This window comes from Peribacillus sp. NPDC094092 (assembly GCF_050279365.1).
In the GTDB taxonomy this organism is placed as follows: domain Bacteria; phylum Bacillota; class Bacilli; order Bacillales; family DSM-1321; genus Peribacillus.
In genome coordinates, this window is the sequence record NZ_JBNNUC010000002.1 from 1 (window position 1) to 57,671 (window position 57,671).

57 protein-coding genes and 2 pseudogenes are annotated in these 57,671 nt (G+C 38.1%); 44 read left to right on the forward strand and 15 right to left on the reverse strand.

The genetic code is table 11. The annotated features are described in order from the left end of the window. Positions 1-10: 10 nt before the first annotated feature. Positions 11-112 carry a hypothetical protein gene (locus ACQKNS_RS08955; RefSeq protein ID WP_427644135.1) on the forward strand — a complete coding sequence of 34 codons (102 nt, stop codon included), beginning with the start codon at positions 11-13 and terminating at the stop codon, positions 110-112. A 164-nt stretch (positions 113-276) separates the two neighbouring features. Here the strand turns inward: ACQKNS_RS08955 and ACQKNS_RS08960 are convergent, their stop codons facing one another. Continuing rightward, positions 277-540, reverse strand: coding sequence for a hydrolase (locus ACQKNS_RS08960; protein WP_427642196.1), 264 nt, complete (start codon positions 538-540; stop codon positions 277-279). A gap of 334 nt (positions 541-874) precedes the next feature. On the opposite strand from ACQKNS_RS08960, the gene ACQKNS_RS08965 reads away from it, so the two are divergent. From ACQKNS_RS08965 to ACQKNS_RS09000, 8 genes and pseudogenes are all read left to right on the forward strand, one after another. Further along, positions 875-1,258, forward strand: a complete 384-nt coding sequence (locus tag ACQKNS_RS08965; RefSeq protein WP_427642197.1) for a YkvA family protein — start codon at positions 875-877, stop codon at positions 1,256-1,258. 312 nt (positions 1,259-1,570) lie between these two features. Then, positions 1,571-2,884, forward strand: a complete 1,314-nt coding sequence (locus ACQKNS_RS08970) for a haloacid dehalogenase-like hydrolase (RefSeq protein ID WP_427642198.1) — start codon at positions 1,571-1,573, stop codon at positions 2,882-2,884. Between the two features lie 384 nt (positions 2,885-3,268). After that, positions 3,269-3,757, forward strand: a pseudogene (locus ACQKNS_RS08975) (GNAT family N-acetyltransferase). 255 nt (positions 3,758-4,012) lie between these two features. Further along, positions 4,013-4,291 carry an ArsR/SmtB family transcription factor gene (locus ACQKNS_RS08980; protein ID WP_076370470.1) on the forward strand — a complete coding sequence of 93 codons (279 nt, stop codon included), beginning with the start codon at positions 4,013-4,015 and terminating at the stop codon, positions 4,289-4,291. Positions 4,292-4,364: 73 nt separating this feature from the next. Beyond that, positions 4,365-4,748: a VOC family protein gene (locus tag ACQKNS_RS08985; protein ID WP_427642199.1), complete on the forward strand. Its 384-nt coding sequence runs from the start codon at positions 4,365-4,367 to the stop codon at positions 4,746-4,748. 431 nt (positions 4,749-5,179) lie between these two features. Further along, positions 5,180-6,442, forward strand: a complete 1,263-nt coding sequence (locus tag ACQKNS_RS08990) for a dicarboxylate/amino acid:cation symporter (protein WP_427642200.1) — start codon at positions 5,180-5,182, stop codon at positions 6,440-6,442. A gap of 630 nt (positions 6,443-7,072) precedes the next feature. After that, positions 7,073-7,777 (forward strand): aspartate/glutamate racemase family protein, encoded by a 705-nt coding sequence (locus ACQKNS_RS08995; RefSeq protein WP_427642201.1) that lies wholly within the window; start codon positions 7,073-7,075, stop codon positions 7,775-7,777. Positions 7,778-7,820: 43 nt separating this feature from the next. Next, positions 7,821-8,696 (forward strand): LysR family transcriptional regulator, encoded by an 876-nt coding sequence (locus ACQKNS_RS09000; RefSeq protein ID WP_339200913.1) that lies wholly within the window; start codon positions 7,821-7,823, stop codon positions 8,694-8,696. A gap of 363 nt (positions 8,697-9,059) precedes the next feature. Here ACQKNS_RS09000 and ACQKNS_RS09005 read toward each other — a convergent pair whose 3' ends face one another. Beyond that, positions 9,060-10,436: a sigma-54 interaction domain-containing protein gene (locus tag ACQKNS_RS09005; protein WP_427644137.1), complete on the reverse strand. Its 1,377-nt coding sequence runs from the start codon at positions 10,434-10,436 to the stop codon at positions 9,060-9,062. A 347-nt stretch (positions 10,437-10,783) separates the two neighbouring features. Here ACQKNS_RS09005 and ACQKNS_RS09010 point away from each other — a divergent pair, with 347 nt between their 5' ends. The 5 genes from ACQKNS_RS09010 (at position 10,784) to brnQ (ending at position 16,434) form a co-directional block, all read left to right on the forward strand. Further along, complete coding sequence (locus ACQKNS_RS09010) at positions 10,784-11,791, forward strand: proline racemase family protein (RefSeq protein ID WP_427642202.1); 1,008 nt, start codon at positions 10,784-10,786, stop codon at positions 11,789-11,791. Positions 11,792-11,846: 55 nt separating this feature from the next. Beyond that, complete coding sequence (pruA, locus tag ACQKNS_RS09015) at positions 11,847-13,406, forward strand: L-glutamate gamma-semialdehyde dehydrogenase (protein WP_427644139.1); 1,560 nt, start codon at positions 11,847-11,849, stop codon at positions 13,404-13,406. Positions 13,407-13,622: 216 nt separating this feature from the next. Further along, positions 13,623-13,778 carry a hypothetical protein gene (locus ACQKNS_RS09020; protein ID WP_427642203.1) on the forward strand — a complete coding sequence of 52 codons (156 nt, stop codon included), beginning with the start codon at positions 13,623-13,625 and terminating at the stop codon, positions 13,776-13,778. Between the two features lie 245 nt (positions 13,779-14,023). Beyond that, positions 14,024-14,983, forward strand: a complete 960-nt coding sequence (locus tag ACQKNS_RS09025) for a proline dehydrogenase family protein (protein ID WP_427644141.1) — start codon at positions 14,024-14,026, stop codon at positions 14,981-14,983. A gap of 89 nt (positions 14,984-15,072) precedes the next feature. Further along, entirely contained in the window at positions 15,073-16,434 is a 1,362-nt protein-coding gene (gene brnQ, locus ACQKNS_RS09030; protein WP_427642204.1) for a branched-chain amino acid transport system II carrier protein, read from the forward strand. Positions 16,435-16,600: 166 nt separating this feature from the next. Here brnQ and ACQKNS_RS09035 read toward each other — a convergent pair whose 3' ends face one another. Further along, positions 16,601-17,596: a zinc-dependent alcohol dehydrogenase family protein gene (locus ACQKNS_RS09035; RefSeq protein ID WP_427642205.1), complete on the reverse strand. Its 996-nt coding sequence runs from the start codon at positions 17,594-17,596 to the stop codon at positions 16,601-16,603. Between the two features lie 193 nt (positions 17,597-17,789). Here ACQKNS_RS09035 and ACQKNS_RS09040 point away from each other — a divergent pair, with 193 nt between their 5' ends. Then, a complete protein-coding gene (locus tag ACQKNS_RS09040; protein ID WP_427642206.1) occupies positions 17,790-18,158 on the forward strand; it encodes a winged helix-turn-helix transcriptional regulator in 369 nt (122 codons plus the stop codon). A gap of 198 nt (positions 18,159-18,356) precedes the next feature. Then, on the forward strand, positions 18,357-18,821 hold the full coding sequence (locus ACQKNS_RS09045) for a hypothetical protein (RefSeq protein WP_427642207.1): 465 nt from the start codon (positions 18,357-18,359) through the stop codon (positions 18,819-18,821). Between the two features lie 189 nt (positions 18,822-19,010). Here ACQKNS_RS09045 and ACQKNS_RS09050 read toward each other — a convergent pair whose 3' ends face one another. Beyond that, entirely contained in the window at positions 19,011-19,967 is a 957-nt protein-coding gene (locus ACQKNS_RS09050; RefSeq protein WP_427642209.1) for a patatin-like phospholipase family protein, read from the reverse strand. Between the two features lie 370 nt (positions 19,968-20,337). Between ACQKNS_RS09050 and ACQKNS_RS09055 the strand changes: the two genes are divergently transcribed. The 5 genes from ACQKNS_RS09055 (at position 20,338) to ACQKNS_RS09075 (ending at position 24,830) form a co-directional block, all read left to right on the forward strand. Next, entirely contained in the window at positions 20,338-20,487 is a 150-nt protein-coding gene (locus ACQKNS_RS09055; RefSeq protein WP_427642211.1) for a hypothetical protein, read from the forward strand. A 265-nt stretch (positions 20,488-20,752) separates the two neighbouring features. Further along, the gene (locus ACQKNS_RS09060) at positions 20,753-20,968 is read left to right on the forward strand and encodes a DUF3923 family protein (RefSeq protein WP_427642213.1); all 216 of its coding nucleotides are present in this window, start codon (positions 20,753-20,755) and stop codon (positions 20,966-20,968) included. A 236-nt stretch (positions 20,969-21,204) separates the two neighbouring features. Continuing rightward, entirely contained in the window at positions 21,205-21,582 is a 378-nt protein-coding gene (locus ACQKNS_RS09065) for an FAS1-like dehydratase domain-containing protein (protein WP_427642214.1), read from the forward strand. A gap of 361 nt (positions 21,583-21,943) precedes the next feature. Then, on the forward strand, positions 21,944-23,224 hold the full coding sequence (locus ACQKNS_RS09070; RefSeq protein ID WP_427642215.1) for a M20 family metallopeptidase: 1,281 nt from the start codon (positions 21,944-21,946) through the stop codon (positions 23,222-23,224). 760 nt (positions 23,225-23,984) lie between these two features. Beyond that, on the forward strand, positions 23,985-24,830 hold the full coding sequence (locus ACQKNS_RS09075) for an aldo/keto reductase (protein WP_427642216.1): 846 nt from the start codon (positions 23,985-23,987) through the stop codon (positions 24,828-24,830). A 53-nt stretch (positions 24,831-24,883) separates the two neighbouring features. On the opposite strand, the gene ACQKNS_RS09080 is transcribed toward ACQKNS_RS09075, so the two are convergent. Then, positions 24,884-25,264, reverse strand: coding sequence for a winged helix-turn-helix transcriptional regulator (locus tag ACQKNS_RS09080; RefSeq protein WP_427642217.1), 381 nt, complete (start codon positions 25,262-25,264; stop codon positions 24,884-24,886). A 108-nt stretch (positions 25,265-25,372) separates the two neighbouring features. Here ACQKNS_RS09080 and ACQKNS_RS09085 point away from each other — a divergent pair, with 108 nt between their 5' ends. The 6 genes from ACQKNS_RS09085 to ACQKNS_RS09110 all read left to right on the forward strand — a co-directional run bounded on the left by ACQKNS_RS09085 (position 25,373) and on the right by ACQKNS_RS09110 (position 32,158). Further along, a complete protein-coding gene (locus ACQKNS_RS09085) occupies positions 25,373-26,557 on the forward strand; it encodes an MFS transporter (protein WP_427642218.1) in 1,185 nt (394 codons plus the stop codon). A 42-nt stretch (positions 26,558-26,599) separates the two neighbouring features. After that, the gene (locus tag ACQKNS_RS09090) at positions 26,600-26,893 is read left to right on the forward strand and encodes a putative quinol monooxygenase (RefSeq protein ID WP_427642219.1); all 294 of its coding nucleotides are present in this window, start codon (positions 26,600-26,602) and stop codon (positions 26,891-26,893) included. A gap of 513 nt (positions 26,894-27,406) precedes the next feature. After that, complete coding sequence (locus ACQKNS_RS09095; protein WP_427642220.1) at positions 27,407-28,375, forward strand: hypothetical protein; 969 nt, start codon at positions 27,407-27,409, stop codon at positions 28,373-28,375. A 353-nt stretch (positions 28,376-28,728) separates the two neighbouring features. Next, on the forward strand, positions 28,729-30,366 hold the full coding sequence (locus tag ACQKNS_RS09100; RefSeq protein WP_427642221.1) for a spore germination protein: 1,638 nt from the start codon (positions 28,729-28,731) through the stop codon (positions 30,364-30,366). Positions 30,367-30,745: 379 nt separating this feature from the next. Next, complete coding sequence (locus ACQKNS_RS09105; RefSeq protein WP_427642222.1) at positions 30,746-31,498, forward strand: DUF4240 domain-containing protein; 753 nt, start codon at positions 30,746-30,748, stop codon at positions 31,496-31,498. A 165-nt stretch (positions 31,499-31,663) separates the two neighbouring features. Continuing rightward, a complete protein-coding gene (locus tag ACQKNS_RS09110; RefSeq protein ID WP_427642224.1) occupies positions 31,664-32,158 on the forward strand; it encodes a GNAT family N-acetyltransferase in 495 nt (164 codons plus the stop codon). A gap of 83 nt (positions 32,159-32,241) precedes the next feature. Here the strand turns inward: ACQKNS_RS09110 and nhaC are convergent, their stop codons facing one another. The 3 genes from nhaC to ACQKNS_RS09125 form a co-directional block, all read right to left on the reverse strand. Further along, positions 32,242-33,693 (reverse strand): Na+/H+ antiporter NhaC, encoded by a 1,452-nt coding sequence (gene nhaC / locus ACQKNS_RS09115; RefSeq protein ID WP_427642225.1) that lies wholly within the window; start codon positions 33,691-33,693, stop codon positions 32,242-32,244. 49 nt (positions 33,694-33,742) lie between these two features. Continuing rightward, entirely contained in the window at positions 33,743-34,909 is a 1,167-nt protein-coding gene (locus ACQKNS_RS09120) for an alanine dehydrogenase (protein WP_427642226.1), read from the reverse strand. Between the two features lie 234 nt (positions 34,910-35,143). Next, positions 35,144-36,553 carry a sigma-54 interaction domain-containing protein gene (locus ACQKNS_RS09125; RefSeq protein ID WP_427642227.1) on the reverse strand — a complete coding sequence of 470 codons (1,410 nt, stop codon included), beginning with the start codon at positions 36,551-36,553 and terminating at the stop codon, positions 35,144-35,146. A gap of 154 nt (positions 36,554-36,707) precedes the next feature. On the opposite strand from ACQKNS_RS09125, the gene ACQKNS_RS09130 reads away from it, so the two are divergent. From ACQKNS_RS09130 to ACQKNS_RS09160, 7 genes are all read left to right on the forward strand, one after another. Beyond that, complete coding sequence (locus tag ACQKNS_RS09130; RefSeq protein WP_427642229.1) at positions 36,708-37,148, forward strand: GNAT family N-acetyltransferase; 441 nt, start codon at positions 36,708-36,710, stop codon at positions 37,146-37,148. Positions 37,149-37,193: 45 nt separating this feature from the next. Then, positions 37,194-37,724: a PepSY domain-containing protein gene (locus ACQKNS_RS09135; RefSeq protein ID WP_427642231.1), complete on the forward strand. Its 531-nt coding sequence runs from the start codon at positions 37,194-37,196 to the stop codon at positions 37,722-37,724. A 14-nt stretch (positions 37,725-37,738) separates the two neighbouring features. Continuing rightward, positions 37,739-38,161 carry a FosM family fosfomycin resistance protein gene (fosM, locus tag ACQKNS_RS09140; RefSeq protein WP_427642232.1) on the forward strand — a complete coding sequence of 141 codons (423 nt, stop codon included), beginning with the start codon at positions 37,739-37,741 and terminating at the stop codon, positions 38,159-38,161. 35 nt (positions 38,162-38,196) lie between these two features. After that, complete coding sequence (locus ACQKNS_RS09145; RefSeq protein ID WP_427642234.1) at positions 38,197-38,889, forward strand: aspartate/glutamate racemase family protein; 693 nt, start codon at positions 38,197-38,199, stop codon at positions 38,887-38,889. 232 nt (positions 38,890-39,121) lie between these two features. Further along, the gene (locus ACQKNS_RS09150; RefSeq protein ID WP_427642236.1) at positions 39,122-39,991 is read left to right on the forward strand and encodes a DUF6843 domain-containing protein; all 870 of its coding nucleotides are present in this window, start codon (positions 39,122-39,124) and stop codon (positions 39,989-39,991) included. A gap of 430 nt (positions 39,992-40,421) precedes the next feature. Next, positions 40,422-40,625: an alpha/beta-type small acid-soluble spore protein gene (locus ACQKNS_RS09155; RefSeq protein ID WP_034304517.1), complete on the forward strand. Its 204-nt coding sequence runs from the start codon at positions 40,422-40,424 to the stop codon at positions 40,623-40,625. Between the two features lie 662 nt (positions 40,626-41,287). Next, positions 41,288-41,419, forward strand: coding sequence for a hypothetical protein (locus tag ACQKNS_RS09160; RefSeq protein ID WP_403063625.1), 132 nt, complete (start codon positions 41,288-41,290; stop codon positions 41,417-41,419). Positions 41,420-41,954: 535 nt separating this feature from the next. Here the strand turns inward: ACQKNS_RS09160 and ACQKNS_RS09165 are convergent. Next, positions 41,955-42,866: a DsbA family protein gene (locus ACQKNS_RS09165; protein ID WP_427644143.1), complete on the reverse strand. Its 912-nt coding sequence runs from the start codon at positions 42,864-42,866 to the stop codon at positions 41,955-41,957. 343 nt (positions 42,867-43,209) lie between these two features. On the opposite strand from ACQKNS_RS09165, the gene ACQKNS_RS09170 reads away from it, so the two are divergent. The 5 genes from ACQKNS_RS09170 to ACQKNS_RS09190 all read left to right on the forward strand — a co-directional run bounded on the left by ACQKNS_RS09170 (position 43,210) and on the right by ACQKNS_RS09190 (position 47,576). Next, positions 43,210-43,776, forward strand: coding sequence for a TetR/AcrR family transcriptional regulator (locus tag ACQKNS_RS09170; protein ID WP_427642239.1), 567 nt, complete (start codon positions 43,210-43,212; stop codon positions 43,774-43,776). 141 nt (positions 43,777-43,917) lie between these two features. Next, positions 43,918-44,337, forward strand: coding sequence for a MarR family winged helix-turn-helix transcriptional regulator (locus ACQKNS_RS09175; RefSeq protein WP_427642241.1), 420 nt, complete (start codon positions 43,918-43,920; stop codon positions 44,335-44,337). Between the two features lie 131 nt (positions 44,338-44,468). Continuing rightward, on the forward strand, positions 44,469-45,218 hold the full coding sequence (locus ACQKNS_RS09180) for an SDR family NAD(P)-dependent oxidoreductase (protein WP_427642243.1): 750 nt from the start codon (positions 44,469-44,471) through the stop codon (positions 45,216-45,218). Positions 45,219-45,267: 49 nt separating this feature from the next. After that, positions 45,268-46,341, forward strand: coding sequence for a WD40/YVTN/BNR-like repeat-containing protein (locus ACQKNS_RS09185; RefSeq protein ID WP_427642245.1), 1,074 nt, complete (start codon positions 45,268-45,270; stop codon positions 46,339-46,341). 317 nt (positions 46,342-46,658) lie between these two features. Then, complete coding sequence (locus tag ACQKNS_RS09190) at positions 46,659-47,576, forward strand: bifunctional helix-turn-helix transcriptional regulator/GNAT family N-acetyltransferase (protein WP_427642247.1); 918 nt, start codon at positions 46,659-46,661, stop codon at positions 47,574-47,576. 223 nt (positions 47,577-47,799) lie between these two features. On the opposite strand, the gene ACQKNS_RS09195 is transcribed toward ACQKNS_RS09190, so the two are convergent. After that, complete coding sequence (locus ACQKNS_RS09195) at positions 47,800-48,672, reverse strand: DMT family transporter (RefSeq protein ID WP_427642249.1); 873 nt, start codon at positions 48,670-48,672, stop codon at positions 47,800-47,802. Positions 48,673-48,782: 110 nt separating this feature from the next. On the opposite strand from ACQKNS_RS09195, the gene ACQKNS_RS09200 reads away from it, so the two are divergent. Further along, positions 48,783-49,655, forward strand: coding sequence for a LysR family transcriptional regulator (locus ACQKNS_RS09200; RefSeq protein ID WP_427642251.1), 873 nt, complete (start codon positions 48,783-48,785; stop codon positions 49,653-49,655). Between the two features lie 617 nt (positions 49,656-50,272). Here the strand turns inward: ACQKNS_RS09200 and ACQKNS_RS09205 are convergent. Next, entirely contained in the window at positions 50,273-50,764 is a 492-nt protein-coding gene (locus tag ACQKNS_RS09205) for a hypothetical protein (protein ID WP_427642252.1), read from the reverse strand. 570 nt (positions 50,765-51,334) lie between these two features. Here ACQKNS_RS09205 and ACQKNS_RS09210 point away from each other — a divergent pair. Both ACQKNS_RS09210 and ACQKNS_RS09215 read left to right on the forward strand, forming a co-directional pair. Then, entirely contained in the window at positions 51,335-52,078 is a 744-nt protein-coding gene (locus ACQKNS_RS09210; RefSeq protein WP_427642253.1) for an amidohydrolase family protein, read from the forward strand. Positions 52,079-52,183: 105 nt separating this feature from the next. After that, complete coding sequence (locus ACQKNS_RS09215; protein ID WP_427642254.1) at positions 52,184-52,345, forward strand: hypothetical protein; 162 nt, start codon at positions 52,184-52,186, stop codon at positions 52,343-52,345. Here ACQKNS_RS09215 and ACQKNS_RS09220 read toward each other — a convergent pair. The 3 genes and pseudogenes from ACQKNS_RS09220 to ACQKNS_RS09230 form a co-directional block, all read right to left on the reverse strand. Next, complete coding sequence (locus ACQKNS_RS09220; RefSeq protein ID WP_427642255.1) at positions 52,310-53,410, reverse strand: NAD(P)H-dependent flavin oxidoreductase; 1,101 nt, start codon at positions 53,408-53,410, stop codon at positions 52,310-52,312. The genes ACQKNS_RS09215 and ACQKNS_RS09220 overlap by 36 nt on opposite strands. A gap of 34 nt (positions 53,411-53,444) precedes the next feature. Further along, positions 53,445-54,589: pseudogene (locus ACQKNS_RS09225) on the reverse strand (YbfB/YjiJ family MFS transporter). 79 nt (positions 54,590-54,668) lie between these two features. Then, positions 54,669-55,058, reverse strand: a complete 390-nt coding sequence (locus tag ACQKNS_RS09230; protein ID WP_427642256.1) for a tautomerase family protein — start codon at positions 55,056-55,058, stop codon at positions 54,669-54,671. Positions 55,059-55,223: 165 nt separating this feature from the next. On the opposite strand from ACQKNS_RS09230, the gene ACQKNS_RS09235 reads away from it, so the two are divergent. Beyond that, complete coding sequence (locus ACQKNS_RS09235) at positions 55,224-56,114, forward strand: LysR family transcriptional regulator (RefSeq protein WP_427642257.1); 891 nt, start codon at positions 55,224-55,226, stop codon at positions 56,112-56,114. A gap of 163 nt (positions 56,115-56,277) precedes the next feature. Then, complete coding sequence (locus ACQKNS_RS09240; RefSeq protein WP_427642258.1) at positions 56,278-56,697, forward strand: VOC family protein; 420 nt, start codon at positions 56,278-56,280, stop codon at positions 56,695-56,697. A gap of 51 nt (positions 56,698-56,748) precedes the next feature. Here ACQKNS_RS09240 and ACQKNS_RS09245 read toward each other — a convergent pair whose 3' ends face one another. Continuing rightward, positions 56,749-57,615, reverse strand: coding sequence for an SDR family oxidoreductase (locus ACQKNS_RS09245; RefSeq protein ID WP_427642260.1), 867 nt, complete (start codon positions 57,613-57,615; stop codon positions 56,749-56,751). Positions 57,616-57,671: the final 56 nt, after the last annotated feature.

Consider the following 57,671-nt stretch of genomic DNA (forward strand, 5'->3'; position numbering starts at 1 on the left):
AGGTGACATTTTGGCCACGGGGTCACCATCTGGCAGCTGCCCGATCAAGTCGGGGGATGAGGTCGTCGTTGAAGTCGAGAACATCGGTCGATTAACTAATGATGTTCAGTAAGATGCGCCAGCATTCTTAATAAACACGAATGATAAATAGTTAGCAAAGATCGGAGCTGTCTTTAAGGCAGCTCTTTTTCCTTGTGCATTGGGGCGGGTTAGTTCCATACGATGTCTTTAATAAAAGAAGATCCTTCAAAAAATGAAGGATCCCCCTAAATGTTATTACTCGATGCGAAGGGCTTGGATGTCTCGGCAGTCAACAAAAATGATAGTACCAGGTTCTTCCTCTTCATCTCTGAAGCGGGCACAACAAGTATTGTTGTCAAAGGCACGGAAGATCACATCTTCAAGAACTGTGCCTCCAGATAAAAAAACGTCTACTTCTGTACCAGGACGCAAACGGCGTAAAGTATTACAGACACATCCATTGCATCTGTTTCTACGAGATGAACTGGATTGACGAGACGATGAATTTCGACTTGTCATCATTACATCCCCCTTTCATTAGCTTGTCTTACTTTAATAACATATGAAAGGGAAAACAATCAGGAGTGGACAAAGTGATTGATTGTTTGGCACAATTTTGAATTAATTAGGCTTTTTTATGAGGGACAGATATGGTACACGACCATGAAAATCAAACAATGAGGAAAAATACCATATTAAATAAAAAGCAAGCTTCAATATCTTACATTAGCTTAAGGTCGAACTGTCTTTAAGGCAGTTTTTTAGTTATGCGACTATCGGGCAGGTTAGTGAATCTTAGTAAATTTATTTTGTTATAATGAAAAGAAAATCTTAACGCTTATTAGGAGATAAAATGTTCAAAAAAATTAAAACTTGGGCGAGGAATCTAAAACGACAGATCTTTATCCTTTACTTTGCTTGTAAAGATGAACGGGTGCCTTGGTATGCAAAAGTATTTACGGCTTGTGTTGTAGCTTATGCATTCAGTCCGATTGACCTAATACCTGATTTTATACCCATTCTTGGCTATTTAGACGATGTAATTCTCGTTCCGATAGGGGTAATGATTGCATTAAAGATGATACCAAAGAGCGTACTGACCAACTGTGAAGTTAAGGCAGAAGAAATGATGAAAAAGGGTAAGCCGAAAAATTGGATAGTCGGCTCAATAATAGTATTGATTTGGGGCTTGATTATAATATGGGCGATTATTAATATTTATCGCTTCATGAACTAACGGGGCAGGTTAGTTCAAAAAAAAAAAGTTGATTGTTTATTTTGTTGTCCGATGTTTGGAATTCCAGTACTTTACTAATGTAGCTCTTTTGTGATTTTTGAGCAAAACGGGCGCTTAATTAATAAGGATAACAGAAATCCTGTTTTAAAAAGTTACAATTGTTAAGAAAAGAACCACGAATAAAATTTTGACTATTTTGAAAATTCATGATAATATTTACGCATAAAAGAATCAATCGGCAATGGCGCCTGTTTCAATAGCTAATAACGAGCTATTGGGCAGGCGTCTTTTGCATTTTACAGGGGGGATAATATGAATAATAGAACCAAATTAAAAGCTTTATTTGGCATGATCGTTATTTGCTTGTTTTTGTATGCTTCCTTAGGAGCGGCTGCAAGCGGAAAAGCAGTTTCGACTCCGCAAAATAGGGAGGGCCATTGTATTCAAGTGTTGGATAAAGGGAAATGGGCTCCTGACACCTATAAGTCTGTTCAAAACCTAATTGATAAGCATGGTGCTGGAAGCACAGGATACGATCCAAATCGAAAACCTTATGTTGTTTTTGATTGGGATCATACGAGCATCATGAATGATACGGAGGAGGCCCTCTTTCTTTATCAAATTGATCACTTGGCATATAACATGCAACCGAAAGAGTTTTATGAAGTGATCAAAAAGAATGTGCCGAATGGACCCTTTTCAAACGAGTTTAAAAACCTTCAAGGAAATGCGGTCACTCTTAAGGAAATCGCCGAGGATCTGAAGCGCGATTATGAATTTCTTTATTCCAACTTTAATGGGATGAATGGAAAAGAGAGGTTAGAAACGCTTCATTCAACTGATCAATTTAAAGATTTTAAAGCGAAAATGTACTTTCTGTATGAAGCCATTGGGGAAACATACGGTGTTGAAATCGGATATCCATGGGTGCTTTATTTATTTTCCAACATGTCGACCGAAGAAGTCCAGAAGCTTGCAGAGGCTTCAAATGATTATAATTTAGGAGCGGAAATGGCATCGGTGACGCTTATAAGTCCTGGGTCAATGTTAGGAAAAGCCGGTACTGTTCAAGTTACCTATACAACAGGACTGCGTCTGGCCTCGGAAATCGCAAACTTAATGCATACTTTTATGGAGAATGGGATTGACGTTTTTGTTATTTCGGCTTCGATGGAAGAGGTGGTCGAGGTATTTTCGTCAAATCCAAAATACGGCTACAACGTTCCAAAGGAAAATGTCTTTGGGATGAGATTAAAAAAGAAGGAAGGAATTACTCAAGCAGAATATGAAGACAATTGGCCGATCACTGCTCGAGAAGGTAAGGTGGAAGTGATTGAACACGCAATCTCCAAATCGCGGGGCGGATACGGTCCGATATTCGTAGCGGGAGACAGCAGCACAGATTATGAAATGCTTACAATTAAGAGTTTGAAACTCGGTTTAATTATCAACCGCCTCAAAACAGGTGATATAGGCAAGCTTGCGAAAACAGCTGCAGAACGGATGGGCAAAAACAACCCGAAATATGTTCTCCAAGGAAGAAATGAGAATACAGGCTTATGGATACCGACTGAATACACGATCAAGCTTGGGTCAAATGAAGAAAAATTGTTGGCGAATCCATAAAAAGATTCGTCCAAGGGGATTCAATCACACTCGGAGTATAAAATAAAGATTGATGATGACATCTTAGACTCGCTTTTATACATTCAAGTTTCCAAAACATAACGAGTATCAGTGAAAAACATGCACCCTATTCCTATTAAGCCATTTTAAATGAAGATAAATCTTTTACTCAGTATTTTGGGTTTTATATATTAAGAATTAAATCAAATTCGATAGCAAACAAACATATTTATACAAACAAAACTGGATATTTATATTAATATTGTTGTGAAAATGTGAGAAATGTACTTAAACTAACGGGGCAGGATAGTTCATGAAGGGCAAATGAAAGTTTATGCCGAAATAATTTAAGAGATTTGATTAATTGTAAAAGAGGTATAACTAATGACTGTTTCATTAAATCAAATTCCCGCAGATGAAAGGCATATTCTTAAGAATTTATATTCCCTTTATTTACATGACCTTTCGGAGTATACCGATGGTTTAGACCTATCATCAGATGGTTCGTTTGAATTTGATTCATTTGAATTAATTTGGAAGAGGGAAGGGGTAACACCATATTTTTTGAAAAAAGATAAGGTAATTGTAGGGTTTTTATTACTCTTGTAAAGGCCGTTTTTAAATAAGGAATATGATTACAGCATTAATGATATTTTTATTTTGAAAAAATATAGAAGAAAGGGTATGGCCATTGCATTATTAAAGGTATTGTTTGAACAAAAAAAGGGTTGCTACTTTGTTGTTGAATTGGCCAAGAATATTCCTGCCGTTATATTTTGGAGAAAGACTTTTAAGGCGCTGAATATAGATTTTGAAGAAAAAAAGAAAAATATAGATGATGAAGAATGTTTGATGCAATCCTTTCGAATTTAAACCGGATTATTAACTACAAGGGTTGCTGCGGCAGCCTTTTTCTTATGGAATTAACCGGGCAGATGCTTATAAATTTAACTGGATGATCCAATGAGAATTATTGCACATTTTTGTTGAAATTATATTTCTATAATGGTTCAAACTACAAGTATGTGACTTTAACTTGTTAAGAAAGCAAAATACGGTTCTTTTATCATGCAACCATAAAGTTGCTTGTTCTTGACAAGCAACTTTATGGTTGCTTATACTCGATATATGAATTGGGACAAAGACGCTATATTCAAGGCACTTGGAGACTCGACTCGGCGGCTTATATTAGACGAACTATCCGAACGCAACGAACTGACGTTGTATGAACTTACGGTACGTCTCATTATGAAGCACGACATTTCCATTTCGCGACAAGCGATAGCTAAACATCTTTCTGTATTGGAAGATGCCGGGCTCGTAAAGTCAAAACGAAAGGGAAAGTATCGAGTAGTTATATTCAACAACGAACCACTCAAAAATTTGCTAAAGGGATGGATAGAGTAATTTTCCGCTTTGCTTGCAGCCAGATTGTCAGCACAGCACCATGCGTCACAAATATCAAAGGAGGCAAAACATTATGAAAATCATTGTTACCAGCATATTCGTATCAGACCAAGACAAGGCACTGGAGTTTTACTCAGAAAAGCTTGGATTTGTAAAAAAGCATGACGTTCCAATGGGGAAATTCAGGTGGATCACGCTTGTTTCTCCCGAGGATCATGAAGGTACCGAGCTTTTACTTGAACCGAATGAGCATCCTGCCGCACAGGAGTATCAAAAGAAGATATTTGCCGATGGCATCCCGGCAACAATGTTCGGCGTTGCAGATATTCATGAAGAGTACGAACGATTATTGGAAAACGGCGTGAAGTTTACTATGGAGCCGACAAAAATGGGCGAAGTCACAATAGCTGTCTTCGACGATACATGCGGTAATCTTATTCAGATAGCGCAGCAGTAACTTTATGAACCAGTTCTAAACGACATTAGTTTTAAGTTTGGTGATCAACAATTAAACAGCCTTATGTTAACCCTGTCCTAATTTTAGGACGGGGTTATACATGTTTCGGATATGGTTCCCATTCTGCAATGGAAGTGTACCATTGTGGGTCATCTAAACGAATGGGTACGTTAGCTGATTAAGGAACAAAAAAAGATGTAATCGGGATTAATAATTAATTCTTATAACTTTATAGTAATTCAGTATTTTACTGAATCACGAAAAGGTGATACAGTTTTTGGTATATTTACAAATATTTTTAAATGGGGGGTGTCGATGGAAATGTAGAATCAATTTTTAACTCATTTCATAGTCAAATGAGAATGGAATGATCAAATTATTGACATATTGTGTGATGAGGCTATTAATCTTTCGTTCAGGGAGGACAACATATGAAAAAGTTTTTTGCTTTTCAAGTATTAATAGCACTGTTTATTGGAGCACTTATCGGACATTTTTTTCCTGTATTTGGCCAATCCTTAAGGCCAATTGGCGACGCTTTTATTCATCTTATTAAAATGATTGTTGTGCCTATTGTTTTCACCACTATCGTCATTGGGTCAGCAGGCGACGGAAACATGAAAAAAATGGGTTCATTAGGACTTAAAACAATTATTTGGTTTGAATTTATTACCACTCTGATCCTCGGTTTAGGTCTTATACTTGTTAATATTTTAAAGCCTGGTGCCGGGCTTAATCTGTCCCACCTTGCTCAAAAGGATATCACACAATTAAATGAAAGCGTTACCAAGGTTGTCGATTTCAAGACGATGCTTGTTAACATCATTCCAAGCAACATTGTTGATGCGATGGCAAAAAGTGATTTATTAGCTGTTATATTCTTCGCTATTTTATTTGGTGCAGCTGCTGGAGCAATTGGCAAAAAGTCAGAGCCGGCAATGAAGTTCATGGAATCAGTTGCAAATATCATGTTTAAACTGACACAAATGGTCATGGTAACGGCACCGATTGGTGTACTCGCTCTCATGGCAGCCTCTGTAGGTCAGTATGGCATTGCCCTTTTGATCCCTATGACAAAGTTGATTGGGGTTGTGTATCTTGGGCTTGCTATCGTTATTTTCGTCCTATTCCCAATAATCGGTTGGTTCTTGAAGATTTCTTACTTTAAAGTGTTTCGCATGGTATGGGATTTGTTCCTTATCGCTTTTTCTACAACAAGTACGGAAACCATTCTGCCTCAGTTAATGGAACGAATGGAAGCATACGGTTGTTCGAAACGCGTTGTTTCATTCGTTATTCCTTCCGGGCTATCACTGAATTGTGATGGTTCGACATTGTACCTTTCAGTTTGCTCCATTTTCTTGGCACAAGCATATGGCATCCCGATGGATTTTGGCCAACAGCTGATTGTAATGGGGGTTCTTGTTGCAACCTCAAAAGGAATTGCCGCTGTTCCTTCCGGTTCGCTAGTTGTCCTTTTAGCAACCGCCTCAGCAGTAGGGCTTCCTGCAGAAGGCGTCGCAATTATTGCAGGAATTGACCGTGTGCTGGATATGGCACGCACTGCTTGTAATACTCCTGGACATGTTCTTGCTTGTATTGTGGTTTCGAAGTGGGAAAAAGAGTTCCGTCAGGGAGAATGGAAAGCTCAAACCGAACAGTCAAGCATTCGGCAGGTGCCGCCAACATTTTGATGAAACGTTAAGCAGCATCATTGCATCAGAAGAATGGGGGAAAGTTATTCCCGCCCCATTGTTGAACGTCATGAAGATGTGGCATGAATAGTCATCTTGAAGACTTTTTTGATTTTGTATAGACATGGAATGAGACATTCACTAGCGGGTACTTTTAGCTTAAAATCGGAACTGCCTTAAAGGCAGTTCTTTCTTTATGGAAGGCTCTTTTCGTAAAGATTGTTGTTTTTAAAACGAAACGATTTAAGGTTGATTGGAGCGCAAGTGCGAGACTCCTGCGGGAGCAGCGTGACAGGTGAGACCCCACAGGCGTTTACGCCGAGGAGGCTCACCGCCCGCACCGCGGAAAACGAGCATCTGGATGGGAAATCAACCACACCGCTTTACTTGGTAAATAGCAACAAAGTATGCGAAAACAGCCTTATGGAATTAAAAGGGGCAGGATCGTGCAAGTGCAGGGATCAGTTCGGATGGACTTGAGGAGAAATGTCATCATTAGTAAAGTTCAATTCATTGTTTCTATTAGTGTATAGATTCTTTCTATAATTCATCACTTCGTATAAAAATTATAATAAAGTGAAGTACTTAAAAAACTATATTATAAAATTAAAAATAAAAGTGGTGAAGAATATGCAAAAAGTAGTTGGGATTATTGGGGGAATGGGACCATTAGCAACTGTTGATTTAATGAATAAAATAATTTCTTATACACCTGCAAAGAAAGACCAGGATCATATCCATATTATCGCGGACAATTATTCACAAATACCTGATCGAACAACAGCTATTTTGGGAAAGGGTGCAGATCCTACTCCTTTTATTGTACAATCGGCACAAAGGCTAGAAAATGCTGGTGCGGATTTTCTGGCAGTGGCTTGCAATACTGCTCACTTTTACTTTAAATCCATAAAGGAATCCGTTAGTATCCCGGTTCTACATATGCCTTTAGAAACCGCTCGCTTTTTAAATGTAAATAATATGAGGAGAGTAGGTTTGTTGGCTACTGATGGAACAATCAGTACAAAACTGTATCAACAAAGTTGTCAATTGTACGATATTAATGCCATTGAGCCTGATAGGCAAATGCAAAAAGAAGTGATGGAAGGAATATATGCGATTAAAGGGAATGATTTGGAGAAGGGGCTTTTTTACCTTTCAAGAGTAGCTGATAAATTAATGAAAAGAGGGGCAGAAGCTATAATAGCAGGTTGTACAGAAATCCCTCTTGTACTTAAATCATCCCAAAATATTTGTATGATTGACCCAACCGAAATTTTAGCCAAGACGGTTATTAAAACAGCTATTGAGACAGAATCAGCTAAAGCCATTGGGTGAATTAGATAGACGTAATGGTGAACTGAAATTAGGAGCAGTAAAAATGAATATTGAAAATATTGAAGCCTTCATTTATGTTTGTCAACTGGGTAGTTTCAATAAAGCAGCAGAGGCTCTTTATTTAACTCAACCTTCTGTTACAGCACGGATTCAATCCCTTGAACGTGAAATTAATTTAAAGCTTTTTCATCGCAACGGAAATAAAATTTCTTTAACTGAAAAGGGAGAATATTTCTTTCCGCACGCACAAAAAATTCTTCAATCTTATCAGGAAGCAAAGTACGGATTACAACAAGTAACTGTACCTTTTGAGCTGGTACTTGGGAGTGCTTTGTCCATTTCCAACAACATTCTCCCTGATATTTTGCCTGCTTTCAAATCTAAGTTCAAGGATGTTAGAATCAAAATAATAACAGGTCATTCTAAAGATATTTTACACAAGGTTCTTAATAAAGAGGTTGACTTTGGCATTATACGAACAGAAACCCACCCTCAAGTAGAATCAATTCGTCTTTATAATGATCCTATTAGCCTTGTTGTACCTTCCAATCATCCTTTTTTAAAAGAAGAAAGAATAACGGTAGAAGATGTAAGTAAACAGCCTCTTATCTTTTTTGATTATGGATCCATCGATTGGCTCATCATTCATCGTCTATTTCAAAGCAATGGTGTAAATCCGAATATATATGTAGAAGTTGACAATATGGAAACGGCTAAAAATTTAGTATTGCAAGGCCTAGGCATTAGCTTTTTACCTGAGCATTGTGTAAGGAAGGAAATAGAAAATGAAGAGTTATTTAGAGTAGAAATGACTCCTCCCGTGAAAACGAATATTAGTATAGACTTTATCTATTTAAAAGGTAAAACCAAATCTGTTTTTATGGATTTTTTAAAGAATAAAATGTTTGAAAAACAATAGACGAATGATGTGCAATCATTGGCAGGAGGGGGCGGAGTTGGTTGATAGAAGGTCCTTCGTCACATAATTTTAATGATGTGCTAATGGTTTCTGTACTTCAATAAGGGAGTTGCTTTGGCAGCTCTTTTTCTTATGGAGCTAACGGGGCAGTTTACCTCAATAACTACAAACGAAAAATTTGAATACGATAAGTAGCATTGTTCTTTTGATTGCATAATAAAGAGCACCCCATAGGATGCCCTAATAATACAAATTATTTTTATCCTTCAACTTTATTTTGCTTTTCCATTTTCTATTGCAGAACGATGGGTAGCATTCGCTAAATTCAGCAAGTGTAATATGGTTTCCAGGACGAAATTAATGTTAAAGTCCATACTTCGTTATCTTTTTGTATAGAGTAACTCTTGAAAATCCTAATTCCTTAGCTGCCAGTGTCTTATTGCCGTGCGTCTTTTCTAATGCATGTTTTATTCGTTCTTTTTCTATTAAGCTTATCTCATCTTGAAAGGTGATATTATCATTTTCAAACGTTATTTTTTTTGCCCTTTGTGGAAGGATATTCAATATATCACTGGCTTGTAATACGGCGTCATCAGTCATGACCACAAGTCTTTCTACAAAATTTCTTAATTCTCTTATGTTACCGGGCCAGTGATATGAGGAAAATAACTCCATGATATCATTGGATAGGAATTGTATTTCTTTTTGATATTTTATAGAGAATTCTTCTATAAATAAATTTACCAGCTCCGGAACATCTTCTAATCTCTCTCGAAGCGAAGGAATATGAAGGGGAACCACATTTAGACGATAATATAAGTCTTCCCTGAACTCCCCTTTTTCCACCATTTCCTCTAGCATGCTGTTTGTAGCTGCTATTACCCTTATGTCCACTTTGATTGCTTTTGTGCCGCCTATTCTATATATTTCTCCTTCTTGAAGCGTTCTTAAGAATTTAACCTGGATATCTAAAGGCATTGTTCCTAATTCATCTAAAAATAGTGTACCGCCATTTGCTTCTTCTAATTTTCCCGCTTTCCCACCCTTTTCAGCTCCTGTAAACGAACCTTTTTCATAGCCGAAGAATTCGCTTTCAAATAAAGGGGAAGGGATTGCACCACAATTAATAGGAACAAATGGCTTTCTTTTTCTAGAACTTGACTCATGAATGGCCTGTGCAAAAAGTTCCTTTCCTACACCGCTTTCTCCTAATATCAGCACTGTTGCGTCCGTTGTTGCCACTTTAATAGCGGAGGCCTTTATCTGATTAATCATTTTGCTGCTGCCTTTTATGCTGGAGAAAGGTAAGTTTTTAGCCTGATTAATGATTTGCTGTTTTAAATCTTGTAGCTTTGAGTTTGTAACGGAAAGCTTATCATTTAGTTTTACGGTAGCTGTAATATCACGATCTACCGATATGGCGCCAATCAGGTTGCCGCCATGGTCAAAAACAGGAGAAGAACTGATCGAAATATGCTTATCAGGCCGAGGTTGATGATAAACGTCAAATATCGGCTGTTTACTTTTTAATATTTCGTACAATTTAATATCCTTCATTTGAAAATAGTTCTCTATGTTTTTCCCTATTATTTCATTTGATTTAATTTGATAAGTATTTTCTGCTGCTTCATTCCAGTAAACAACCCGCCCCGTTTTATCCACAGCCGTGACTGCATCTTTACTGGTTTTTAAAATAGCTTCTAAATAAAAAAGGATATTATCTCTACTAAAATCCGCTATATTGATCTGCCTCCCTTTACAGCTCTTTTGTGTAAGTTTACAGGGTTTACAATATGTAAATAATATTTACACTTTTTATAATATTTTAAAAATGAAGTCCATTCAATATGTATATGTAGAGATTGATTTTTTTTATTTATTATTACGTATTAATCTTGCCATTGTACCATCCCTTTAACCCAGCTCTATCAGTTCAAAATAAGAAACATATACGGTATATAAAAGAGGATGAATTATATTTAATTATGTTTTTTTAATCGCTGTAATGCTGAAAAAATTTTTTGGCATGCAAATTGCAATATGTCTAGTAGAACGCAAATTTTTGTGAAAAAAGAGAAGGTGTAGTGATGATCAATTTTTCTAAGTTTATAGAAACAATCGATACCCACACAATGGGTCAGCCAACAAGAATCATTGTAAGTGGGGTTCCAAAAATTTCAGGAGATACAATGATAGAAAAAAAAAATAATCTTAAAAAAGAAATACCTTGGCTAAGAAATTTATTAATGAACGAACCACGCGGTCATCAGGATATGTTCGGGGCCATTCTTTGTGAACCTTCTCAGGAAGGCTGTGATGCGGGCATAATATTTATGGACAGCGGTGATTACCTTAATATGTGCGGTCATGGCACAATCGGCACCATTACTGCAGGTATACAGTTTGGCTTGTTACCTCAAAAGGAATTGTTTTTTCTTGATACACCGTCAGGCAAGGTAGAATGTACAGTTAAATATAAAGATCAGAAAGTTAGTCAAGTGTCGTTCCGGAATGTGCCATCTTTTGTTCTTGAAAAAGATATGAATATTTCGATTGAAGGCTATGGAACGATCAAATTAGATATTGCTTTTGGCGGCAGTATATTTGCTATTGTAGACGCGTCACAATTTAATTTGGAATTGAAAACAAGCGAAACGCTTGTCTTATCCAAACTTGGTATGAAAATAAAACAAATACTTAATGAGCAATTTTATTTTGAGCATCCTCAAAACCCCAATATTTGCACGGTGGACCTTATAGAATTCAGCTTAAAAAAGGAGAAGAATCATTATCGTAATGTTGTTGTTTTTGGCAACGGACAAATTGACCGTTCTCCATGCGGCACAGGTACTTCAGCGAAATTAGCCACCCTGGATCTTCAAGTTGGTGAAAGTATTATTCAAGAAAGTATCATCGATTCCAGATTTACAGGTAAAGTAGTTGGGAAAACGACAGTATCGGGTTTCGATGCTATTATTCCTGAGATTACAGGGGCAGCCTGGGTTACCGGATTACATCGATTTGCTTTAGAAGAAACCGATCCATATCAACAAGGCTTTACCTTGAATCAACAGTTTGTATTGGAAAATGCCTAATGCAACAGGAAGATGTTTACGAACTTATTATCTATAAAGGAGAAACTACATGACTATGAATACTACATTAAAAGAAAAATATAAGCACGAGCCATTCACTGATTTTACGATTGAAGAAAATAAAAATGCATTCAATAAAGCATTGAAAGTTGTTCAAACAGAGATGGGGAAAGGCTACCCCTTAATTATCGGGGGCGAGTCGATTACAACAGATGAACAAATCATTTCGATTAACCCAGCGAATAAGGAAGAAGTAATTGGAAGTGTTTCCAAAGCAAATAAAGAGTTGGCTGAAAAGGCGATGCAAGCTGCTCTAATTGCTTTCGATACTTGGAAAAAAGAAGACCCTGAAGTACGGGCGAATATTTTATTTTGTGCAGCAGAGCTTCTCCGCGAAAGAAAACATGAATTTTCTGCTTATCTAGTAAAGGAAGCCGGAAAGCCATGGAAAGAAGCAGATGCAGACACGGCAGAAGCGATTGATTTTCTGATTTTTTATGGACACCAAATGATGCAATTAAAAGGGGGGGCTCCTGTACAAAGTAGAGAAGGAGAAGCAAATGCTTTTAATTATATTCCACTTGGTGTAGGGATCATCATTTCGCCATTTAACTTTCCGTTGGCGATTATGGCTGGAACTGCGGCGGCAGCAATCGTAGCAGGAAATACGATTCTTTTAAAACCATCGAATAATACACCTGTAATAGCAGCAAAATTTGTGGAACTATTAAAAGAAGCTGGTCTTCCTGAAGGAGTAATCAATTACATTCCAGGAAGTGGTGCAGAAGTAGGTGATTACCTTGTTGATCATCCTAAAACCCGCTTTGTATCTTTCACTGGTTCACGTGAGGTTGGCTGCCGTATTTATGAACGTGCAGCAAAAGTGCAGCCAGGCCAAATCTGGTTGAAGCGTGTGATAGCTGAAATGGGTGGAAAAGATACTGTTGTAGTGGATAAAGATGCTGATTTAGATTTAGCAGCATCCTCGATTGTGTACTCAGCATTTGGATTCTCGGGGCAAAAATGTTCGGCTGGTTCACGTGCAGTTGTACACCAAGATGTCTATGACGAAGTTTTAGAAAAAGCAGCTGCTTTAACAAACACGTTATCTATCGGTAATCCAGAAGACATGAATAACTACATGGGGCCAGTTATTGATCAAGCTTCTTTTAACAAGATTACAAAATATATAGAAATTGGAAAAGATGAAGGCAAGTTGATAACCGGCGGTGAAGGGGACGATTCTAAAGGCTACTTTATTCAGCCGACTATTTTTGCTGATGTGGATGAAAAAGCACGCATTATGCAGGAAGAAATTTTTGGTCCTGTTTTGGCTTTCTGTAAAGCCCGCGATTTTGATCACATGATGGAAATAGCGAACAATACGGAGTATGGGCTAACTGGAGCGTTACTCTCAAATAACCCTGATCATATTAAGCGTGCAAAAGAAGAATTTCATGTAGGAAATCTTTATTTTAACCGTGGCTGCACAGGAGCGATTGTTGGCTACCAGCCATTTGGTGGTTTTAACATGTCAGGAACAGATTCCAAGGCAGGTGGACCTGACTATCTTATTTTACACATGCAGGCAAAAACGATTAGTGAAACAATTTAAGAAAAGAGGCAGCTTTTATGCTGTCTTTTATAGGGATAGCACCGTTTCGAAAAATTCTATCTCTAAGCCTCTCAAAATAATGATCTAAATAAAGCGCTAAAAAATGGGGTCTTCGCTTAGTAATTTATCAGTAAAGATGACGCAGCTTGGTTAGATACAAAGTTTAATGGCTTTATTATTTACGAGGATAAGATGATTTGAATTGGAGGAATTTTAATGTGGATTATCACTATCCATTCCAATAAAAATGTCAAAATGTTTGAATTTGAAACAGAACAAGAAGCAAAATCAACTTTTGAAAAGGTACGGGGCTGTAAATTCCTTACTGAAGTCATTTACTTTAACGATTATCAGTTAGCTAAATCTTTATAATGGCCAGACAACAATTTTGTGTGAAGCACTGCATGTGGCTGTCCGAAACCAATATGGTACCTCAATGCAAAACGCTGGCCGAAATCTCTCTTCTGTGAATTGTATACATATAAGAGGTAAAAGTGTTTTATGTTTGTTTTTAAGTTAAATTCCGGAATTAACGCTAAATATAACTGAATTGGTGAAAAGTCCAGTTCAAAATGATGGAGGTCACTATTTTGACAATAACAAAAGATTTTTTTATTATGCTTTCACAAAATAAGATGCTTAATAGCGGTGCAAAACGATGGGGGCTTAAACTTGGTGCCCAGTCTGTCGTAGCAGGAACGAATATCGAAGAAATGGTGAAGAGTGTTAAAGAATTGAATGCAAATGGCATTTCTGCAACAATCGATAACCTTGGTGAGTTTGTATTTGAAAAGAAAGAAGCCATACAGGCGAAAAAAAACATTCTTGCCGTTATTGAAGCAATTTATCAGCATCAATTAGATGCCCATATTTCCTTAAAGCCTACTCAACTGGGCCAGGATATTGATTATAATTTCTGCCTTGAAAATCTATCGGAAATTGTTGAAAACGCGTACAAATATAATGTATTTATTAATTTTGATATGGAAGATCATGGTCATCTTCAGTCATCATTTGATTTAATTGATGAACTTTCCAAAGACTATGATAATATTGGAACGGTTATTCAGGCTTATTTTTATAATGCGAAAGATATGATTACAAAATATAAAAATTACCGGTTAAGAATCGTAAAAGGCGCTTATAAAGAGTCTGAAAATGTCGCATATCAAGACAAAAAAGATATTGACCAAAATTTCATTGAGTTGATCGAGTACCATCTCCTTCACGGTAAATTTACGTCCATTGCTACACATGATCACCAAGTCATTAATCATGTGAAAAAGTTCGCGAAAAAGAACAACATACCGGCAGAGAAATATGAATTCCAAATGCTATACGGATTCAGAAAGGATATGCAGTTGAGTTTAGCCAAGGAAGGATACAATTTTTGTACGTATGTTCCATTTGGAGTGGACTGGTATGGATACTTTATGCGCCGTTTGGCGGAGCGTCCCCAAAACCTTAACTTAGTAGCTAAACAGACATTCAACAAAAAAACGAATACCCTGATCGGGATCGGGGCGGGTGCCTTTCTATTAGGAAGGTTAAGCAAGAAGAAACCAACGAAAGTATAAAGAAAAATGTAACGATTATTCCCTATGAAAAGTGGGAATGGCTCTTTCAGTCTTTCCCGCTGTATTCATAACAATAAGGAGGAATAACAATGGATAAAAAGGTTCCCTTTTCGCAAGTGTTGTCTATTGGGTTAATGCTCTTTGCCATGTTTTTAGGAGCAGGGAATGTTATATTTGCCCCAATGCTGGGCCAGCAAGCCGGAACGAATACCTGGCTTGCCATGGGAGGATTTTTAATAACAGGTGTTGGACTGGTTTTATTAGCTATTGTGGCTCTAACCCGTGGTGGAGGCACTGTAGAAAAGCTCGCAGGAAGGGTTCATCCTCGCTTTGCAACTATTTTTTCAATGTTACTTTTTTTAACGTTGGGACCTATTTACGTTATTCCTAGGACAACCTCTGTTGTTTATGAAATCGGTTTAAATCCCTTAATTCAAAGTGCAGCAAATGAAAGGCTGTATCTGCTTGTATTTTCAGTGTTATTTATTTTATTGACGATCCTACTATCCTGGGATACAAAAAAGTTGGTAGATAACCTGGGGAAGATTATTACCCCCATCTTTTCAATATTGCTGGCAGTATTGATTATAAAATCATTTATAACACCTATGGGCAAAATAGGGGCTCCTGGAGAGGAATACTTAGATGGTGTATTCTTAAAAGGGTTTACGCAAGGCTACTATACAATGGATGTACTAGCTGCTTTTATATTTGGCGGCATTTTCATTAAGTCAATTAGTTCGTTAGGATTAAAATCTGAAAAAGAAGTTTCCAAGCTATTTATCAAAGCAGGGATTATAACAATTATTGGGTTAATTGCTTTACAGGTTTCAATGGCTTGGATAGGTGCTTCCAGTGTAGATGCAATTGGGTTAAAGGAAAACGGAGGAGAAGTTTTAGCCGAGAGTGCTATTGCTCTGTTTGGGAATTATGGAATTTATATCATTGGAACAATTATTTTCCTCACGGGAATTACAACAAATGTGGCATGTCTGGCAGCCGTTTCTGAATACTTTGAACGAATTGCTCCGTCTGTTAGCTATAAAAAATGGATTATAGCTTTTTCTATCATAGGAACAATTATTACAAACTTTGGATTGAATACTGTATTAACACTTGCTTCTCCAATATTGCTACTGCTTTATCCATTGGCAATTGCTCTAATCGCTTTAATATTTACCAATAACTTGTTTAAAGGATATCAGTCTGTGTATGTGAGTACAGTAGCAGGAGTAGGGATGGTTGCTCTGCTTGATGCTTTAAAAGAAGCGCATATCTTAACAAATGAAATCAATAGGATGTTTGGATTCATTCCACTATTCGAGCATGGAGTTGGATGGATAAGTACAGGAGTAGCGGGCTTTTTGATTGGGCTAATAATCGCAAAAACTAAAAAAGAATCCAGCGTAATTGTTGATATAGCTGGACAAGCAACTGATAAAGTTTCGTAATAATCAACCAGTTGAATATGATTTTGGAATGAAGAAAAGAGGATGCAACCGGAAATAGCTAAAATAAAAGCAGGCGGTACAGTGAGAATCTTATGGGGATTTTCGCCGTGCCGCCTATTTTTAAATGAACATGAAGTTGTTGACGCATTTCAATGGTTTTATGATATTACCAATTATTTTTCAGAACTATTTTTCCTATCGCCTTGCCTGACTCCATGTACTCATGTGCCTTTGAAACATCATCAAACGTAAAAATGTTTGGATCCACTAGCGGACGCAGCTGCTCTTCTTCAACCAGCCGGGAAACCTTCTTCAAAATTTCTCCATGATGCTTATGCATGTCCTTGTTTAATATCTTCAATAGCATAAAGGTAACATGCAGAGAAAGTCCCTTTGAATGCACTGGGGAGAGGTCATGGGTCGAACGGGTAGCGATGGCTGCCACCGTTCCATGTACAGCGGCCGCTTCAAAGGAGCGATCAAGGTTTTCTCCTCCTACCGTATCAAACACAACGTCAAATCCTTTTCCGTCTGTATGTTTCTGTACATAGTCGTGAACGCCTTCTTCTCGATAATTAATCGTTACATCTGCACCAAGGCGCGTGCCAATCTCCAGCTTCTCTTGCGAAGAGGCGGTTGCATAGACTGTCGCGCCCCCCCATTTCGCCAGTTGAATGGCAATGTGTCCTACACCGCCGGTCGCTGCATGGATCAGTATATTCTGTCCAGGGAGAAGATTTGCCCGATTGAATAATGCTTCCCATGCGGTAATGGAAACCAATGGTAAAGCAGCTGCTTCTTCCATCGTCAAATTTTTCGGCTTGTGGGCAAGTAAATCGACATCCGCTAGCATAAACTCTGCAAGTGCACCGCCAGTTCCCTTAAAACCACCCGCGCATCCAAACACTTCATCGCCAACTTTAAACTCAGTTACTCCTTCACCTACTGCAGAGACAAAACCTGCAACGTCCCCATGTAATACCGCCGGAAACTCGGGGGAAACGGCTGGAACTGCACCAGCACGGACTTTCGTATCAATGGGGTTTACACTTGTAGCCTTGACTTGAATAAGTACATGTCCAGGTTTTAGTTCAGGTTTTGAAATCTCTTTAAATTGAAATACGGAGGGTCCTCCAAAAGATTGAATAATTTGTGCTTTCACTTTAGTCACTCCCGCTTATTTTTTTGGAAAATGTCTCATCACCTATTATGAAAAGAAAGAATATTTAGTCTTCTCTTGCAAAACCAATGATACTTTATATAATATAAAATGAAAAGTACGCACATTTTTGTTGGATAGGATAAAAAGTGTAATATAGTATACAATTTGATACTTAAAAGATTGGGGTGTCAATATGAAGGACTTTAAAACGGAAAAGTGCCCTGATACCACTGCTTGTCCTGTTGCATTTACAGTAGATGTGATAGGGGGCAAATGGAAAGGGATCATATTATATAACTTAATTTCCGGCCCTAAACGTTTTAACGAGTTAGGGAGGCTTATGCCCTATACCACAAAACGCATGATAACGTTACAACTCCGGGAATTGGAGCAGGATGGTATTGTACATCGTGAAATTTATCGGGAGATTCCTCCAAAAGTTGAATATTCTCTTACTCCCTTTGGGGAAACATTAAAACCTATTATTAACCTAATGCGAGATTGGGGAGATATGTACGGAAATGCAGTATTAATGAAGCGAAAGATCTCAGAACATATGTAGCATCAATTGGGGGTCCGCCGATAAAACCAAAAAGTTGGCTGCAGAAGCTTAAAGGGAGTTGTTTTGGCAACTCTTCTTTTTTATGCAGCCAACGGGGCAGGATAGCAGAATGAAAAATTTCCCAATAGCATCCCAAAAATACCTTTAAATGGTAAAATTAAAAAAAGGATTCAATTTGACCATTGAGGAGGAGTTAAGTTGAAAAAAATACTCTCCGTATTATTTATAATAATGGTTTTAACAGCTTGTGGTTCGAACACGGCTAACAAAGATAATAATCCGAAAACCATTAACAATGATTATAAATTCATAGGAGAAAGCGAACATTGGAAAGCCGAATACTCTTATAAAGGAACCGAATTATGGGATGAAGACGACGGTAAAACAGCTTATTCTAACAAAGATAGCTATGAACTTGTATTAAAATATAAGGGGTCTTTGGAAGAGCTGTCTTTCATGAAAAAACTTGAATACACTTATGAAACCATCTCTGGAAGCGGGAATAAAACAGAGACATACACTGATCCACCTAGTGAAAAAGTATTTACAACTAGTGGAAGTTCAGAAGGCGGATCAAAAGTAAGTAAAGATGAAATTATAAAAATAACTGTAAAATGGGATGACTTTTATGAGTCATTTGAACTGCATAATAAAGTTAAGTGATTTTTTTGAGCCTTTACTTCAAAAAGGGAGGTTGCTGCGGCAACCTTTTTCTTTATGGAACTATCGGGGCAGGTTAGTTGAAGAAGAACTGAATAAATAGAAACAGCCAGGTTCTGGCTGTTTTTTTATAAAACATCCAAATGCTTGCAATAATAACAAAAATTCAATCAGGTTCATGGGATAAATTTATTAATTCCAGTTTTTCTCTATAAATTGAACGGCAGGTTGTAAATTTGTTTTGTTAGCAATTGAAATGACAATGGGAACCGAAGAAGGATCCGTTTTGGATAAATTAGGGATCCGAGGATTTAACCGAAAAAAACGATTTCCTAAAAGCTCGGAACTGACCATGGATTCATAGTAACCGGATCCACTAGAGATTATCTGAAGAAATGGCAGTAAGGGTTCATTTGGCGATCGGTCCAAAAGAACTCCCCAATTTGGGGGGAGGTTCTTCATATTTTCGGGGCGGATGTTATCTGCACTCACCATCCCCCACCCCTTGGTATCTCTTCTTAATCGAGTCGGCTCTTCCCCTGTTCCAATGGATAATACCGCAATTTGATCCAACGGCTGTTTGGCTTTCCCCACGGCAAACGCGATACTGGCTGTACTGGGGTTAGTTGCTACTGTATACCCATCCACGTAGTTTTGATAGGCTCGTTGCGTCGCGGGAGCACCGCTGCTCCGTAGTATTACATCACTCGCTTTCTCATTTAAATAGGGAGAGTCGGGAAAGTTGTGGAATAACACCGGTGTCCAACGATTCAGCTCTGGTGAGAATAAGTGAAATGCAGGGACAACAATTCGTCTTTTTAAGTCTTTGAGGAGAAGATCTGGTGGGAAAAATGTTCGTACCGCTTTAATGAAACCGGAATATGGTAACTGTTGGTTAAAAACAGGTCCCCCTGGTCGGGAAACGCTGAATGCCGGCAGGATTTTATCCTTAAAAAACTGGAATGTCTCCTTCGGCGATCTTCCACTTGCTAACGCAAGGGCAGTGAATGAACCGATTGAATTTCCCGAAAAAACATTGGTTCGACTAATTAATTTTGGGTTTTGCCGAGCCAATCTGTTCAAAAGTTGTAAACTTAAAGCACCTAAGGTGCCGCCGCCATCGAAGGTCATGATTCGATATTTTGTCAAAACTGATTTCTCCTTTCTAATCTGTTCAAAAGTATCATTCAGTATATGTTTATTTTTCAGGAGCCGGATTATGTAGCTAAACATCCAAGGGAAGACTCCATCGAGTATATAAAAAATAAGGAGACTACGTTTGAATGGGATGGCTTTGATGAGTCATTTGAACTGTATAATAAAGTTAAGTGATTTTGTTGTACTAAAGGGTTCTTTACTTGAAAAGAAGTTTGCTGCGGCGGCTGTTTCTTTATGTAACTATCGGGGCAGATTGGTTTAAGAAGCATAGTTTATTCGAACTGTGGAACATAATCATTTAAAAATTACTTTGGAATATTTTTTGATCTACTACGAATCCTAATTTTAGGAGGCGATAAAAATGAAAAAACAAGAAAAATCAAAAAATCTCGGCCAAAAAGCCGATTCAATGAATGCTTTGGATCAGGGGTTAAACTTGTTTCCACAAATAATTAATAACGCCACTGGTATTGACAAGGGGAACGACGGTAAAATAAATAAAAATGATTAAATTGAACGCCTTTTTGGCGTTTTTCTATCTTTTCTAATGATTTTCTCCATCCTACTCGCTCCTTCACTTGTCTACTTAACAATAAGTCTTATAGAACTAACGGGTGCGTTAGCTGAAGATCGGAGCTGTCTTTAAGGCAGCTTTTTTTATGAAACTACCGGGGCAGGTTAGCTTAATAAAGATACCTGATTTTTGAAACTTTTACCTTATTTTTCCGTACTGCTATATGTATAGTATTTACTAGTGGAGGAAAGGAGGTAGAAGGATGAAGCTTTGGTGGGTTGCAAATGTTTTATGGTTAGTGATTTTTTCCATACTTGCTATCGTTATTGGAACAAGACAAGTAGACGGAGCAGGGGCTGTTCAAACTCCTGAAATCAGAATTATTACATTTATAATTTTAGGTGTTGCATTTGTGTTTATCCTTATAATACAACTAATCTGGTTTTATTTTGTTCATAAAAGAATACGACTGTCATAGACGTCCTTTCTTTATCCTAATGAATAAACATAGTTGAAACCCAATAGTTTGTGAGTGAATGTACTTAAACTATCGGGTGCGTTAGATGAAGATTGGAGCTGTCTTTAAGGCAGCTTTTTCTTATGGAACTAACGGGGCAGTTTAGTGGAAGAAGGATTCCTTGAATATTTGTGGAATATATTACCTTAAATAATAATATTTACATTGTTAATAACCAGACAGTGGGGGAGATTAATATGTCATTTAAAGTAGGAGACATAATTACGTTTGAACGAACTTTTACAGTAAGAGATGTTGAATTATTTACTGAGATTTCAGGTGATGAAGGGATTCATCATATAACCCCAGATGAACAAGGAAGACTTGTCATTCAAGGGTTATTAACGGCAACTCTGCCAACAAAAGTAGCTGGAGATAATAACGTACTGGCTCGTAGTACGAGTTTTGAGTTTTTAAGACCTGTTTTTACGGGAGATACAATAGTTTGTAAAGTTAAAATTGAGAAATACGAAAGGCAAGAAAATAATAGGACAGCTTTTGTAGCATCCTTTTTATGTAAAAATCAGAATGAAAAAGAAGTATTGAAAGGAGACGTATCAGGCATAATTCTTTAAACTTTCTTAAACTACTGGAGCAATATTGAAAACTCAAGACTGTCATTTGACGGTCTTTTTTTATGCAACAAACAGGGGGAGGATTTCTGTAATGAATGAGTTTCTTATTCAATAAGCAAAATTATCTTTGTGAAAGAATGTACTTAAACTAATAGGTGCGTTAGCTGAAGATCAGAGCTGTCTTTAAGGCAGCTCTTTCTTTATGCATCTTTGGCTTATTAAGTTTACCTATAGCATTGAACGCGACTTTAACACGTATCAAATATTTCCCCACCTTTATCCCCAGAAATATGATCTAGAACAGCACATAGAATAGTATAGAAATAATGTGTAATGCCGGACATGGAGGGGATGTATTTATATGAGTACCAGATTTATCCGGCAGTTGATAAGGTCAAGGCAACAGGAATTAGTCGAACTTGCTGCTTCATTTATTCGAATTCCATCTGAAAATCCATCGCCCGAGTTTAAGAAGCGGTCAGCTGAAATGGGGCGCCATATTAGCCGATACCTAGCAGCAAAAGGGTTCTTGATTACCGAGCACCGCCGTAGCGAAAATGCGCTGGTTACCGTGGTCTGTGATGCTCCCTTAACAAGGGTACCTGGTCCACGGCTTCTATTTTGTGGACATACAGATGTCGTACCTGCAGGAGATCGTTCACATTGGACCTTCGATCCTTTCTCAGGAGAAGTCAGAGCGGGTATGCTTTTGGGGAGGGGAGCCTCCGATATGAAAGGAGGCTTGGCATCACTGGTTTTTGTGGCTGGACTACTTCAGGAGTTCGCCCCCACTCTTAATTTGAAAGGTAGCCTGGGAGTTATTGCCTCTCCGGATGAAGAGACTGGCGGCATGGAGGTGGCCTCGCTCCTGGAACAAGGATTGATTAAGGGTGATGCTTGCCTGATTGGTGAACCAACGGACCCCTACCATCCGAATGCAGGCGAAAAGGGCAAGGCATGGATGGAGGTGATCATACCAGGTAAGACAGATCATGGCAGCCTGCACCCGCTTTATGGAATCTCCGCCATACGAAGAGGGGCAGCCGCGGTCGAAGCACTAACGAAGCTATGGGAGCTTAAGGTAACTTCTCCGGCAGAGCCTTGTCAACTTTTGTACAATACTGAGTGGCTCCTATCTCAGTATCCAGGAAATCCCTTATTGTCACAGTTACTTTATCGACCCTCTTACAATCCAGGTGTAATCCAGGGCGGGACAAATGTGAACGTTGTCGCAGACAAGTGTATCATTAAAGTGGATACCAGGGTTCCATTCGGTATGAACTCCGAGTTTGTACTTGATGTCGCCAGGAATCTTGTTAGTGCTGCAGCGCCAGGTGCGGTTGTAGAGCCAATGGAACCATGCACTAACCCGAACTGGACCTTAGAGAATCGTCCAATTGTGAGGGCCACGGAACTGGGAATCCAGCGTGTCCTCGGAATGGAGGAACCCGTCTTCAGCGTACTTTTGCTTGGTTCAAGTGATGCCAGTCACTTCCGGCGCCATGGCATTGATACCGTCCTTTACGGTCCTGGGCTGGAATACACCATCCATGGGTACGATGAGCAGGTTTCAGTGGAGAACTTAATAGAATCTGCCGAGATATATGCTGAGACCGCAGTCAAGTATCTTCGGTCATTTTAAATCTATTTTCACTAAAATTTATGAAGAGTAACGTCAGGATTTTGACAATTTATAACGTTAAGATAGAATTCCTTGTATCAATAGGGTCTAGCTGTTGCAATGGAGGCAATATTACCTGAAACAAGGCTTACTAGTGTCTCGTATAACTTGTCTCAACACATGTATCGTTGCTGCACCAACGATATCCACTTCCTGGAACAGCTTAACGTTGTAAACCCGCATTTTCCTGGCGCTGCCCCATAGCCATAGGTGTGCAGCCAACATAGTGTAAAAACAGGTCACTTGATGGTTATAAATACCATAAGTGACCTGTTTACTTTTTTCCTATTCATATTCCTCCAAGGATTAAATGGGGTACCCTCGATATTCTCCAATCCTAGGCATTTTACTAGCTGAAGCCAGTTTGATAATTTGTAAAAAAGTTTGATTAAAATCACATTGCCAGTTTAGATAGATGGTTTTTTGATATTTATGTTAAAAAATTATAGAGATGATGAAAGCATGTACTTAAACGATCTGGGCAGTTTAGTTCAATAAGAAACTAGTTTGCCCACGTTTTCTTGGTTATATAATTAGGAAAATGGCTAATAAAAAGATGGTGATTGAAATTGAAATAGAGATTTAGTTGCCTCTAACCCTTGTCAACTCACAAAAGTTACCTTAACGTTTCTATGTAACAAAAATGTGCGTACTTCTTTTTACTCTATAGAGGCATCATAATAAAGGAGCAATAAGCAATCAAACAATTGGGGGATTCAACATGATTAATCATTTACAAGATACAATCACATTAAATAACGGCCTACAAATGCCAGGTATGGGTTTAGGTGTTTTTCAAGTAAAGAATGATGCTACTGCTGAGATGGTTAAAAACGCTATTGAGGTTGGGTATCGAAGCATCGATACTGCTGCTATTTACGGCAATGAAGCAGGAGTAGGAGAAGGTATTAAACAAGCGCTAGCCTCTAATAGCTTACGGCGTGAAGACCTGTTTATTACATCAAAAGTATGGAATGACGGATTAAGCTATGATGAAACCATTGCTGCATTTGAAGAGAGCCTGCAAAAACTAGGGTTAGATTATTTAGATCTTTATCTTATTCATTGGCCAGGTAAAGATAAATATGCTGAATCTTGGAAAGCGCTAGAAGACCTATATGATCAAGGAAAGATCAAAGCAATTGGTGTATGTAACTTTACTGTGTCACACATGCAAAATTTATTATCATTTGCCCGTATTAAACCTGTTGTGAATCAGGTGGAATTCCACCCACGCTTGCAACAAATTGAGCTTCGTTCATTCTGTGACAAGCATCAAATTCAACTTGAAGCATGGGCACCTTTAATGCAAGGTGGGCTTCTTGAAGATGAAACCATTTCTAAAATCGCAACAAAATATGGAAAATCAAACGCTCAAGTTATTTTGCGCTGGGATGTGCAAAACGGAATTATCACTATTCCAAAATCTGTGCGTAGAGAACGCATGATGCAAAACGCCGATATTTTCGACTTTAATCTAACAGACGAAGAAATGGCTATGATCAATGCGATGAATCTTGAACAACGTGTTGGACCAAATCCAGATGAATACGACTTTGCTCTATAAGCATTAAAAGGAAAAGAGACTGTCTTGTGTTTGACAGTCTCTTTCTCCTTTCATTACGATGTTTGCTGCATGGCTATTTCATCACGTTGTTTTAAAATTACATCCTCGCCTTTAACCTGTAATACTTCAACATGCTTTTCGCCCCAAGTGCAAAGCATGTTTAGAATAGGTTCCATTTCTTGTCCATATGGCGTTAAGGAATATTCAACTTTCGGCGGTACTTGATTGAAGACTTTTCGAAGGATTAATCCATCTTGCTCTAACTCTCTTAGTTGACTTGTGAGCATTTTTTGTGAAATTCCTGGAATCAATCGTCGAAACTCATTTGTTCGGATTTTACCATGGTGGTTTAAATGACAAAGAATGACTGGTTTCCATTTACCACCAATGACTTCAAGCGTAGCTTCAACACCAATATTATAAATTTTTTGCATAGTAACCCCCATAATATTCAAAAGTAACCAAAAGTACTCTACAGATCTTTTAGGTATGTATGAATATTACTACACATGATGAAAAAAATCAAAGGAGATATTAGCAGTATGTCACAATCAAAAAAGCCAAGTGCTAAATTAACTTTGCTAGCACTTGCAATCAGTGCATTTGGTATAGGGTCTACTGAATTTATCAGTGTCGGGCTTTTACCATTAATTACAGATGACTTTGGTATATCTTTAAGCACAGCAGGCTTAACCGTTTCTATATATGCACTCGGCGTCACTGTTGGGGCTCCATTATTAACAGCCTTAACATCTCGCCTTAGTCGGAAAACAGTTTTATTGCTTGTTATGACCATTTTTATAGTTGGGAACTTAACCGCAGCTATAGCACCTATTTTCTCTATCCTGTTAATAGGACGTATTATTTCAGCATTATCACATGGTGTGTTTATGTCCATCGCTTCTGTCATAGCGGCAGATGTAGTTGAACCAAATAAAAGAGCAAGTGCTATTGCCTTTATGTTTACAGGATTAACATTAGCTACTGTGACTGGTGTCCCACTTGGTACATTTATTGGACAAGTAACAGACTGGCGTATGTCGTTTATCTTTATCGTCATTATCGGGATTATCGGTTTAATTAGCAATGCTTTTTTAGTACCCAACCAATTATCGAAAGGTAATCCAATCTCTTTACGTGATATCGGTAAAGTATTAGGCAATATTCGAATGTTATTGATACTTTTCATTACAGCAATTGGATACGGAGGTGCCTTCGTTGTCTACACGTATGTTTCACCTATTTTGGAACAATATATGGGTTATTCGCCACATACGGTAGTCATTATATTAGTTGTTTATGGTATTTGCGTAGCTATTGGTAATACACTAGGTGGCCATTTCGCTAATCAAGATCCGCTTCGCTTAATCTTTATTATTTTTGTTGGTCTTGCATTAGCGTTACTTGGCATTGGCTACGCTCTTGAATCACCGATTATCGGATTAATTATGGTACTGATAATGGGTCTATTTATGTTCATGAATGTTCCAGGGTTGCAATTATATGCTGTACTGCTATCTGAAAAATATGTGCCATCAGCTATTACAATGGCCTCAGCAATGAATATTTCCGCTTTCAACATAGGAATATTTTTAGGATCATATATTGGAGGCTTTATTATTCGCCATCAATCGCTAGCGCATACACCTTTGTATGGATTCTTAATGGTTATGCTTGCAGCGATTGTTACACTATTATGGCTACTTTTCGATAAAAAGAAACAATAGTGAGTGTTCTGAACTACATTTTTGTAAAGGAGAGGGAGAATAATGAACGAAATTATAATCAATGCAGTTTTAAAAGCTAAATCGGGGAGAGGTGAACTGCTTAGAACTGAGTTATTAAATTTGGTTGAAGCATCTCGAGTCGAGGATGGCTGTATTCAATATACTCTTCATGAATCTGTTGAAAATAAAGATACTTTTGTTTTTTACGAAAGATGGAAAGATGAAAAGGCACTTGCTTTTCATATTAACACTGATCATTATAAATATTGTAGCCAACAAACAGAGCAGCTACTCGAAAAACGAGATGTTTATCGTTTACAAATAGTAAACCCTTAATCGCCAACACCTGTTGCACCGTTCATATTCTGAACGGTGCTTCTTTATAAAATCAAGATTTACTTTTTATTCGTAACAATGTGGTAGTTTTATACAATGTTCTTCTTCAGGTAACGGGTGCGTTAGCTGAAAATCGAAGCTGTCTATAAGGCAGCTTTTTCTTATGGCACTAACGGGGCAGGATAGTTCAAGAACACAAGAAGGTCGTCAATGAAGGCAATCTTCTGGTATCAATTTTTTAGAATATGGGATTCCTGATTGGAATATTATGTTAAAATTAAAGCGAACAGAGCAGTTTTTAGGGTATTGATGATGAGCATAATGGGGGAAATAGGGAAATGATTATCTTCATGAAAAGTCTATGATTCATTAAAACTAAAACAGTGTAAATTCTTAAGGGGTGTTTATTATAGTTATAAATAGAAATAAACATGAGAGTTTAATTGGAATCGCTCTGTTCATTGTAGAGATAGGGATTTACGAACTCACTGGTCTGGCGGCCGAGGTGACTTCATGACAGTAATGAAAAAGCAGCCAATTTCACATTTGATGAAAAAGCGTAGATTTTGGGGTTATGGTGCCGCTATAGCGGTAATGCCTTATCTGTTAATTAAAATCGCCTGGACATTCGGTCTTTTCATGCCGACCGAACAAATGGGTGACCCAAGTTGGCGCACTGCAAACGCAGTAACAATGGTTCTAGCTGCAGTTGGTATCCTGTTAGCATTGGCGTTTAGCATGAAATGGGGTGAGCGACTGCCCGCCTGGTTGGTTGCCTTGCCCGTCTGGGTAGGTACTGGTTTACTTATTCCTATGCTGTTGCTGGCACCTGTGCTTGGTCCTGCTGCTATGATACGCGATCAGCAGGCAGGGGCTGCCAACGTTTGGGTATATGAGCAGATTTTCGTAATGGTCTCACTGGTTGGAGCCGGCATCTGCTTACCTTTCGCCTTAGCTGGATACGCTAAAGCGCGTTGGCCAGAGGCATTTGCTGACCCAATAGACATTGAATCACTCCCGGGCAACAGCCGGAAACTGCAAATCAGCTTGGCTAGGCTTGTCGCGGCTGGCTGTATCCTGCTTGGATTTATTAAGCTATTCTGGGCGGTTGGTGGAACTATTGGCATCAACCCAGCTATGTTGGGTAACCGTGATTTATGGTGGCACCTATTGTCGTTGAGTACCGGTGTGTGGGCCTTCGCGGGGGCGTGGGGTTTGTTGGTACTGACCACCTGCCGCGGGTCGAAGAGGTTCCTCCCTCCTATGGCAGCAGCATGGATCTCGTCGGGAATGCTGTTCTCTTATAACCTCTTTAACCGCTTGTCCGCCACTCGCCCCGATGCACAACCTGCTCTAGAGTACCCGCTTGCATATGTACTAACCACCGAGTTGGGCAGCGTCTTGGGAGTGATGATGGGAATAATTATCTTGATGGTACTGCACGACCGCCGGAGAGCAATGCGCAGTTCTAGAAGGAATTAATGCCCTAATTTTAAATTATATTTATTAAAAGGAGAAAAATATAAAATTTATAGTTAAACCTTTTGAGAGTATCATTTATTAAGCATTTAATGCAGAAATGAAAGAAATCATGTCAAAGAAATAGTGAGTGTCTTTTTTTGTTTTATGATCAAATAGGGTTTACTCAATGGAGATTGTGAAGGTTTGTACTTAAACTAACGGGTGCATTACTTCAAAAAGGGAGGTTGCTGCGGCAACCTTTTTCTTATGGAACCATAATGAATACCTTAAAATTAGATTTAAATGATGTTATCCATAAAAACAATTTTTTGGGACAGAATATAAAGAAATAGAATTGAAAGAGGACCGGTGCCATGGTTTCTTTTTTTAAACAAAAAGGACAAATGAAGAAACGCAAGAAGCAAAAGGTAGACAAAAAAGGAAAAGATCAATCTAGAATGAAACCTCCCAAAAATATTGAGAGCTCCATAACAGCCAACCTGGATATCGTGAAGCAAAAAACAGGAAGCAGCCCGGATATCATTATAAGAACGCTGAAAACTAGTCAAAACCGTGAGATTAAGGTGACTATTTTGTATGTACAGGGCCTGATAGACAATATAAGTGTTACGGATTTTTTAATTGAATCCATCATGAAAAATCCTCATCTAAAAGAAAAGTTACTTCCTCATGAAGTGCTGGAAGTGATCTCTAAGGACGTGGTTTCACTCGGCGGTGTAGAAACTGTCACGGACTGGGAAAAATTATTTTTGTCATTACTATCAGGGGATAGCGTCATTTTTGTTGATGGCATAAACATAGCCCTTGTTGCCAGTACAAAAGGGGGGGATAGGCGTTCTGTTCAGGAACCAAGCACAAATTCGGTGGTCCGTGGATCAAGAGAAGGGTTCACTGAATCGAATGCAACAAACATAGCCCTGGTACGCCGCATCATTAAAAGTCCGGATTTATGGATAGAGTCGATGAAAATAGGTACTGTGACAAAGACGGATGTTTCTATTATGTATATAAACGGGATTGCAAAAAAAGGAATCGTCGAAGAGATTAAACAGCGCTTAAAAGGAATAAATATCGATAGTATTCTTGAATCGGGATATATTGAACAATTGATAGAAGATCAGGTTTTGACCCCATTCCCTACCCTCGATCATACAGAAAGACCTGATAAGGTCGCTGGCAATCTCCTTGAAGGAAGGGTAGCCATTTTTGTTAACGGAACGCCTTTTGTCTTGGTGGCGCCTGCGATATTTATTCAGTTCTTTCAATCTGTCGAGGACTACTATGCTCGCTTTGATATAGCCTCATCTATACGTATTTTACGTATTATTATTTTCTTTATTTCGCTAATTGCCCCGTCTGTTTATGTAGCAGCTACAACGTATCATCAAGAAATGATTCCTACAAAGCTGCTCGTCATTCTTGCAGCACAACGGGACTCCGTTCCTTTTCCGGCAGTTATCGAAGCACTCATCATGGAAATAACATTTGAACTCTTGCGAGAGGCAGGCCTAAGGATGCCCAAAGCCATTGGGGCGACTATGTCCATTGTTGGTGCTCTGGTGATTGGGCAGGCGGCAGTTCAGGCTGGAGTTGTTTCACCGGCAATGGTCATCATGGTATCGATCACGGCCATCGCAAGTTTTGCGACCCCTTCCTATACCATGGCAACTGCGGCTCGCTTGCTGCGGTTCGTATTTATCATTTGCGCAGGTGCAATGGGTTTTTACGGTATGAATTTAATCTTTTTTGTCGTCCTAGTCCATTTATGCAGCCTGCGTTCATTCGGAGTTCCTTATATGTCACCATTTGCTCCTCTTAAACCGGAAGGACTGGGCGATACATTCTTCAGGAGGCCATTGTGGGCGTTAAAAAAAAGACCCGTATTTTTAAGCTCCAATACTAATCTGAAAAGAGAAGGCGATAATCAAAGGCCGCTGCCTCCTACATCACGTGGAATGAAGACTTCTAACATGAAGAAGGGTGACGGCTGAACCGTTACATGCTTTTACTATACGGGTGCGTCACCTTAAAATCGGAGCTGTCTATAAGGCAGCTCTTTCTTTATGCGAATATCGGGGCAGGTTAGTTCAACAAGGATTTCAAAATGAATTGGTGAATTATACACATATGGATTACACATATCCAGTTTCTTATATACATTTGTAACGTCAAATAATTCAAAACTCTTTTGTAAATTAGGAGGAAGAGCAATTGGTGAATCAAAAAAGGATAAAAAAACAAAAAGTATCAGTTGGGGATGTATATGCGGTAAAACTCCCTGATGGGAGATATGGAGCATTAAGGATTGTTAACTGCGACCGAAACTCTTTTCTGCTTGCTACCACCCCATATATAGGGGAGACTATCCCAGTGGTTGAAAATAATGTTTTAAGTAAAACTCTTCTGCAAAACCGTTTTTATTTTGAAGACGCCCCTGCTATTTGTTGGTTCGATGGTAAAATTCCTGAAACTTTTATTTACATTGGGATCATTCAGGGGACTAAAAAAATGAAACAAAGTATTTATGGTGGTAACTGGGATGAAACAACAGGCATGGAGGCTTTTTATGAGTGGCGTTGGATCAATGACAGAGATAACTTTGAGAAAGAAATACTAGAGGGAGAGCGAAAGATTGAACAACTAATGGAAAAACCGCAAAAACCAAGAAAGATGATGACAGATGAAACCTTTTGGTACATAATTTCTCTTCTGGATTGGGAGTCAGTTAATGATGAGGATGAAGTCATAGAAGTGGCTGTTAGAGAGCTTGGGAAAATGGGAGTAAGGAATATTAAGCAATTTGAAGAAGCCATGTCCTACAAACTTTATTTATTGGACACAAAGGAACACGCAAACAACATAGGCGAATATTCATACAGCAAAAACAAGGATGATTACTTCTCACCTGATGTGTTTTTATACCTTCGATGTGAAGTGATTGCTAAAGGAGAAAGCTTTTTCAATGCGGTTCTGGAATACCCTGCACTTATGCCTAAGGAAAATACATTCGAACCATTGCTTTCCATTGCAACTGAATCATATGAAAGGCTTACAGGAAAAGAGTTTCAGTATATCACTGGATGTGATTATGAAACTTTCTCAAATGTTGTCGGTTGGAAATAACTTTGCAAACTTCCGCTAACAGGTGGGTTAGCTGAAGAGCGGAGCTGACTTTAAGGCAGCATTTTCTTTAATGCAGCTAACGGGCCAGGTAAGTATAGAAATAATAACGCGAAAATCACCTTAATGATAAAATTGGTTTAGTTGCATCATTAAAGGGGGAGAAGGATGGAAATTCGTTCAGTGAAAGGGTCCGATTATTATGCAATATCGCCACTGATCAATGAGTGGTGGGGCGGAAGGCAAATGTCTGATATGTTACCGAAGTTATTTTTTGATCATTTTACAAATACAAGTTTCATAGCCGAAAGGAAAGGGGAAATAGTCGGTTTCCTGATAGGGATTCTATCCCAATCTCAATCCGATGAGGCATATATTCACTTTGTTGGCGTTCATCCTGAATACAGAAAAAATGATATCGGAAGGCATTTATACCATCAGTTTTTTAATGCCGTTCATCAAAATGGACGCAAGATTGTCCGTTGTGTAACGTCTCCTGTCAACAAATCTTCAATTGCCTATCATCTCAAGATGGGATTTGAAATGGAAGCGGGAGATAGATTAATGGATGGTGTTTCAGTCCACTCTGACTATGACGGACTAAATCAAGATAGAGTTTTATTCGTGAAACAGTTATCAAATTACACTGAAACCTACTCTTAATGAAAGAAGGTCGGCCAGTATAAATTACTGGTCGACCTTTTTTCATGGAACATTATATAGCAGGATTGTCAGCTAAAGTGTCATTATTCATTGCTTATCTTTTTCTGCATGAACGTTTTTTCTTCCGGGTTTTCTTTATCCTCGTTCACGTTTCCTTTCTCTTTAAAGATGGCAAAGCCTGTCAGCGCGTAAATGATGGCAAGAATAGGTGTTAAGACGGCTTGATAAGCATAAGGGAAAAAATCCAAAGTCGAGACTCCCAGTACCCCTGATAAATAAATGGCCGTTAACGACCAAGGAACGAGATAGGAAAACATGGTTCCGCCATCTTCTAACGTTCTGGAAAGAACGGTTAGCGATACGTTATGTTTTTTATAGGCGGATTTAAACATTTGACCAGGCAATATAATGGACATATATTGGCTTGCTGTCAGCATATCTGTCACCAATCCTGAGAATAAGGTTGTTAAAACAAGACTTCGTGCACTTTTGATTGCATTCTTAATGCTGCCCAGGATGGCACTTACAATCCCTGTTCTTTGTAATATTTCTCCAAAGCCGAGAATTAAAATGGATAGGGTAACAGTCGGCATCATGCTTGCTATACCGCCTCTATTAAGTAGGTTGTCGACTTGTTCGACACCGGTTTGTATTTGGAATCCTTTAGATAGTGCAGTGAAAATGGTGTTTATATCATAATTGGTTTGAATGAAAGCAGCAGCAATCACCCCGCCTAATGCTGATAGTAACAAGGCAATTAATGGGGGAACTTTCTTGGCAGCCAATAAAATCGTTATGACCGGAACAAGCAGCAAGAAGGGGCTGATCACAAAGTGTTCAGACAACGTATCTGTAATTGCATCTATTTTGGTCACATCCAACGAATTATGGGAAAACCTCATTCCTTGAATTCCATACAAAATGGTACTGATGACTAGTATGGGGAGAACGGAATAAAGCATGGACCGAATATGGCTCGTGAGTTCAACCCCCGTCACGGCCACTGCCAAGTTTGTAGTATCGGCAAATGGAGAGATCTTATTTCCGAATATGGCTCCCGATACAACCATGCCTGCCGTTAATGCCGGTGGTATTCCCATTCCATAGCCAATGCCCATAAATGCAACCCCAAGTGTTCCGGCTGATGCATAAGCGCTGCCGATAAAAAATGAGGTAACACATAATATCAGAAATCCTGATACTAAAAACACGGTGGGAGACAATAATTTTAGCCCATAAAAAATAATCGAGGGAACGATCCCTGAAACAATCCAAGAACCGATAACCATTCCTACACTCATTAAAATCAAAACGACCAGCAATGATTTCTTACAACCATCAACGAAATATTCTTGCAGGTCCTTGCCTTTAAACCCCTGTGTTAACAGAACGATGGAAATGGCGATCGTTGCGACAATGAATACGATATCAGTAGGCAGTTTCAAAATGCCGTTCCCGATTGATAAAACCGTTATCAATACAAGAATCGTCAGCAATGCCACCTTGAGTGAAACCTTTTTTTCAACTTCATTCATGGATTTTTCTCCCCCCTTAACATTTCTTTCTTCTTAAATGGTTGATAGGCTAACTCATTTTCATCGGTAATTTTGTTGTCGTAGCACGAGGTACAAAATCGAGATCATTGCGATCCGTCAAACACAGTGCCTCTTCCGGCAATGTGAATTCCCTGCCTTGAATGGCACATGTTTCTTCATGTGTAAGAATGCCTTTATATGCGGTTAAGCTTCTTCTTAAGAATCCATCTCTCCTGCACGCCTCGGCTACACCGTTGTTCGCGATGGACCGGATATGGGGCAGCACAGCTGCAGCATAGGCTTTTGAGGCAGTATGTGGTGCAGCTCCGGGTATATTATCGACTCCATAATGAACGACGCCGTCCAACACATAAGTAGGGTCTGCATGTGTTGTCGGTTTATAGGTTTCAATGGCCCCGTCTACATCCGCACTGATATCTACGATCACTGAACCTTCTTTCATGATCTTTAGCATATCTCTAGTAATTAAATGATCTTTTCTATGTTTTGGCCATTTTACACAATTGATGACTAAGTCTATATCTTGAAGGACTTTCCTGATGCTTTGTTGATTGGAGATCATTGTGGATACATTTTTAGGGAAAATTTCTTGGCAATGCCTTAATGCACCTATATTGATGTCCATCAGGGTAACGTCAGCACCTAATGCGGAAACAATTTCTGTGGCTGCCTTTCCGACGATTCCCGCACCAAGGACCAGGACATTCGCTCCCGGTGCGCCGCCGACTCCGCATATAAGCTGTCCGTTTCCTCCATTTATACTAAGTAAATGATAAGCTCCCATTAAAGCGCCTAATTTGCCTGCCACTTCACAATTCGGGGAACCGTATCTATGGGAATCCTCTGCCGTAAGGGCAATCACTTTTTTCTTCAATAATACGTCCACTTCTTCTCTGTTTGAAGCCGGATGGAGGCAGGCGAAGATCATTTGATGTTCCCTCAACAGCTCATATTCTTCCGGTGAAATTTCCTTTACTTTCACAATAAAGTCAGCTTCCTTATATATCTCGTCCATGGTCAGTCTGATTTGTGCGCCTGCTTCCACATACTCCTCATCAGTGAATCCAGCTTTCAAACCAGCTTCTGTCTCGATCAATACGCAATGCCCATCTCCGACTAACTCAGCAGTTTCTATTGGCGTAAATACAACGCGGTTTTCTCCAACCTTTATTTCCCTCGGCATCCCAATTTTCATACAATACCCCTTCTTCCTAGTTTTTTATAGAGAGGAAATGCTTTGTGTCACATCTGTAAACTAAGCAAGAAGTATGCCAAGAGATCTCATCATTTTCCGCTGTTTTTTGCAGGAAAATAAGAGTTTCGCATTATGATAATGTCGATTTCAGATAGTGAAAATACTTAAAATGTTAAAATTTAAGCAATGGATGTTATATTTTGGGCACTTTCACCAGCGTTTATTGGTCCATTGTTAGCTTTTGGGCACTATTTCGTATAATCTGATCTTATTTTGCAAAGTCTGCCTTGGTATTTCGAGTAATTTAGCTGCTTGCGATACGTTGTTTTTTGTTTGATGGATGGCTTTTTCGATCATGATCTTTTCTAATCTGGCAACAGCATCCTTTAATGGTTCAATCTGAAACTCTTCTTCACTATGTCTAATGAAATTTTTCACACGCTCTTCAATGTCTTTCATTTTAAGCGTATTTTCCCATTCATCTATTTGATTGATCGCAAATTCAACAATATGTTCCAATTCCCGTACATTCCCTGGCCAGATGTACCTCAGGAGAAAGTCATAGACTTCTTTGGATACGTTGGTAATATTTTTGTGCAGCAGCACATTATATTTAGAGATGAAAAAATCCAATAAAGGCTTAATATCACTTTTACGTTCACGTAATGGCGGAATATTGAGCGTCATTACACATAATCTGTAATATAAATCAAGCCGCATATCTTTATCCTTTACACAATCTTCAGGGCGTTTATTGGACGCCGTGATTATACGCACATCAACTTTTCTAATATTTCTATCTCCTAATCTTCGAATATATCCGTCCTGCAGTACTCTTAATAACTTGGACTGGAGATGAATGGGCATCGAGTTGATCTCATCCAGGAAAATGGTTCCTCCTTCCGCTATTTCAAATAAACCTGGATTATTTTCTGCTCCTGTAAAACTTCCCTTTATTGTACCGAACAGAATACTTTCAATTAAGGCTTCCGGAATGGCTGCACAGTTTTGCGCAATGAAAGGCTTTTCTGCACGATTGCTGGCATTATGCAGTGATTGGGCGAATAGTTCTTTTCCTGTTCCCGTCTCACCATATATAAAGACGGGTGAGCTTCCTTTAGCGATTTTTTCGGTTAAGCGCTTTAAATTCTTCATTTCCTCGTTATCAGTAATAATATCTTTCAGTGTATATTTGGCCCGTTCCGGCCGAATATTTTCCAGTAATCGTTTATCGCCTTTAAACAGTTCTGAATTGATCTCGATTACATTATTAGGAATGGAATCTTCTTTCCTTCTTTCTTTCGACAATTCAATTGCTCCGATAATTTTCCCATGGGCCCTGATTGGTAAGGAAATATTTGCGGTTTCAATTTTCCGTCCCATGAAATCAACAATTTCTTGCTTGCCTTTAAAAATGGGGCGACCTGTTTTCAGGGCATTTAATAACGTGCTCGATTTTTCATTCAACGTGGGAAAGACAGAAAATAAGCTTTCTCCTAATATTTCCTCCCGTTCGAGAGTTTCAGAGTGAAATCGCGGATTAAATTTGATCGTAAATAAGATTGTCCCTTTATTATCGATAATGGTAATGCCATCAATGTATTTCAATTGATTCAGAACCTCATAATTATCCAATCTGTTCATTGTTTTCCCCTCCATGATTTTTTAGTTGTCTGGTATTTTAGATGATTTCAGTTCTTCTTTTATGGTTCTATAGAAACAGGTTCGTTCACATAAGGTAAGATATAATTTGGATTAATATACAAAATTTTAATGAAATTAGAAAGGAAGCATGAATATGACAGAAATGCTGCCACTGACTTCGGAAAATCTGGAGCTATGTATCGAACTTTACATGAACGTGTTTAATCAGGAACCATGGAATGAAAGATGGACTTATGAAACGGCGAAAGAGAGACTTTCCGACTTATTGCATACGCCTAAATTTCTTGGCTTTTTATTTCAGGTTGATCACAATCCAGTTGGTTTTGTTGCCGGAAATAGTAAGGTGTCCTATCAAGGTTTAACTTATTATTTGGCAGAACTTTGTGTGAATAATGAATTGCAAGGTAAAGGGCACGGCTCAAAGATGCTTCAATCTTTAGAAGATGAACTGCAGAAAAGAGAGATTAATAGTCTATATTTATTAACAGCTAATGACGGTCATGCAGAAGCATTTTATCTGAAAAATGATTATGTTGTAAATGAAGATCGGGTGGTTATGAAGAAAAATTTATAATTGTATGAATTTTACCGTTTTGAAAAATAGTCAAGGGGTGTTGAAATGTCGAAATCTGTAAAGCTGTATCAATTAAGCCGAAAAATACATAAATGGACTGGATTGGTTTTATCTATTTTTTTTATGTTCATCGCAGTCACAGGACTCGTGCTTGTTTATATGTTACCACTCGGAGTGGCGGATGAGTTAAGGACGGGGAAAGAGGCGGGGCCAGATCAAGCGATACCTATGGGGAGGGTCGTATCCATTGCCACGTCTCAGGATCTTCCGGGTGCGGACTCGGTTGAAGATATATTCAGAATTGAATATAGACCAAGTGCAAATGTGTACCAGGTTCGTTTTAATAACGGCCAAGGTGTTCAAATAGATGTGAGTACGGGAAAAGTGTTATCCACAAATCCAGATTATTCGACGTTCCTCATTACGTTGCATGATGGAACCTTCTTTGGCGATTGGTATAGATACAGTATCCTCACAATGACCGGTTTATCCTTAATCCTGCTGTCATTTTCAGGGTATTACATGTTCGGATATCCTCTGTATAAGCGTCTAGTGGCTAAAAAAAAGCAATCTTAATATGAGGTGGTAGGGTGTCTATAAAAGGTTTGAATCACTTTTTATTTTCAGTTTCCAATTTAGAGAGATCCATCGAGTTTTATCAAAATGTTTTTGATGCAAAATTGTTAGTTAAGGGGAGAAACACTGCCTATTTTGATTTGAATGGAATGTGGCTTGCCCTGAATGCAGAAGAGGATATACCCCGTAATGAAATAAGCCAATCATACACACATATAGCATTTTCCATAGAAGAAGCTGACTTTATGAACATGTACGAGATGCTAAAGGAATTGAATGTAAGCATCCTGTCAGGACGCCCAAGGGATGAAAAAGATAAGAAGTCCATTTATTTCACGGATCCAGATGGTCATAAGTTCGAATTTCATACAGGTACTTTACAAGACAGAATAGATTACTACAAACAAGAAAAAACACATATGGAGTTTTTCGACTGATATGTAAGCTATTTTTAAATGAAAGGGGAAAGCCCATGAAAACTATTGGTCTTATTGGCGGAATGAGCTGGGAATCATCGCTGGAATATTATCGACTCATTAATGAAGAAGTAAAAGCCAAATTGGGAGGATTGCACTCAGCCAAGTGCATTTTATATAGTATAGATTTTGAAGAAATCGAACGTTATCAAGCTGAAGGAGATTGGGATAGTTCCGGTAAATTATTAGGGGAAGCAGCTCTGTCTTTGGAAAAGGCAGGTGCAGAAATGCTTCTGATCTGTACAAATACGATGCATAAAGTGCTCGGATATATTGAAGAAAAAGTCAGTTTACCGATTTTACATATTGCTGATTCAACCGCAAAACAAATTCAAAAGTCCAACATCAGCACGGTTGGTTTACTTGGCACTAAATATACGATGGAGCAAGACTTTTATAAAACACGAATCGAGTCCAATGGTATCAAGGTTTTGATACCAGATGACGAGGATAGGAAAGTGATCAATCAGGTAATTTATGAAGAATTATGTTTAGGGGATATCCAACAATCATCAAGAGATCATTACAAAAAGGTCATCAAGGGGTTAGTGGATGAAGGAGCGGAAGGAATAATATTAGGCTGCACCGAAATTGGATTACTGGTCAAACAAGAGGATTCAGAAGTGCCATTATTTGATACGGCCGAAATCCATGCCATTGAAGCTGTTAATATGGCATTGGAAAAATGAATGATTAGACACTGTGCTTCAATAAAAAGGGTTGCTTCGGCAGCCTTTCTTTTTGTGTGGTTAGAGGGGAAGATTAGTTCAGAGGGTATTTTTAACAGGCAACCAAATAAATGGAATTAGTGTTAAGGTTTCACTAAGAGGACTGGGGACTCTATAAAGGGAGATAAAGATGTAATGATTTTTAAGGCTCTATGTAAAAATGTAAAGATGATAAAACAAAAGGGGAATAGAAATGAAAGATATGCTTTCCACAAAGCTTAAATCAGTCTTGATTGTCAGCCTTATTCTCGGAGGGTTCTTTCTTTTGGTGGAACTTCGAACCGGTTCTCCAATCTATTTTATATTCGCGATGGTATATGCCTTCATAGGCAATGTTGTTTACGGGTTACCCATTTCCTTTCTTTCGGATTTTGTAACAATGAAGATCGAAAAGAATCGATTCATTTTCGCATCCTTGTTCTATCTGGTGTTCGGTTTTCTGCCTTCCATATTTTTAGGAGAACTCGGTATTTATGCGGTCATCTGTTCTTTGCTCTTCTTCCTATCAGAAGAATGGCAGAGAATGAGAAAACACAACAGGGGGATAAAGCCGGCGAACAAGGCAATAATTACGAACACGCTATCTACCGTTATCTTATTCTCTTTGGCTTTATATGGATCAATGACTGTCTCGGGGCCATTGTTTGAAAAGCATACAAATGAATTATATCTCATTCCAAAAGGGTATGAGGGTGAAGTTAGAGTGGTGTACAATATCAAGGATGCTCCAATACCTAAAAAAAGTGAAGACTTTGATATTTATCGAATTAATGAAAAAGGATACACACTCAGCCCGCTTCCTGAAAGAGAAGGGATTATCAATAATCAATATTTTTATATAGATAAAGAAGGAAATAAAGAAAGAATTGATGATTCTTGCATTAATCTTGGAGGTTCGGAAGGTGTACAAATAGATGACTACGAGTATACCAGCACCTATTTTACTGTAACAAATACACCTTGCAGTGAAACGTTTAGTGCAGATGGAGACCCTGATTTGCCCCGGGGAATCTCGTTAGAAGGGATTATTAAGGAAGAAGGATTGGATAAACATAAAAACTAAATGGAATTTTTTTCGGTATGAGTTGCTTCGGCAGCTCTTTTTCTTATGGAACTAACAGGGCAGTTTAGTTCCATAAGACGAACACGCTTTTTATGTCGCATAAGACAAAATCTGTCCAATAGAAGGAGAAAGCTTCTGACGGGATTCGTACCCGCACTCATTTCGTAAGATAGCTAGGGGTGAACACACATCTCTACAGATATTCACTGGCAGGATTCACACCTGCCTAGGCTTATTTTCTTTTTGGAGCTTCTGAAACCATGCAACCCGGTGGGTTCAATGTTTACGGCGCTCTTCACTTTTGATCTACAGGTGAGTTTTTTAATTTACTTTATCACTTCCTTAATTTACTTTAAATTCTATGTATATAACTCTTAACAATATCTAAACCTATGATTAGCAACACATTACATTAATAGGAGCTGACAACATGGCTAGAAATAACAACAGTAATCAATTAGTAGTTAATGGTGCAGAGCAAGCTCTAGAACAAATGAAATACGAAATAGCTAGTGAATTCGGTGTTACACTAGGCGCTGATACAACATCTCGGGCAAACGGATCTGTTGGTGGAGAAATTACAAAACGTTTAGTGCAAATGGCTGAACAACAATTAGGTGGAAGAACTCGTTAATCGAAATCATAAGTAATGTTAGGGATAGTAATTGGGCTATCCCTATTTATATTAAAAGGTTATCCGAGATTATAACTGCAACAATAAAATGAATTAGTATATAGTAAAAAAATAGATAAATTTTACCTAAATGGATATTTACGGTCTGATTAGAATGTGGATACGTTTTTATACATAGACTTACTTACTTTATTAGTCCGATGGTTTCAAATCAACTGTAAACATATAGAATGTTGGGATACTGTTCAATAAGAAGATATACATGAATTTTTTTTTAACTTTAACATCTAAGCATCGTGAGATTATGAGGAAAGATTTATTAGTTCTTTTCAAGTTAGCCAAAAGAAAAAAACAAAAAAACCATATACTTATCTTGAATACATTTATAAGGCTTTCTTTCAGTTTTCACGTAGTGTATAGGGTGCAATTGAATTTGAACATCGAAGGGATATAAGTTTTGATGGGGATATTTTTGAATCATTACAAGAGCGGGCTCTAAACGGGTTTGCTCTTTTTGTGTGATTGAAATAATGTTGTCCGCGGTCTGTACGGGATGTCTTTTTGCTAGTTAGCGATGTGCCACATCCAGGTGAGGCGTATAAAATTTGGAGGCAAGAGTAAGCTAACATACGTATATAAGCTGCCGTGGGAGGTGAATGAGTATGAGTAATGATGCAAGAGGTTCTAAAAAAAATAAACCAAATGATGCAAACCATGTGAATGCTGAGACGAAAGCCAATCAAAGACGAATTTCAGAAAAGAATAACCAAGAGAATAATGGGAAGGTTCAGTAGGGACTGATTTTTTTTGATTCCACTATATATTTCTTCTCATATAACAAAGAAAGAATATAGAAAAAAATTTTTACTAGAGAACTGATATATCGACATCAGTTCTCTTTATTGAACCATCACTCGAAAGATAAGGTCATATTCAAGGACCATGTACCTCGTTATATAATATTAAAAGTGATCTCTATAGATATAAGATCGTTTCATATACTCGTGAAACTTAAGAATTCTTAAGAATTTTATCGATATTCTCTTCAGGTTTTGATTATAAATTCATTACCATGGAGGAATATGTACATGGGTAGTTTTTCTTTTATAAACTAATTCTAAATTAGCTGAGGATGTATTAAGCATTCAATTACCTACCTATGTAGAGGCAGAGTTATTTCATTTTTATGAAATAACTCCATTAAAAGATACAGCTGGCACGTTACAACAATCCGGTGAAACTTTCTATGGGTATTACTTAAATGACGAGTTAAGTGGTGTCATTTAATAGTCCATTCATTTAACATAGGCTATGGTCATTCTCCTTTTTTTATTTAGTGGTTGTTAAATAGAATTCCCCTAGAATTTCCTTCACTTGATAACGACCTGGTGAAAGCTCTTTATCAATAAAAGAATTAACATCTGATTTTTCAACATCGTACATTACTTCAATTTCCTTAGAAAATAGAAGTTTTTCTTTTTCAAGCAAGGTAGAAAGGGAAGGTTGTTGTTTTGGTTGCAATTCTTCTGTATTTAGAACTTGTTTTAATCCGTCAACATAGTATTCAAAGGGACGACCACCGACAATTTTTACGCCTTTATTTTCATCATTGATTATGATAATAGTAGGAAAGCCTCTGGCCCCCAAGCTTCTAGCTAGACCAAAATCTTCATTCAATAATTGTTGTCCGATGAGTTGCTCAGCCTCATTTACAATGGCTTCTCCATCAAGTCCTAGTTTATTTACGATTTCAATCATAACGGATTTATCTGAAATATTTTGATTAAATGCGAAAAGTGCTTCTCTTGCACGGCGCAAATATTCAAATGCAAGTGCATCATTATGATTTTTTTGAATGACTTTAAATACGCGAGAAGGCGGGTAGGAGGAGTGGACTGGGTTATCAATCATTAAAGTACCATCGATTGGCATTCTTGAATATTCACCAACTTCTCTCCAGTGACCAGCAACGTCGGCTGGTTTATAAATTCCGTTTGCAGGATCGATTGGTCCGTCATGCCATTTTTCCAGTAAGCCTCCCATAACCGTATGGAAGTTAAAATAATCACCATACTGTTCGACAAAACGACGAAGAACCGGTTCAATTGCCCAGCAATGAGAACAGATAGGATCGGTCACATAATAAAGATTAATTGACTTCTTCGGTTGATTAAAGCCAATGACCTCCATTTCCTCACTGTCAGCTACTCCGCATACACCTGTTTCTAAATCACAAAGCATATTATTATTGTTCTTCAATTCATTTCCCTCATCTCTATTCAATATTATGATTACATACATAAAGGATAAGCGAGGAAAAGAAGGAATGTTCTGTTCTTTTCCCACGCTTTTGATCATTTCTTGTAATTACTTTCGCAGGCCTAAAGATCATATTTTCAAAATCCGTAAAGTGACTTAGTGCCGGTTGTGTTCGTACTGTTTGCTTTTCAAAGAGGCAATATAATATTTGCCTTACAATTGAATTTTAAGTCATAATGATAAGCATCAACACCAATAGTTCTGTGGATTTGTCGTTTATACAACACATTTAAGAAATTGTTGAAAAAATAGGAGTGACAACAAAATGACGCAATCAAAGACGGACCCTCGAGTTCTACGTACCCGCAAATTAATTATGGATTCCTTCATTAAACTTTCAGAAGGAAAGGAATTTAAGGATATTACGATAAAGGATATAACGTCAGAGGCCATGATTAATCGTGCAACCTTTTATTATCATTTTGAAGACATATACGACTTATTAGAGAAGGCATTATCAGAAGTATTATCAGTTGATTTGGATTATGATATTTATCAAAATGACGCACTGAATGAAGAAGCTTTCGCTAGTATTTTTAAAGCTATAACAAATTTTCAACAGTCATTATCCAATCGTTGTCATAGAGGATACCAAGATACCATTGCCCGTATTATTAGGGAACAGCTCGAAATCATTTTTTACAAAATGTTGTTAAAACAAAATAGAACTGAAGAGGATGAATCTCTAAAAATTACTGCTGTCATGTTAAGTTGGGGAATCTACGGAGCATCTGTAGAATGGAGAAGGAATAGTAAGGTACCTCCAGAAGAATTTATCAAATTAGTCATTCCTTCTATAATGTATGGGATTGATTTTGAATCTGAAAACTAACAGGTATATAAGTTGACAATTAAAATAGTTTGGTTAAAAATATATGCTATAGCATGTATTTAATGTTATCCATAAATCCACAGTGGAAGATTTAGTAATATGCTTAGCTTTATCTTATATCTTAATTAATAGAGGTGATATATGGATTTACAAGATTTAATAGGGTATCTTATTCATCGTACGGATGTAAAAATGACCAATTATTTTACCAAGAGGTTAAAACCTTATGAAGTTACCCCAGAACAATGGGGCATTATTAGTGTTCTTTGCAGCCAAAAAGGCACTACTCAAAAAGAGTTGGCAGAAGCCATTGATAAAGATCAAACTACTGTCGTAAGAATGATACAGTCAATGGAAAAAAAAGGGGTTGTAATGAAGTCTTATAATGACCAAGACAGGCGTTCACATTACCTTTTCTTAACCGAAAAAGGTGACGATATAAAAAAAACGATCCTGCCTGTGGTTAAAGATGCTCATCATTTCGTTACGAGTAATCTAAGCGAAGAAGAGATCCATCAATTAAAATCGTTATTAAACAAATTATATGATACACGCTACTAATACTTGTTCCTTATGGATGCATGCTATTTATAAGGAACAAAATTTTTTGCATTATACATGCTATAGCATACAATTCTTGCTTGTGTCATATTATTTTAATTACAAAAGCTAAATGAAGGAGTAGATAGAGGATGCTGAATGGAAAAGTAGCGATTATAACAGGAGCAAGCCGGGGGATTGGAGCTGCTACAGCCAAATTATTCGCTCAGTATGAGGCTAAGGTAGTTGTAAACTATGCCAATAATGTGGGTGCGGCAGAGGAAGTAGTAGAATTCATCCGTGAAAATGGCGGACAATCCATTGCTGTTCAAGCAGATGTTAGAAATCAAGATGAAATGAATTCTCTAGTAAATCAAACTATTTCACATTTCGGAAAAGTGGATATTCTGGTAAACAACGCAGCCATCCACTTTGCTATGAAACCTTTCTTTGACATGGAATGGGATGAATTCAGAACCAAGATTGAAGAGGAAGTGAAAGCAGCTTTCGTTTCAACAAAATCAGTATTACCGCTTATGAAAGAACAGAAATACGGGAAGTTAGTTTTCATTTCAAGTGGTTTAAGCCACCAGCCTATGCATGGCTTCATTGCACATGGAACAGCAAAGGCAGCAATTAATTCCTTTGTACGGTATCTGGCTCAAGAATTGGGACCATATAATATTACCGCTAATACAATTTCACCTGGTATGGTCGAAACAGATGCCACTAAACATATCCCTGCAGAAGAAAAAGAAAAAGCAGCCATGTTTACTCCATTAGGAAGAATTGCAAACCCTGAGGATATTGCCCGTGCTGCCTTATTTTTCGCAAGTGATCAAAGTGCTTTTATGACAGGAACTTATGTCCCGGTATCCGGTGGCATGGAAATGAATTCATGAATTTATTAAAAATCCAATCTAATTTGAGATGATTACGGAGGGGTTAATCATGAGAAAAATAATATTAGCCTTTGATAGAGAACTTGTGATTGCAGAAAGAAATAGTGCAGGATGGAATGTGTCTTCTCGTTTTAAAGGCGCAAACCCCATTACATTAACTTGTGATCCAAACAATGAGGAAAGAATTTACTGCGGCACTTTTGATAGAGGATTGTGGAGAAGTGTAGATGGCGGAAGTTCATGGGAAGCCATTGGAACGCTACCTTCTTTTGGTGATGTATTTCCCATTGATATGCCCGCGATTCGCTCTGTAACAGCCTTGGCTGTCTCACCACTGACAGGGGAGGACGGTAATGGAATAGTCTTTGTAGGAACCGAGCCAAGTGCCTTGTTTGTTTCAAGGAATGGTGGAGATAGCTTTGACTTATTGACTGATTATAATCAAATTCCTTCTCGACCTTCATGGTTTTTTCCACAAAGAACATATACACACCATGTGAAATTGATTGAAATGGATAGTACTAATCCTAAAACAATTTATACAACGATTGAGGTTGGGGGATTAATTAAGAGTTTAGACGAAGGAAAAACTTGGAGTGAATATAAAGAAGGAAATGATCCTCATGATATACACATTTTAAAATCGCATAAGCATGTGCCCAATCGTTTATATGCGGTGTTAGGTGACTCATTTCTAAAAGAGCCAGGTCATGGATATGCAGAAAGTTATGATGGTGGTAAGACATGGAGCTACCTTACCGAAGGACTGAATCACCATTATGCATATCATATGGCAGTTAATCCAAATGATCCAGATAATGTGGTCATTGCAACAGCCCAAAATCCACATGCAGCACATATATATGAAGGTGGACAATGTGAATCAATTATTTATAGAAAAAAAGCAAACGGAATTTGGGAAGAGGTAACGTCAGGCTTACCTGAATCTAAAGGTACGTTGATACCGGTATTAAAATCATCTCCAGAAGGACAGTTTTACTTATTTAGTAACAAGGGTGTTTATTATTCTTCCGATAAAGGCACTAGTTGGTCATCCATCGAGATTCCATGGGAGCCGCGTTTTGTGGGACAGCATCCGTATGACATGTTAATTATTGATTAATAAAAAAAATCCTAAAATAATAATGGAGCCACTTTTTACTTTTTTTGGCCTGGCATCTGCCTAATTTTCACATGCTACAGCATGTAATTTTCACCCGTTTAAATCTGGGAAAGAGTAATTTAAATTGAGGCTGCTGCTACAGTAAAGTTAGCTCTTTTCTTATGGAACTATCGGGGCAGTTTTGTTTAAGTGTAATATTTCATATGAAAATACTATAATAAACTCATTTAAATAGTTGACTTAAGCAATCATATTGAATTATGATTTCATTATAGTTGCCAGAGTCAATCATTTTGATTTTAAGGAGTTGTTTATGTATGACGCAACCTACTGTTCCAATCGTATCTGAAATGAGGAAGTTTAATCGGTTTTATACTAAAGTTCTTGGTTTGCTCAACCAGCAAGTGTACGATAGTCCTTTTTCTTTAACTGAAACAAGGATTTTATTTGAAATTAATAGTACAAGTAATTGTACAGCAAAGTTTTTGCAGGAAGAACTGGATTTAGATCGTGGGTATGTAAGTAGAATATTAAAACGTTACGAAGAACTGGATATAATCTATAAGCAGAAATGGGAGGAAGATGGTCGTACATATTTTATTCATTTAACAGAAAAAGGGAAGATTATTTACCACGATTTGGAGACAAAAGCCGAACAGCAAGTCAAATTTCTTCTAAAAAATTTAGAAATGGAAAAACAACAAAACCTAATCGAATCAATGAGAACAATTGAAATGATTTTGTCGGAGTATATGGAACAAAATGAATCTGCCATTTCCATCCGAGATGAATACACAGCTGAAGACAAAGAACTTATTATTGAAAAGCAAAGAGCTTTTTATAGTGATAATTATGGGTTTGATGAAACATTTCTAGAGTATCTCCACGATTCCTTTGATGGGCAAATCAAAAAAATTTGGATTGCAGAGGATAACGGAAAATTTGCAGGTTGTGTGGGTTTAGTCGAAGAAAATGAAGCAACAGCTATGTTAAGGTGGTTCATTGTCGAGCCATCCATTCGCGGAAAGGGTGTAGGTACACAATTAGTACAAACACTGCTTAATTACTGCAAAGAACAACAATATGACCAAGTGTATTTATGGACTGTGAGTAGTTTGCCGGTAGCAAGGCGATTATATGGTAAATTTGGATTTAAAATCACTGAAACAAAAGAGGAACAATTATTGTGGGGGCAAAGAATCGTGGAAGAACGGTGGGATTTGGAATTGAAGTAACTAAAGCACACATCCGTACTGACCCATAGTGAACCCAAAAATATCTAATATATAAGGATGCTTCGATATTCAGTTAGTCAAACAAAGGACAAAATAAAAGAAAATCATGAACAGAAGCACCATTAATAACCTTCTATCAAAAATCTGATTGAAGGTTATTTTATTTTTAGCAGAGAACAAGTTTACTAACCGTGTTCAACCATCTCTTATATGATTGCGACGTTCAATTCATATCATATACTATCCTTTTCTTCGGAGTATGATTGGCAACAAAAATACCGATTAAAATAATCGTGGCACCAATATATTCTTGCATGACCATCTTTTCACCAAGGAATAGGAAGGCAAAAATTGCAGCGGCAATTGGTTCTAAGGAAAAGATAAAGCCAGTACTTTCAGGAGTTGTGTAGTTTTGGGCTATTGATTGAATGACAAATCCAAAAGCAGAGCAAATGATTGCTAAACTGACAATGGCTGCCCAACTAACAGCACCTATCGGCCATGAAAATGGCTCAAAAAGTAATGATGCAATTAGCCCCAGTATCCCTGTAAACCCAAGCTGAAAAACTCCAAGCTGAAAGGCATCAACGGTTCGTGCAAAATAATTATTTGCTACAATATGGGTGGCATATAAGAAGGCTGTTAATAAACAGTAAAGTATCCCGATTTCAAAAGTGAATGAATCTTTCAATGAAAGCAAAGTGAGTCCTGTGAACGTAATGAGAGTGCCTAACATAACTTTGCGCACTGGTAATTTCCTGTTGATGACAATCATGATCAAAGGAACGAAAATAACGGTTGTCGTAATTAAAAAGCCAGCTGTTGAGGCACTGGTGGTTTGCATGGCAAAGCCAAATGTAGCAAACACACCACATAATATAGTACCTAAAACCGCACTCGCTTGGATCGTTTGCCGATGCACATGCCGTATTTTTTGAAAAAACAATAGAGCCATTACAATGAATGCAATAATAAATCGAAATGCGACAAGCATAAATGGCTGAACTTCACCTATGCTGAACTTCGTAAATATATAAGATGATCCCCATCCCATTGTAACGAAGACTAATAGAATATTAGCTTGTTTTTGTGTCATGTCAATCTCCCTCCCTATATAAGTGGTATAATCGTAGCACCCCTTTTGTTATTAGGGAAACGAATGTTTTTAATAAAACTATTAGATTTACTAATATGGAGGTGATTAACATGAATGCCTATTTCGCACTTCTTGCGGTACTTGAAACGGGTAGTTTTACAAGTGCAGCAAAACAACTTGGTTATACGCAATCAGCTGTCAGCCAGCTTGTTCATACAGTTGAAGCTGACTTGGAAACGCAGCTTATCATTCGTTCACGGACAGGAGTAACACTGACACCAGATGGAGAGCAATATTTACCGTTCATTAAAAGTATTTGTCATGCAATTAGAGAATTACATGAAAAGAAAGAGGAAATGCAAGGGTTAGAACGAGGGACTATTCGAATTGGAACATTTTCGAGTGTGGCATGTCACTGGTTACCACAATGGATGAAGGAATTTAAAATACTGTATCCCAATGTCCAATTTGAAATCAATTTAGGTGATTATACGGATATTGAAAACTTAATTAAAGAAGGGGTAGTAGATTTTGGTTTTGTGAATCCGGATGCAGTGACACAACTTGAAATGATTCCTATTCAACAAGATGAAATGCTTGCATGTTTACCTTCAAAACATCATTTGGCAATGCGTGATAAAGTACTATTACAGGAATTATTAGAGGAGCCTTATATCCTATTAGATGAAGGGGCTGTTAGTGAACCTCTTAATGTATTTCACCGCCACCTATTTGAACCGAAAATCGAATATCGTGTACAAGATGATTATGCCATCATGTCCATGATTGAGCAGGGACTAGGTCTCTCCATTTTGCCTTCATTAATATTAGAACGTTTACAATATAATATTGTGACAAAATCGATTGAACCACAAGTCATGCGAACTATAAGCATAGCTTTTAAAGAGAAAAGTATTTTACCGATTACAAGTCGATATTTCATTGACTTTATTGTAGCGAAGGGAACGGATTCAGTTATTTAAGAAAGGTAATTCTGATAAAATGCTATTTCACAAGCTGCAAAAGAGTGAGTAAAAAGATGAGCTATTAAGTTAGTTGGATGCATTGCTTTATTGGCCAAATACCCTATTGATAAGAAAGGACTGATCTCCAAAATACGATCAGTCCAAGGGAATCCATTCAAATCTAATTTAGGGAAACACCCTATTTCTCAAAGGTTTTTCAGTTTACAAAACAATGGATAACTCAGCAACCTTATGCAGGATTAAAAACGTAATTATATAGTCAGCCTAAAGTTACAACATAAAGAGCCGGGGAGATTTAATCTTTATATTTAATTGTAATTTAACTCGATGACAAAGTCTTTGAATCAACTTAGTTTCAGGACTGACAACCTCACCTCTTTTTCTTATTCAAAAGTTAGTTTGTGAAGGACTGTACGTAAACCAACAGGGGCGTTGTTCAATAACAGGGGTTGCTGCGGGAGCCTCTTTCTTATGGCACTAACGAGGCAGTTTAGTTGAAAAAGGAATATTAATTTTATTGGGTTATCGAAAGAACAAAATATAATAAAAAACTCGCCAAAAACTGAACGAGTTTTAAATACCTATTCTTATTGCTGGTTGAAATAAGAATGTGCTCAACATAAAACGATTATACGATAGGGTGTGGTTTGAGCAGGGATACTATTTGTGGCAGGTCCATAGAAAACAATTAAATCTCGGTTCCCTGGATATCTTGAAAAGAGTTGCCCATTTGTTAATAATATTTGGGTATAGGGAGATAATTTTAATTGTAATTGTCCATCATTACTCACCAATTGGTTATTAAAATAATCAACTTTTACATTCTGATTTGGGTTATCTTTTACCATGACAAGCGCTTGATATTGTGGAGGGTAAATAAGAATAGCAGGTAAATCTCCATCATAATATCCTGTCACGCGATCTCCTACTATGACCATTTCATGGTCAACGAAGTAAGTTGAGGTTGAAACCACGAAATTTACTATTGAACCCAATTCATTTTCTATTGTAAATAATTTATAACAACCTTCTCCTTCACCATTTTGACCTGTAAAAAAATCACTAATCACCGTGACAGTTCCATGAAATGAATAAAAAGTTGTCATACAATACCTCCAAAATTAAAAGATAGGGACGATCTTTTATTTTGAGACTATTCGAGATAAGGCTTTTTTAGGATTTTAGTATAATGTAGGGATAGGAGGGCAGGCAACAGTATCTATAAGTCTTGGGTCAATACCGTAGAATTGCCAGAAAGCGCCGTTCCATATATATCCAGATACTTCTCCATATTCCACACGAGTAGGGTAAAACCAAAATTGTCTGCCATTTATAAGCCATACATAAGTGTTTTGATATAGACAGTCCACGATATAGGACACAGAAGGTTTTGGTGGTATGAATGTTGGAGGAGGGGATTGTGGACTCATTGTCCCCTGGCGTGGGAAATATCTCATGTGATTTCACTCCTTTTAGTTAGGTTCTCAACAATATATGTTAAGAAGAAGTAAAAGGATTATTTAACGCGAAAACTAAAGATTGTGAAGTAGCTTTTTCTTATGGCACTAATGGGGCAGGTTATTGCCATAAGATAAACTTATGAATTTGTATAAATAACCCGCGATTTTATTTATGTATCATATTTGATATGTTAAAGAAAAGAAAGGGGATTTGAAATGAGAATTTTTGATGCACATTTTCATGTTATTGATTTTGATTTTCCTATCAATGAAAACCAAGGATATTTGCCACCCAGCTATGTTGTAGAAGATTATCAAAATGAAACTGCTGATTTGAATGTATTAGGTGGAGCGATTGTATCTGGGTCATTCCAAGGCTTTGACCAAGAATATTTATTGAAAGCCCTTAAACAAATGGGACCAACTTTTTGTGGAGTTACGCAATTACCTTTTACTGTGACGGACGAAGAGATTATAAGTTTAAATAAAAATGGGGTAAAAGCATTACGTTTTAATATAAAACGAGGCGGTTCAGAAGATTTATCAAAGCTCGATTACTTTGCTAGGAGAGTTTATGATTTAGTAGGGTGGCATAGCGAGCTTTATATTGATTCAAAAGCGTTACCCGAAATTGCATCAACTATTGAAAAATTACCTGCGATATCAATTGACCATTTAGGATTATCTGAAGAAGGATTACCTCATTTATTAAAGATGGTGGATAAAGGCATTCGAGTTAAAGCTACTGGTTTTGGTCGTGTAGAATTGAATATTGAGAATGCCTTAAACTCAATTTATGATATTAACCCAGACGCTCTTATGTTCGGAACAGATTTGCCTTCTACAAGGGCGAAAAGACACTTTGAGTATGCAGACATTGAATTGATTCAGCGTCTATTTGATGAAAAAGCTACCGGAAAAATATTGTACACGAATGCATTAAAATGGTACTTTAAGTAATTCAGCAATAAGATTTAGAATGAAAATTTAAAGTTTGTGAGTGAGTACACTTAAACTAACAGGTGCGTTAGCTGAAGATCGGAGCTGTCTTAAGGAAGCTTTTTCTTGTGGAACTATTTGGGCAGTGAAGAGCTAAAAAGTATTATTTCTTCACTTGCTAGTAATATAGTGAAACGATTCAAAAAAGGTCACCAGGAATATCTGGTGACCGTAATGACAACATTGGATGTATTAAAGAGCAGTGAGCTGCTGCGTCAGCATATGTAAATTTATTTTAGCTTCAGACATGATATCTTTCATTAATCGTTCAACGGTTTGACTCTTGGCTAGTCTTGGACTTTGTCCAGACCAGAGTGACATGAAGTCTGGATTATTCTGTCCACTGCACGTTTTTCTAATTTCTTGAGTTAATAGGTTTTGAACGGGAAAATCGGGTACAAGCAATTCATGCTCCAGCATATCGGCAATAAATTTATTTTTAATGCCTCTTGCCCTTTTTCCAGAAAAAGCTCGAGTAAAGGTTGTCTGGTCTTCATCCGCATTCAAAATCGCTTCTTTATGTACCTTATGTGCCCCACTTTCTATACAGGTCAAGAAAGCTGTGCCCATTTGTACACCTTGTGCTCCTAAGAAGAGGGAGGCCATTAATCCTCTTCCATCCATAATTCCTCCTGCAGCGATTACAGGTATGCTTACATTGTCAACAACTTGCGGGATAAGTGACATTAAACCTACTAGGCTCTCCTGATGACCATCCATAAAGTTCCCGCGGTGCCCGCCAGCTTCACTGCCTTGCAAAACGACCATATCCATTCCCGCTTTTTCATTTGCAACGGCTTCCTTAACCGTTGTAGCTGTTCCTATAAGAGTGATGTTATGCTGTTTTAATTCAGCCATCACTTCCTTAGGGGGAATACCAAACGTAAAGGAACAAATAGATACATTTTCTTCAATGACCACCCTAACTTGTTCTATGAAACTTTCATGGATTTTTTCATACTCAGGAATGTCAAAGCTGTCTGTTTGTTCTAAATGTAATTGCTTACGAATCTTGTGTAAACGCTGGTTAGCTGATTGGACTGCGTCAGGGGTTACGTTAAATTCGTTTGGCACGAATAGATTGATGCCAAAAGGGTTTGACGTTAACTGCTTGATTTCTCTAATCTGCTCTCTTGATTGTATGGGTGTCTGATAGCCTGCCCCGATCATTCCAAGTCCCCCGGCATTGGAAACCTCGGCTACTAAATCCGAAGTGGTGATCCCGCCAGCCATAGGAGCTTGTATAATGGGATTCTTAATCCTCAATTGCTTCATCATTTCATTATTTAACATCAATGACTCCCCCAAATTTTTATTTTAATCCTAATCAATTCTCTTCTGTTTTTTTTATATTGGATGGATGAACGTTAGGGTTGATCTCGAAATGAATCCCGCTTGAAAGCAAAATGGACCCAAAGAAGACAACACTTGCTGTGCCAATAAAAGCAGCATTAAAGTCATGTGTGAGTGAGGATAAAACCCCAGCAAGGGTTGGTCCCATCAACTGTCCAATAGCATAAATAGCGGTAAGTATGCCAATAGTCCGATTGCTATCAGATGGATTCATTTCCCGTCCCAATGTTGTAGCCAGGGTGGTGATACCCATAAACGTGGCTCCAAATAATAAAGCACTTATGACGAAACTAGTTTTTGACATCCAAAAGGCTGGCATTGCGATACCCAAGGATTGCAGAGCCATTGCAAGCACTAAAGATTTAATGGATCCCCACTTTTTAGCTAGTAAAGACCAGATGAAACAGGATGGAATCGCAGACAATCCCACCATCATCCAAACTAAGGTAGCACCGCTATGAAAGTATGAGGTCTTTTCAGCGATGGATACGATAAACGTTCCGGTGACAATGTAACCCAGCCCTTCTAAACCATAGGCAATAATCAACCATATAAGCCATTTAGCGGGGGGCACTTTTCCAATCGTATCTTGTTTATTTTCCTTCTCGACAACGTTAGGGGCTTCATCGAGCCAGATCCATACAAAGATAGCAAGAATTCCACTCGCAACAGCTAGTCCTATCCATGTACCTTCCCACTGAAATAAATGGTTTAAACTCGGAATCAATAGACTGGATAAAAAGATTCCCAAACCTACTCCCCATAAAAGATCCCCGACCAACTGGTTTTTCTTATCGTTGCAAGTTTATCTAACACGATACCGGAGGCCAAGACCAACACAAACGCACTGGCAAACCCTGATAGGAAGCGAAGTCCATTCCAAAGTAAATCAGAGTATGAGAGACCCATCAGTGCAGTGGTTAAGATACTGATGATTAGACTTATTCTTAACAAAATGGTTCTATACTTCTTAAAAGGAAGGGCACCTGCTAAAATGGCTCCAAGCAAATATCCTGCGTAATTACTGGATGCTATATAACCGGCAACTGTATTTGATAAAGGAAGTTCTTTTTGCATAAGTGGAAGAATGGGAGTATATGCAAATCTTCCAATCCCCATCGCGATGATCAAAGAAAATATTCCCCCTATTAAAAAAAGATAAGATTGATTTTTCAAAGATTCCCCTCCAATTAAAGAGCTATAATGAACCTGTTAGAAACTGTGCTTCCCCTCGTCCAAAACTCCAGTCAGCATCGCTGTTTTCCGTTATAGAAACCATTAAGTCCTGTGGAGAAATTCCACAGTCCGATTCAAGTTTATGAGCAAGAAGTGAGTATAAGGTTTCTTTCTGTTTTTCGGTTCTTTTTTTACTTACAATACTAATGATCACTAGGTCTCTGCTTCTTTTAAACCCCAGTCCGGTATCCTCGATTATTAGCTCATGCGGCGGATGCTGATGAACGATTTGATAACGATCACTTTCAGGCACTTGGAAAGCTTCCACCATCGCATGGTGAGCTGAATCCAATAATCTTTTTAACGTTTCTTCGCTTCTTCCTTCTATCAAATCAAAACGTAATAATGGCATTTGTTGTATCTCCCCTCAAAATAAATAATGGTTTTAGAGTGTCCAATCAGATGCAGGATATGATAAGCATATCTTTTCTTTGCTATATGGTATAATACTTAATATTTATATTTGATATCATTTTTAATGATGGCTAAAAGATAAATCAACTAAGGAGAGATCATTTTGGATTTGCATTCATTAAAAATTTTCCAGAGTGTTGCTAAGATGGGGAGTATTTCTCAAGCAGCGAGGGAACTTCAATATGCCCAGTCAAATATCACGATGAAAATACAGCAGTTGGAATCGGATCTTCAAACAACTCTTTTTTATAGACATAATCGCGGCACTGCATTAACTGACAAAGGAAGCATGTTGCTAACATATACAGAAAAAATATTCGATCTCATAGAAGAAACCAAAAATATGATGAATGATGATCAAACACCTAGAGGTCCGTTACATATTGGATCAATGGAAACAACCGCAGCTGTTCGCTTACCAGTCTTGTTTTCAAAGTATCATAAAGATTTTCCAGAAGTCGATTTAACTTTAAAAACAGGCTCCACTGAACAAAATATTCAAGCAGTGCTTCAGAATGAATTGGATGGAGCATTTGTGGCCGGACCCATTGATCACCCTGACCTCATTCAGAAAGAAGCATTCGAAGAGGAACTAATTCTCATTACAGATACAGCCCATCCCCCAATATCTTCTATCAAAGATATTCAAACAAGGACGCTGCTTGTCTTTCATTCAGGATGTGCTTATCGGGAAAAGTTTGAACGATGGTTACAACAAGAGAAGATGATACCCAATAAGATAATGGAATTTGGCACGATAGATGGAATCATCGGGTGTGTCGCAGCTGGTCTAGGTATAAGTATGCTTCCACAAAGTGTTATTGCAAAGCATGAACAAAACGGCCTTAGACAACATTCCCTTCCGAATCTATACGGAAAAGTCAAAACAGTATTCATCTATCGAAAAGAAAAGTATGTTCCCGCGTCTTTAATAAAATTCATCAATATGTTAAGTGATGAGGAGGGATTGTCAGATAATAAAAGGTTCATTTAAGCGCGGGTTATGAACAGAATATTAGGGGTTGCTGCGGCAGCCTTTTTTGTGTGGAGTAAAAGGGGGAGCAGGGAGATATAAAGGTATTGTTTTATACCGGATGTGATTCATAATATAAGGGGTTATATTTGGATGGGAAACCAATACAGAGAGGGATGGGACAATGGAAAGTAAATGGCCGAATGAAATGAAAGTAGCACAAATCCGGGTTGCACGTCCTACTGATCAACTTGAAAAGGTTGTAAGTTTCTATTGTGAAGGCTTAGGCTTGAAAAAGATCGGGTCTTTTGAAGGGCATGAAGGGTATGACGGCATCATGATTGGACTTCCTGATTCCAGCTATCATCTGGAGTTTACCCAGCATGAAGATGGCAGTCCTTGTCCTGCCCCAACACAAGATAATCTGCTTGTCTTTTATATTCCTGAACGTAAAACCATTGAGGATATCACGAATAGATTGAAAGGCATGGGGTATGAACCGGTTTCACCGGAAAATCCATATTGGGAAAAATCCGGTGTTACCATTGAAGATCCGGATGGTTGGAGAATAGTATTAATGAATTCGCCCGGAATTGGAAATTAGCAATGGAAATGAAAACGACCGAAAAGCACCATGCTTTTCGGTCGTTTGGGTTTATGAGGACATCGTAATCCCGCCATTGATATGGATGCACTGTCCCGTTATATAAGCACCCTCATCAGATGCCAGCAGCACATAGGCGCCTGCATGATCCGCAGGCTGCCCAGGGCGGCCAAGTGGTGCCTCGGTACCAAACTCGGCAACGGATTGTTCGTCGAACGTCGCCGGGATGAGCGGAGTCCAAATCGGGCCCGGCGCCACCATATTGACCCGGATCCCTTTTTTAGCCACATTCTGTGCAAGGCTGCGTGTGAATCCGACGATTGCCCCTTTTGTCGCTGTATAATCCATCAATGTTGCATGTCCTCTATATGGGTTGATCGATGTTGTGTTGATGACCGAGTTGCCTTGTTTCATATGAGGAACCGCGTGCTTGCTCATGTAAAAAACGGAATAAATATTGGTGCGGAACGTTTTGTCCCATTGCTCGTCCGTGATATCCTCAATGTTTTCCGTCGGGAATTGCACCGCTGCATTATTGACGAGGATGTCCAGCTTTCCAAACTCGTCCAACGTCTTCGCAATCAAATCCTTACAATTCGCCTCCACGGAAACGTCACTTGGAATCAAGAGGCAGCGAACGCCTTCCGCTTCAATCAGCCGCTTCGTTTCCTCGGCATCACCGTGCTCATCTAAATAATTCACAACCACATGGGCGCCTTCCTTTGCATAAGCAATGGCAACCGCACGTCCAATGCCGCTATCTCCGCCTGTTATCAAGGCAACGCGGCCCTTCAGCTTACCGCTTCCTATGTAATCCTTTGGCTGAATCGGAAGTGGATTCATCTCAGATTCAATCCCAGGCTGTCTATCCTGCGTTTGTCCGGGCTGACCGTTTTTTTGCTGTTCATATATATTCAAAGAAAATCTCCTCCTCTTAAACTATTGTTCTAGTCATACTGTAGCCGTTAAAAAGT

Coding starts and splice junctions, on each gene's coding strand:
- ACQKNS_RS08960 (WP_427642196.1), bottom strand. CDS start 540: ATGACAAGTCGAAATTCATCGTCTCGTCAATCCAGTTCATCTCGTAGA.
- ACQKNS_RS08965 (WP_427642197.1), top strand. CDS start 875: ATGTTCAAAAAAATTAAAACTTGGGCGAGGAATCTAAAACGACAGATC.
- ACQKNS_RS08970 (WP_427642198.1), top strand. CDS start 1,571: ATGAATAATAGAACCAAATTAAAAGCTTTATTTGGCATGATCGTTATT.
- ACQKNS_RS08980 (WP_076370470.1), top strand. CDS start 4,013: ATGAATTGGGACAAAGACGCTATATTCAAGGCACTTGGAGACTCGACT.
- ACQKNS_RS08985 (WP_427642199.1), top strand. CDS start 4,365: ATGAAAATCATTGTTACCAGCATATTCGTATCAGACCAAGACAAGGCA.
- ACQKNS_RS08990 (WP_427642200.1), top strand. CDS start 5,180: ATGAAAAAGTTTTTTGCTTTTCAAGTATTAATAGCACTGTTTATTGGA.
- ACQKNS_RS08995 (WP_427642201.1), top strand. CDS start 7,073: ATGCAAAAAGTAGTTGGGATTATTGGGGGAATGGGACCATTAGCAACT.
- ACQKNS_RS09000 (WP_339200913.1), top strand. CDS start 7,821: ATGAATATTGAAAATATTGAAGCCTTCATTTATGTTTGTCAACTGGGT.
- ACQKNS_RS09010 (WP_427642202.1), top strand. CDS start 10,784: ATGATCAATTTTTCTAAGTTTATAGAAACAATCGATACCCACACAATG.
- pruA (WP_427644139.1), top strand. CDS start 11,847: ATGAATACTACATTAAAAGAAAAATATAAGCACGAGCCATTCACTGAT.
- ACQKNS_RS09020 (WP_427642203.1), top strand. CDS start 13,623: ATGTGGATTATCACTATCCATTCCAATAAAAATGTCAAAATGTTTGAA.
- ACQKNS_RS09025 (WP_427644141.1), top strand. CDS start 14,024: ATGCTTTCACAAAATAAGATGCTTAATAGCGGTGCAAAACGATGGGGG.
- brnQ (WP_427642204.1), top strand. CDS start 15,073: ATGGATAAAAAGGTTCCCTTTTCGCAAGTGTTGTCTATTGGGTTAATG.
- ACQKNS_RS09040 (WP_427642206.1), top strand. CDS start 17,790: ATGAAGGACTTTAAAACGGAAAAGTGCCCTGATACCACTGCTTGTCCT.
- ACQKNS_RS09055 (WP_427642211.1), top strand. CDS start 20,338: ATGAAAAAACAAGAAAAATCAAAAAATCTCGGCCAAAAAGCCGATTCA.
- ACQKNS_RS09060 (WP_427642213.1), top strand. CDS start 20,753: ATGAAGCTTTGGTGGGTTGCAAATGTTTTATGGTTAGTGATTTTTTCC.
- ACQKNS_RS09065 (WP_427642214.1), top strand. CDS start 21,205: ATGTCATTTAAAGTAGGAGACATAATTACGTTTGAACGAACTTTTACA.
- ACQKNS_RS09070 (WP_427642215.1), top strand. CDS start 21,944: ATGAGTACCAGATTTATCCGGCAGTTGATAAGGTCAAGGCAACAGGAA.
- ACQKNS_RS09075 (WP_427642216.1), top strand. CDS start 23,985: ATGATTAATCATTTACAAGATACAATCACATTAAATAACGGCCTACAA.
- ACQKNS_RS09080 (WP_427642217.1), bottom strand. CDS start 25,264: ATGCAAAAAATTTATAATATTGGTGTTGAAGCTACGCTTGAAGTCATT.
- ACQKNS_RS09085 (WP_427642218.1), top strand. CDS start 25,373: ATGTCACAATCAAAAAAGCCAAGTGCTAAATTAACTTTGCTAGCACTT.
- ACQKNS_RS09090 (WP_427642219.1), top strand. CDS start 26,600: ATGAACGAAATTATAATCAATGCAGTTTTAAAAGCTAAATCGGGGAGA.
- ACQKNS_RS09095 (WP_427642220.1), top strand. CDS start 27,407: ATGACAGTAATGAAAAAGCAGCCAATTTCACATTTGATGAAAAAGCGT.
- ACQKNS_RS09100 (WP_427642221.1), top strand. CDS start 28,729: ATGGTTTCTTTTTTTAAACAAAAAGGACAAATGAAGAAACGCAAGAAG.
- ACQKNS_RS09110 (WP_427642224.1), top strand. CDS start 31,664: ATGGAAATTCGTTCAGTGAAAGGGTCCGATTATTATGCAATATCGCCA.
- nhaC (WP_427642225.1), bottom strand. CDS start 33,693: ATGAATGAAGTTGAAAAAAAGGTTTCACTCAAGGTGGCATTGCTGACG.
- ACQKNS_RS09120 (WP_427642226.1), bottom strand. CDS start 34,909: ATGAAAATTGGGATGCCGAGGGAAATAAAGGTTGGAGAAAACCGCGTT.
- ACQKNS_RS09125 (WP_427642227.1), bottom strand. CDS start 36,553: ATGAACAGATTGGATAATTATGAGGTTCTGAATCAATTGAAATACATT.
- ACQKNS_RS09130 (WP_427642229.1), top strand. CDS start 36,708: ATGACAGAAATGCTGCCACTGACTTCGGAAAATCTGGAGCTATGTATC.
- ACQKNS_RS09135 (WP_427642231.1), top strand. CDS start 37,194: ATGTCGAAATCTGTAAAGCTGTATCAATTAAGCCGAAAAATACATAAA.
- ACQKNS_RS09145 (WP_427642234.1), top strand. CDS start 38,197: ATGAAAACTATTGGTCTTATTGGCGGAATGAGCTGGGAATCATCGCTG.
- ACQKNS_RS09150 (WP_427642236.1), top strand. CDS start 39,122: ATGAAAGATATGCTTTCCACAAAGCTTAAATCAGTCTTGATTGTCAGC.
- ACQKNS_RS09155 (WP_034304517.1), top strand. CDS start 40,422: ATGGCTAGAAATAACAACAGTAATCAATTAGTAGTTAATGGTGCAGAG.
- ACQKNS_RS09160 (WP_403063625.1), top strand. CDS start 41,288: ATGAGTAATGATGCAAGAGGTTCTAAAAAAAATAAACCAAATGATGCA.
- ACQKNS_RS09165 (WP_427644143.1), bottom strand. CDS start 42,866: ATGCTTTGTGATTTAGAAACAGGTGTATGCGGAGTAGCTGACAGTGAG.
- ACQKNS_RS09170 (WP_427642239.1), top strand. CDS start 43,210: ATGACGCAATCAAAGACGGACCCTCGAGTTCTACGTACCCGCAAATTA.
- ACQKNS_RS09175 (WP_427642241.1), top strand. CDS start 43,918: ATGGATTTACAAGATTTAATAGGGTATCTTATTCATCGTACGGATGTA.
- ACQKNS_RS09180 (WP_427642243.1), top strand. CDS start 44,469: ATGCTGAATGGAAAAGTAGCGATTATAACAGGAGCAAGCCGGGGGATT.
- ACQKNS_RS09185 (WP_427642245.1), top strand. CDS start 45,268: ATGAGAAAAATAATATTAGCCTTTGATAGAGAACTTGTGATTGCAGAA.
- ACQKNS_RS09190 (WP_427642247.1), top strand. CDS start 46,659: ATGACGCAACCTACTGTTCCAATCGTATCTGAAATGAGGAAGTTTAAT.
- ACQKNS_RS09195 (WP_427642249.1), bottom strand. CDS start 48,672: ATGACACAAAAACAAGCTAATATTCTATTAGTCTTCGTTACAATGGGA.
- ACQKNS_RS09200 (WP_427642251.1), top strand. CDS start 48,783: ATGAATGCCTATTTCGCACTTCTTGCGGTACTTGAAACGGGTAGTTTT.
- ACQKNS_RS09205 (WP_427642252.1), bottom strand. CDS start 50,764: ATGACAACTTTTTATTCATTTCATGGAACTGTCACGGTGATTAGTGAT.
- ACQKNS_RS09210 (WP_427642253.1), top strand. CDS start 51,335: ATGAGAATTTTTGATGCACATTTTCATGTTATTGATTTTGATTTTCCT.
- ACQKNS_RS09220 (WP_427642255.1), bottom strand. CDS start 53,410: ATGTTAAATAATGAAATGATGAAGCAATTGAGGATTAAGAATCCCATT.
- ACQKNS_RS09230 (WP_427642256.1), bottom strand. CDS start 55,058: ATGCCATTATTACGTTTTGATTTGATAGAAGGAAGAAGCGAAGAAACG.
- ACQKNS_RS09240 (WP_427642258.1), top strand. CDS start 56,278: ATGGAAAGTAAATGGCCGAATGAAATGAAAGTAGCACAAATCCGGGTT.